The organism is Bradyrhizobium sp. 179 (assembly GCF_023073535.1).
Classification (GTDB): Bacteria; Pseudomonadota; Alphaproteobacteria; order Rhizobiales; family Xanthobacteraceae; genus Bradyrhizobium.
Map to the genome: position 1 here is coordinate 1 of NZ_JADPJR010000110.1, position 57,671 is coordinate 57,671.

General features: G+C 61.9%; 47 protein-coding genes and 6 pseudogenes (1 of these 53 running past the window's edge). 29 read left to right on the forward strand and 24 right to left on the reverse strand.

What is annotated here, in order from left to right; genetic code table 11:
- Both IVB12_RS26200 and IVB12_RS26205 read left to right on the forward strand, forming a co-directional pair.
- Nucleotides 1-183 (forward strand): annotated as a pseudogene (locus IVB12_RS26200) (transposase); the annotation flags it as partial.
- Between the two features lie 1,036 nt (nt 184-1,219).
- Nucleotides 1,220-1,405, forward strand: a complete 186-nt coding sequence (locus IVB12_RS26205; protein WP_247303401.1) for a hypothetical protein — start codon at nt 1,220-1,222, stop codon at nt 1,403-1,405.
- A gap of 247 nt (nt 1,406-1,652) precedes the next feature.
- Here IVB12_RS26205 and IVB12_RS26210 read toward each other — a convergent pair whose 3' ends face one another.
- The 3 genes and pseudogenes from IVB12_RS26210 to IVB12_RS26220 form a co-directional block, all read right to left on the reverse strand.
- Complete coding sequence (locus IVB12_RS26210) at nt 1,653-2,219, reverse strand: hypothetical protein (RefSeq protein WP_247303403.1); 567 nt, start codon at nt 2,217-2,219, stop codon at nt 1,653-1,655.
- A gap of 122 nt (nt 2,220-2,341) precedes the next feature.
- Nucleotides 2,342-3,251: pseudogene (locus IVB12_RS26215) on the reverse strand (IS66 family transposase); the annotation flags it as partial.
- A gap of 3 nt (nt 3,252-3,254) precedes the next feature.
- Nucleotides 3,255-3,359: pseudogene (locus tag IVB12_RS26220) on the reverse strand (IS110 family transposase); the annotation flags it as partial.
- A 189-nt stretch (nt 3,360-3,548) separates the two neighbouring features.
- Here IVB12_RS26220 and IVB12_RS26225 point away from each other — a divergent pair.
- The 5 genes and pseudogenes from IVB12_RS26225 to IVB12_RS26245 all read left to right on the forward strand — a co-directional run.
- Nucleotides 3,549-3,781: pseudogene (locus tag IVB12_RS26225) on the forward strand (IS110 family transposase); the annotation flags it as partial.
- Between the two features lie 265 nt (nt 3,782-4,046).
- Nucleotides 4,047-5,357 carry an adenylate/guanylate cyclase domain-containing protein gene (locus IVB12_RS26230; RefSeq protein WP_247303405.1) on the forward strand — a complete coding sequence of 437 codons (1,311 nt, stop codon included), beginning with the start codon at nt 4,047-4,049 and terminating at the stop codon, nt 5,355-5,357.
- A gap of 443 nt (nt 5,358-5,800) precedes the next feature.
- Nucleotides 5,801-6,490, forward strand: a complete 690-nt coding sequence (locus IVB12_RS26235; protein WP_247303406.1) for a dienelactone hydrolase family protein — start codon at nt 5,801-5,803, stop codon at nt 6,488-6,490.
- A 234-nt stretch (nt 6,491-6,724) separates the two neighbouring features.
- Nucleotides 6,725-7,894: a beta-propeller fold lactonase family protein gene (locus tag IVB12_RS26240; protein ID WP_247303408.1), complete on the forward strand. Its 1,170-nt coding sequence runs from the start codon at nt 6,725-6,727 to the stop codon at nt 7,892-7,894.
- Nucleotides 7,895-8,226: 332 nt separating this feature from the next.
- Entirely contained in the window at nt 8,227-8,553 is a 327-nt protein-coding gene (locus tag IVB12_RS26245) for a hypothetical protein (protein WP_247303410.1), read from the forward strand.
- A 191-nt stretch (nt 8,554-8,744) separates the two neighbouring features.
- On the opposite strand, the gene IVB12_RS26250 is transcribed toward IVB12_RS26245, so the two are convergent.
- Together IVB12_RS26250 and IVB12_RS26255 are read right to left on the reverse strand one after the other, a co-directional pair.
- Complete coding sequence (locus IVB12_RS26250) at nt 8,745-9,380, reverse strand: ABC transporter substrate-binding protein (RefSeq protein ID WP_346658523.1); 636 nt, start codon at nt 9,378-9,380, stop codon at nt 8,745-8,747.
- On the reverse strand, nt 9,317-9,583 hold the full coding sequence (locus IVB12_RS26255) for a hypothetical protein (RefSeq protein WP_247303414.1): 267 nt from the start codon (nt 9,581-9,583) through the stop codon (nt 9,317-9,319). The genes IVB12_RS26250 and IVB12_RS26255 overlap by 64 nt, the downstream gene beginning before the upstream one ends.
- 140 nt (nt 9,584-9,723) lie before the next feature.
- Here IVB12_RS26255 and IVB12_RS26260 point away from each other — a divergent pair.
- Nucleotides 9,724-10,424 (forward strand): annotated as a pseudogene (locus tag IVB12_RS26260) (IS110 family transposase).
- A gap of 620 nt (nt 10,425-11,044) precedes the next feature.
- Here IVB12_RS26260 and IVB12_RS26265 read toward each other — a convergent pair.
- The 3 genes from IVB12_RS26265 to IVB12_RS26275 form a co-directional block, all read right to left on the reverse strand.
- Nucleotides 11,045-16,912 (reverse strand): AAA family ATPase, encoded by a 5,868-nt coding sequence (locus IVB12_RS26265; RefSeq protein ID WP_247303415.1) that lies wholly within the window; start codon nt 16,910-16,912, stop codon nt 11,045-11,047.
- Between the two features lie 1,045 nt (nt 16,913-17,957).
- On the reverse strand, nt 17,958-18,161 hold the full coding sequence (locus tag IVB12_RS26270) for a hypothetical protein (protein WP_247303417.1): 204 nt from the start codon (nt 18,159-18,161) through the stop codon (nt 17,958-17,960).
- Between the two features lie 1,598 nt (nt 18,162-19,759).
- Nucleotides 19,760-21,070 carry an adenylate cyclase gene (locus IVB12_RS26275; protein WP_346658524.1) on the reverse strand — a complete coding sequence of 437 codons (1,311 nt, stop codon included), beginning with the start codon at nt 21,068-21,070 and terminating at the stop codon, nt 19,760-19,762.
- Between the two features lie 44 nt (nt 21,071-21,114).
- On the opposite strand from IVB12_RS26275, the gene IVB12_RS26280 reads away from it, so the two are divergent.
- Nucleotides 21,115-21,372: a hypothetical protein gene (locus IVB12_RS26280; RefSeq protein WP_247303419.1), complete on the forward strand. Its 258-nt coding sequence runs from the start codon at nt 21,115-21,117 to the stop codon at nt 21,370-21,372.
- A 99-nt stretch (nt 21,373-21,471) separates the two neighbouring features.
- Nucleotides 21,472-21,642, forward strand: a complete 171-nt coding sequence (locus IVB12_RS26285; protein ID WP_247303501.1) for a hypothetical protein — start codon at nt 21,472-21,474, stop codon at nt 21,640-21,642.
- Here IVB12_RS26285 and IVB12_RS26290 read toward each other — a convergent pair.
- The gene (locus IVB12_RS26290) at nt 21,636-21,842 is read right to left on the reverse strand and encodes a hypothetical protein (protein WP_247280583.1); all 207 of its coding nucleotides are present in this window, start codon (nt 21,840-21,842) and stop codon (nt 21,636-21,638) included. The genes IVB12_RS26285 and IVB12_RS26290 overlap by 7 nt on opposite strands.
- On the reverse strand, nt 21,839-22,039 hold the full coding sequence (locus tag IVB12_RS26295; RefSeq protein WP_247280584.1) for a hypothetical protein: 201 nt from the start codon (nt 22,037-22,039) through the stop codon (nt 21,839-21,841). Before IVB12_RS26295 ends, IVB12_RS26290 begins: the two co-directional genes overlap by 4 nt.
- A gap of 349 nt (nt 22,040-22,388) precedes the next feature.
- On the opposite strand from IVB12_RS26295, the gene IVB12_RS26300 reads away from it, so the two are divergent.
- Nucleotides 22,389-22,874, forward strand: coding sequence for a DUF417 family protein (locus tag IVB12_RS26300; RefSeq protein WP_247303421.1), 486 nt, complete (start codon nt 22,389-22,391; stop codon nt 22,872-22,874).
- A gap of 817 nt (nt 22,875-23,691) precedes the next feature.
- Here the strand turns inward: IVB12_RS26300 and IVB12_RS26305 are convergent.
- The 3 genes from IVB12_RS26305 to IVB12_RS26315 all read right to left on the reverse strand — a co-directional run bounded on the left by IVB12_RS26305 (nt 23,692) and on the right by IVB12_RS26315 (nt 26,087).
- Nucleotides 23,692-25,224, reverse strand: coding sequence for an FAD-dependent monooxygenase (locus IVB12_RS26305; RefSeq protein WP_247303423.1), 1,533 nt, complete (start codon nt 25,222-25,224; stop codon nt 23,692-23,694).
- A gap of 226 nt (nt 25,225-25,450) precedes the next feature.
- Entirely contained in the window at nt 25,451-25,795 is a 345-nt protein-coding gene (locus tag IVB12_RS26310; RefSeq protein WP_256465509.1) for a response regulator, read from the reverse strand.
- A gap of 55 nt (nt 25,796-25,850) precedes the next feature.
- On the reverse strand, nt 25,851-26,087 hold the full coding sequence (locus tag IVB12_RS26315; RefSeq protein WP_247303426.1) for a hypothetical protein: 237 nt from the start codon (nt 26,085-26,087) through the stop codon (nt 25,851-25,853).
- A 183-nt stretch (nt 26,088-26,270) separates the two neighbouring features.
- On the opposite strand from IVB12_RS26315, the gene IVB12_RS26320 reads away from it, so the two are divergent.
- The 4 genes from IVB12_RS26320 (at nt 26,271) to IVB12_RS26340 (ending at nt 30,537) form a co-directional block, all read left to right on the forward strand.
- Entirely contained in the window at nt 26,271-26,570 is a 300-nt protein-coding gene (locus tag IVB12_RS26320) for a hypothetical protein (RefSeq protein ID WP_247303427.1), read from the forward strand.
- A gap of 711 nt (nt 26,571-27,281) precedes the next feature.
- Nucleotides 27,282-28,553, forward strand: coding sequence for a CoA transferase (locus tag IVB12_RS26330; RefSeq protein ID WP_247303428.1), 1,272 nt, complete (start codon nt 27,282-27,284; stop codon nt 28,551-28,553).
- Nucleotides 28,554-28,734: 181 nt separating this feature from the next.
- The gene (locus IVB12_RS26335; protein WP_346658525.1) at nt 28,735-29,964 is read left to right on the forward strand and encodes an acyl-CoA dehydrogenase family protein; all 1,230 of its coding nucleotides are present in this window, start codon (nt 28,735-28,737) and stop codon (nt 29,962-29,964) included.
- Between the two features lie 9 nt (nt 29,965-29,973).
- The gene (locus tag IVB12_RS26340) at nt 29,974-30,537 is read left to right on the forward strand and encodes a flavin reductase family protein (protein WP_247303430.1); all 564 of its coding nucleotides are present in this window, start codon (nt 29,974-29,976) and stop codon (nt 30,535-30,537) included.
- Nucleotides 30,538-30,542: 5 nt separating this feature from the next.
- On the opposite strand, the gene IVB12_RS26345 is transcribed toward IVB12_RS26340, so the two are convergent.
- Entirely contained in the window at nt 30,543-31,469 is a 927-nt protein-coding gene (locus IVB12_RS26345) for an NAD(P)-dependent oxidoreductase (protein ID WP_247303431.1), read from the reverse strand.
- A 176-nt stretch (nt 31,470-31,645) separates the two neighbouring features.
- Between IVB12_RS26345 and IVB12_RS26350 the strand changes: the two genes are divergently transcribed.
- The 6 genes from IVB12_RS26350 (at nt 31,646) to IVB12_RS26375 (ending at nt 38,003) form a co-directional block, all read left to right on the forward strand.
- The gene (locus IVB12_RS26350; RefSeq protein ID WP_247303432.1) at nt 31,646-32,629 is read left to right on the forward strand and encodes an ABC transporter substrate-binding protein; all 984 of its coding nucleotides are present in this window, start codon (nt 31,646-31,648) and stop codon (nt 32,627-32,629) included.
- 77 nt (nt 32,630-32,706) lie between these two features.
- Complete coding sequence (ilvD, locus tag IVB12_RS26355) at nt 32,707-34,401, forward strand: dihydroxy-acid dehydratase (RefSeq protein ID WP_247303433.1); 1,695 nt, start codon at nt 32,707-32,709, stop codon at nt 34,399-34,401.
- Nucleotides 34,402-34,527: 126 nt separating this feature from the next.
- A complete protein-coding gene (locus tag IVB12_RS26360) occupies nt 34,528-35,373 on the forward strand; it encodes an ABC transporter ATP-binding protein (protein ID WP_247303435.1) in 846 nt (281 codons plus the stop codon).
- Nucleotides 35,370-36,155, forward strand: a complete 786-nt coding sequence (locus IVB12_RS26365; RefSeq protein WP_247303437.1) for an ABC transporter permease — start codon at nt 35,370-35,372, stop codon at nt 36,153-36,155. The genes IVB12_RS26360 and IVB12_RS26365 overlap by 4 nt, the downstream gene beginning before the upstream one ends.
- Nucleotides 36,152-36,919, forward strand: coding sequence for an ABC transporter permease subunit (locus IVB12_RS26370; RefSeq protein ID WP_247303439.1), 768 nt, complete (start codon nt 36,152-36,154; stop codon nt 36,917-36,919). Before IVB12_RS26365 ends, IVB12_RS26370 begins: the two co-directional genes overlap by 4 nt.
- A 37-nt stretch (nt 36,920-36,956) precedes the next feature.
- Nucleotides 36,957-38,003 (forward strand): peptidase M29, encoded by a 1,047-nt coding sequence (locus tag IVB12_RS26375; RefSeq protein WP_247303441.1) that lies wholly within the window; start codon nt 36,957-36,959, stop codon nt 38,001-38,003.
- Here the strand turns inward: IVB12_RS26375 and IVB12_RS26380 are convergent.
- From IVB12_RS26380 to IVB12_RS26400, 5 genes are read right to left on the reverse strand one after another with little or no spacing between them, the layout of a single operon-like run.
- Nucleotides 38,000-38,992 carry a 3-hydroxybutyryl-CoA dehydrogenase gene (locus IVB12_RS26380; protein ID WP_247303443.1) on the reverse strand — a complete coding sequence of 331 codons (993 nt, stop codon included), beginning with the start codon at nt 38,990-38,992 and terminating at the stop codon, nt 38,000-38,002. The genes IVB12_RS26375 and IVB12_RS26380 overlap by 4 nt on opposite strands.
- A 3-nt stretch (nt 38,993-38,995) precedes the next feature.
- Complete coding sequence (locus IVB12_RS26385) at nt 38,996-40,084, reverse strand: NAD/NADP-dependent octopine/nopaline dehydrogenase family protein (protein WP_247303445.1); 1,089 nt, start codon at nt 40,082-40,084, stop codon at nt 38,996-38,998.
- Entirely contained in the window at nt 40,081-41,616 is a 1,536-nt protein-coding gene (locus IVB12_RS26390) for a long-chain-fatty-acid--CoA ligase (protein WP_247303447.1), read from the reverse strand. The genes IVB12_RS26385 and IVB12_RS26390 overlap by 4 nt, the downstream gene beginning before the upstream one ends.
- 2 nt (nt 41,617-41,618) lie before the next feature.
- A complete protein-coding gene (locus tag IVB12_RS26395; RefSeq protein ID WP_247303449.1) occupies nt 41,619-42,908 on the reverse strand; it encodes an acyl-CoA dehydrogenase family protein in 1,290 nt (429 codons plus the stop codon).
- 12 nt (nt 42,909-42,920) lie between these two features.
- Complete coding sequence (locus IVB12_RS26400; protein ID WP_247303451.1) at nt 42,921-43,718, reverse strand: alpha/beta fold hydrolase; 798 nt, start codon at nt 43,716-43,718, stop codon at nt 42,921-42,923.
- A gap of 204 nt (nt 43,719-43,922) precedes the next feature.
- Between IVB12_RS26400 and IVB12_RS26405 the strand changes: the two genes are divergently transcribed.
- The 4 genes from IVB12_RS26405 (at nt 43,923) to IVB12_RS26420 (ending at nt 49,313) form a co-directional block, all read left to right on the forward strand.
- Nucleotides 43,923-44,684 (forward strand): SDR family oxidoreductase, encoded by a 762-nt coding sequence (locus IVB12_RS26405; RefSeq protein WP_247303453.1) that lies wholly within the window; start codon nt 43,923-43,925, stop codon nt 44,682-44,684.
- 43 nt (nt 44,685-44,727) lie between these two features.
- Nucleotides 44,728-45,564 (forward strand): enoyl-CoA hydratase family protein, encoded by an 837-nt coding sequence (locus IVB12_RS26410; RefSeq protein WP_247303455.1) that lies wholly within the window; start codon nt 44,728-44,730, stop codon nt 45,562-45,564.
- Nucleotides 45,565-45,659: 95 nt separating this feature from the next.
- A complete protein-coding gene (locus IVB12_RS26415) occupies nt 45,660-48,011 on the forward strand; it encodes a bifunctional salicylyl-CoA 5-hydroxylase/oxidoreductase (RefSeq protein ID WP_247303457.1) in 2,352 nt (783 codons plus the stop codon).
- A gap of 51 nt (nt 48,012-48,062) precedes the next feature.
- The gene (locus IVB12_RS26420; protein ID WP_247280606.1) at nt 48,063-49,313 is read left to right on the forward strand and encodes a flavin-dependent oxidoreductase; all 1,251 of its coding nucleotides are present in this window, start codon (nt 48,063-48,065) and stop codon (nt 49,311-49,313) included.
- 9 nt (nt 49,314-49,322) lie between these two features.
- Here IVB12_RS26420 and IVB12_RS26425 read toward each other — a convergent pair whose 3' ends face one another.
- Nucleotides 49,323-49,778 (reverse strand): cupin domain-containing protein, encoded by a 456-nt coding sequence (locus IVB12_RS26425; RefSeq protein ID WP_080136282.1) that lies wholly within the window; start codon nt 49,776-49,778, stop codon nt 49,323-49,325.
- 89 nt (nt 49,779-49,867) lie between these two features.
- Nucleotides 49,868-51,043, reverse strand: coding sequence for an ABC transporter substrate-binding protein (locus IVB12_RS26430; protein ID WP_247303458.1), 1,176 nt, complete (start codon nt 51,041-51,043; stop codon nt 49,868-49,870).
- A gap of 250 nt (nt 51,044-51,293) precedes the next feature.
- Here IVB12_RS26430 and IVB12_RS26435 point away from each other — a divergent pair, with 250 nt between their 5' ends.
- The 3 genes from IVB12_RS26435 (at nt 51,294) to IVB12_RS26445 (ending at nt 54,128) form a co-directional block, all read left to right on the forward strand.
- The gene (locus IVB12_RS26435; RefSeq protein WP_247280608.1) at nt 51,294-51,812 is read left to right on the forward strand and encodes a MarR family transcriptional regulator; all 519 of its coding nucleotides are present in this window, start codon (nt 51,294-51,296) and stop codon (nt 51,810-51,812) included.
- Nucleotides 51,813-51,959: 147 nt separating this feature from the next.
- Entirely contained in the window at nt 51,960-53,651 is a 1,692-nt protein-coding gene (locus tag IVB12_RS26440) for a benzoate-CoA ligase family protein (protein WP_247303461.1), read from the forward strand.
- A 15-nt stretch (nt 53,652-53,666) separates the two neighbouring features.
- On the forward strand, nt 53,667-54,128 hold the full coding sequence (locus IVB12_RS26445) for a RidA family protein (RefSeq protein WP_247303463.1): 462 nt from the start codon (nt 53,667-53,669) through the stop codon (nt 54,126-54,128).
- Nucleotides 54,129-54,147: 19 nt separating this feature from the next.
- On the opposite strand, the pseudogene IVB12_RS26450 reads toward IVB12_RS26445, so the two are convergent.
- The 3 genes and pseudogenes from IVB12_RS26450 to IVB12_RS26460 form a co-directional block, all read right to left on the reverse strand.
- Nucleotides 54,148-54,328, reverse strand: a pseudogene (locus IVB12_RS26450) (CBS domain-containing protein); the annotation flags it as partial.
- A 2-nt stretch (nt 54,329-54,330) separates the two neighbouring features.
- On the reverse strand, nt 54,331-55,302 hold the full coding sequence (locus IVB12_RS26455; protein ID WP_247303467.1) for a CHAD domain-containing protein: 972 nt from the start codon (nt 55,300-55,302) through the stop codon (nt 54,331-54,333).
- Between the two features lie 26 nt (nt 55,303-55,328).
- On the reverse strand, nt 55,329-56,861 hold the full coding sequence (locus IVB12_RS26460) for a bifunctional aminoglycoside phosphotransferase/ATP-binding protein (RefSeq protein ID WP_247303468.1): 1,533 nt from the start codon (nt 56,859-56,861) through the stop codon (nt 55,329-55,331).
- A 332-nt stretch (nt 56,862-57,193) separates the two neighbouring features.
- Here IVB12_RS26460 and IVB12_RS26465 point away from each other — a divergent pair, with 332 nt between their 5' ends.
- On the forward strand, nt 57,194-57,671 hold the 5' portion of the coding sequence (locus tag IVB12_RS26465) for a bifunctional acetate--CoA ligase family protein/GNAT family N-acetyltransferase (RefSeq protein ID WP_247303470.1). The gene runs 2,216 nt beyond the window's last position; the window shows 478 of its 2,694 coding nt (coding positions 1-478); it begins with the start codon at nt 57,194-57,196; its stop codon lies beyond the right edge, outside the window.

The window sequence follows — 57,671 nt, forward strand, 5'->3', positions numbered from 1 at the left end:
CTCGCGCCGGCTCCGCAAGAACATTGAGATGTTGTTCGCGCACCTCAAGCGCATTCTCAAGCTCGACTGTTGCGTTTACGAGGTCCAAACGGCGCGCGTGACGAGTTCATCCTCGCAGCCACCGCCCAAAACCTTCGAAAGATGGCCAAGCTGATCCCGATGCCCAGGCCGAGGCTCGCATAGAGGCGGTTGAGCAGTTCGGCCAAGCCGCGACGGAGCTATTACAAGTAAATACTGCCGGCCTGTTTCAACAGAATCGGCCCTTAGCTGAACCATGCTGATCCTATGTTGATGTCGGCTATCGGCGGTAAACCGGACACCGGCGCCGCTCGCCTCTAGGACCGGATTGGCTTCAAAGCGAGCGTTGTTGGGTGATCGACGAACCATTGGCCGCGCGCACGGCATCGCCGTATCGGCCCGACATTGCGCCACCGAAGCCGCGCCCATCAGCACCACCACGGCCCGCAACATTGACCGCTGACGAGTTCGTGCAGCTCGCTGAGAAGGTGCCTCCACCGCCGCCGCCGCAATATCGGAGCAGGGTGTGCCCAGGCGAGTGGTCATCAAGTCAGGCTACCTTGCGAAGTTTCAGTAGGGCCGCAGCCCTTTCGCACTAAAAATGCAACCGCAACAAATGTGAATATATGCCCCGATGGGCCGTCGCATGACTGTCCGTTGATCGAACTGCGCCTGGACGATCATGACGTCGCGAAGGCCGCTTCGAGTGTATTGTCATCGTCGCCGTCGTCGCGACGGCGGTCTAATTTTAAATAGCGGGTGTCCCACGCAGGAGAGCGCCAGCTGGGGCCTCACGCTGTCAGCGATCCTTATCAGGTTTGTCGTTAGGGCTGCCGTCACCCCGCCGTTGCCTTTGCCATTGTTGCCGTGAGGGCCGGCCGGTCCGGCATCCGACGTGAGAGACGTGACAGCAGCAGCGTAATGGCCGGAGGCGTGACGGCGGCGAACTTGCCGCAGGTCTTCAGGAATTCGCGGCGATCGTTGTCGTCCCGTTCGGAGATTGCAATCTCCCAAAACTTCAGGTCACATTAACCTGCCGCCAATTAAATTGAATTAACTAGTAAATAGGTTCGATCACGAAATGTGACAAGAGGGAAGACACGGCCCCGGCTTCGGGGGCTGTCGCCGTCTTTCGTGGTGATCCGAGCAAGCCGGTGGCGCGCAAGGAATATCCAGTCATCTGATGAGCCAAGGAGGCATTATGCGTGATCAAGTGAGACAGGTGATTGAGACGCTGACCACTTTCAAAAGCATGATCAGAAACCAATCGCCGTGGTCCGAAGATTGCGAGGAAGAGTACCAAAAGGCTCAGCGATTTTTGCTTAACCTCGGCCTCGAACCGAATACGACGTCAAAAGATCATGATGGTGGTGCGAAGCGCGGTTAACATCATCTTCCAAGATCGGCCGCATTGATCGCGAGGCCGCTGGCTTGGCGACATTGCGCTCCTCTGGAAGCGTGCTGCCCCGCTTCGGCCTCAACCTCGTACCGGTCGACAGCTGACAATCGCGGAGTTCCGTTGGTATAGGCCAACACCGACATGTTGTTGGGTGCAAATCCGTCACCTATGAGACCCATCGCGGCACGAAAACCACACATACTATCGACACTCGTTCATTCGAGGCGTCCTCCGGTTAATCTTCCGAAGCAGCGTGAGCCTGTCTTATTAAAGGAATGGCGTTCTCGATGTCCGCGGTGCTGCCAAAATTGAGAAGAACACCGCCTTCATGGGTGGCATTGACTAGGAATTTCCATTGGGTTGCATCCTGCGCAATGTTCAGGGGACCGTCCAATTCGTCGAAGTCGAGCGCGAGCAGGAGGCTTATTCGATAACGGCGCGGGAGGACCTCAAGGAAAAAAGTTGGGTGCGTGATAGCTGATAGACTTCCGCTCTGCGAGTTCACCGTGTCGATTTCTAGGAGTTTCGCTCGCAGCACCTCAAATATCGACCTTGCCTCGTCGCTCATAGGAACCTTTTCGAAGCTCTGCTGCTCGGCTAGGCGCTGCTTCAAGTCAGGAAAGAAGTTACGAAACGCGTAGTAAAGCTCGCTCGATTTCTCCTGCTTTGTCGCTTTGCTCATCAAAGCAACGTAATCGCGGGCAAATGCGTCGAACGTCCACTCCGAGCCCCGGAACAAAGCCTCGATCTTGCTCCAATAGCTCTCATGTAGGGCGGTCCGCTGCTTTTCGGGCAGCCGCATCAGGATGAAATTCCGGATAAGGTCCGACTGGCTAAGATCAACTCCAGTCGAATTGAGAGTAAGCATCCGGCGTGGGCCACAGGCGGGTTAGTGGTCGCACAGCAGCGTCACCAGCTCGCTGATCACGCGGCTTGCGCAGCGATCGTTGGTCCTGGCGTCCAATTCCAGGGCAGAAGCTCGTCCAGCCGATGAGCTGGGTGGGCGGCGATGCGGGCAAGGATATCCGTGAGCCAGGCCTGCGGATCGACGCGATTCATTTTGGCCGTGACGATCAAGCTATACATGGAAGCTGCGCGCCGTCCGCCGCGATCGGAGCCGCAGAACAACCAGGATTTTCGTCCGAGAGCTATACCTCTTAATCCTCGCTCGGCGGCATTGTTCGAGAGACAGACGCGGCCGTCCTCCAGGAACAGCATGAAGCTCGCCCAGCGCTTCAGGATGTAGTTGAACGCCTTGGCCGGTCGTGCCCACGGGACAGTTTGGCGAGCTGCTGCCGCATATAGACCTGCAGGTCCTCCACCAGAGGCCGGCTCAGCGTCCGTCGCATCTCCAGACGCTCTTCGGGGCTCCTGCCATTGATGGAGCGCTCGATGTCGAACAGCGCATCGATCCGCCGCACGACCTCGACCGCGATGGGCGAGAGCGGGATCTCCTTCTTGCCGCTGGCCTTGCGGCGCGCATTCTCTTCGATATGGGCCATGGCGAAGAATGGGCGCCGCGCATGGACCCAACACGCCGCTTCCCGGATCGGTCCAGGGTGGCGTCCCGCCAGGTTGAGCTGGTTGTACCCGTCATACGCGTCGGCCTGCAGGATGCCGGCATATCGGGCCAGATGCGCCTGGGGATGCTCGCCCTTGCGATCACGCAAGTAGTAGAACATCGCCGCCGGCGGACCCGCACCGCTAAACGGCCGGTCGTCCCGGACGTAGATCCAGCATCGGCCGTATCGGTCTTGCCCTTGGCCAGCACTGGCACGGTCGTATCATCGGCATGAAGGCGCTCGGCCGCCATGACATGGGCTTCGACCAGGCGCCTGCTGGGATCAGATGCGCACTTGCCGCGCCAGATCCGCTCACCTGCTCGGCGGATCGCGACCGCCGTCTCTTTCATCGACACGTCGAGACCAATATATTCTTCCATGGCTGTTCTCCATTCGATGCTTGGGCCCGGCTCCAGTCGTGAGCCCGTATCTCCATCCTATCGGGGAACAGCCGCTCATTCAGGGGCGACTCGCTCCCGCGATTACCCCATGTGGACGGCTCCTCCACGGGCACGAGAGTGCCAAGGATTGGGCGCCTTTGAGGCTCCCACGATTTGGAGGAGCAGCCTATGCAGTCAATTTCGACGATCGGTCTGGATATCTCGAAGTCAGTCTTTTCAAGTGCATGGCGTCGATGCAGCCGGCCAGGTGGTGATCCGGCGCCAACTCAAGCGCCGTTTCATGCTGTCGTTTTTTGAGAGGTTGCCGCCGTGCCTGGTGGGGATCGAGGCTTGCGCGTCATCCCCACTATTGGTTCCACGAACTGCAGGCGTTGGGGCATACGGTGCGGTTGATGCCTCCGGTCCTTGCCAACCGGGAGCCGTCCACACATGGCCCTTTTGAGAAGTCCCGACCGCATAGGCTCGGACCTAAGGCGGACATGGCGTTTCGGTAGAGATTGACCTGCAGCCGACCTCGGCAAGGCTCCAGCTGAGGTCCGCCGCATACCCTCAGCGAACATCGGCCGCCTGAGGCCATCGGCGCACTGCTCACGAGCTTATCCCGATCAATTGCACTGCGTGGCCGTTAGCCGTAGGCTACCCAGTCATCCAGACTGGCGGGAAGCCATGGTTGTCGAGACGCGCTATGTGACCAGCGGCGAGATCTTCGTCGCGTACCAAATATCCGGACAGGACGGTCCGGATTTGCTCATGACGCCGGGCTTTGTATCGCATCTGGAGCTGTCGTGGGAGAATCCCAACGCCGCGCGCTTCCTTAACGAGCTCGGCTCGTTCTCCCGACTGATCCGATTCGACAAACGCGGCACGGGTCTCAGTGATCGTGGCGTCGGTGTTCCGCATCTCGATGAAAGGATCGACGATATCCGCGCCGTGCTCGACGCCGCGGGTTCTAAGAGGGCCTACTTGTTCGGTGTCTCGGAGGGCGGGCCGATGTCGATCCTGTTCGCGGCGACCTACCCTGAACGGGTCGCAGGTCTCATCCTGTTCGGCACGTATGCGCGCACGGTTGGCGCCTCCGTTCCGTTTGACGATTTTGCGGGATTGGAGCGCGATATCCGGTCCAACTGGGGTACCGGCAAAAGTCTGCCAAGTTTTTCCCCGTCGGCAGCCGCAATTCCCGGGGCCATGGAGCGCTTCGCCAAGTTCGAGCGCTCGGCGGCCAGCCCGTCTGATGTGATCAACCTGATGCGTATGAACCGCGAGATCGACGTAAGGGCCATCCTGCCGTCGATCCGTGTTCCTACGCTTGTCATGCACCGGCGCGACGACGTACGCATTCGCGCACTCGCCGGCCGCGAGCTTGGAGAGAGAATTCCTCAGGCGCGCTACATCGAACTACCGGGTAACGATCACCTCGCATGGTCTGGAGATCAGGACCGGCTTGTCGAGGAGATCAGACAATTCATGGGTGTTTCCGCTACTGCCGTCGACGTTGATCGCGTCCTCTCGACTGTGCTGTTCACCGATATCGTCAATTCGACAAGGAAAGCCTGGTTGGTGGGCGACCGGCAGTGGCGTTCAACTCTGGAAGCGCATCATGCGGCGGTGCGTTCGGAACTGGAGCGGCATCGCGGACGCGAAGTTAAAAGTACAGGCGACGGATTTCTGGCGCTGTTCGACGGCCCAGCGCGCGCTGTCCGCTGCGCCCAGCGGATTGTCAGCGCGGTGCGGCCGCTCGATCTCGAAGTGCGAACCGGCGTCCATACCGGTGAGGTTGAAATGATGGGCGACGATGTGGGCGGCATTGCTGTGCACATCGCAGCACGGGTAGCTCAGCATGCGAAAGCGAACGAAGTTCTGGCCTCGAGCACGGTAAAAGACCTCGTGGCAGGTGCAGGCCTCAAGTTCGTCGATCAGGGACCGGCCGAGCTTAAGGGTCTCGCCGAGCCCATGCGCCTATTCGCAGCCGTCACCTGAATAAGTTCCGGGCTCGCCGATTCCGCCTTAAAAATCTGAGATGCTATCGCCCGAATGACCACTTCTGGCCCCTTTGAGACCTCCCGACGGGCGCTGAAGATGTCCGCGCCAAACCGAAAGTTATCCTGGGAGGCGAAAGCGAGGCGATTGACCCAAGCGCCATCAGTATCAGCGCTCACACAACAGCTACCAACCGAAATGTCGGCAAGCTCCGTTTCAAGCTGGACGCCCGGACACTGAAAGTTTACGCGCAGCCAGCGAGTGCACCGGCCACTTTCAAAGCCTAGCGCAGGAGTCGCTGGTATGCCAATGTTATGCTAAATCCGCGGGAGGTTGGCATGCGAACGAACATAGTGGGAGCACTTTGCGCCCTCGCAATGGTCGCGAGCGCACACGCAGCGATCAGGGAAGAGCCGGTCACCTACACGGACGGCGAGACCACGATGAAGGGCTTCGTTGTCTACGACGACGCGACCCGGGCAAAGCGGCCCGGCATCGTCATGGTGCACGAATGGTGGGGCATCACTAAGCATATCCATAACGAGGCGCGGAAGTTCGCCGAGCAGGGCTACACAGCCTTCATTGCGGATATGTACGGCGACGGCAAGACCGCCGAGAACCCGAAGGACGCCGGCGCACTCTCGGGGGCGGTGATGAAGGACCCGAAGGCGATGGAGGCGCGCTTCGACGCCGCGCGGGAGCAACTCGTCAAGCAAGCCTCGGTCAATCCCCGGCGGATCGGCGCCGTTGGTTATTGCTTCGGCGGCGCGGTGGTGCTGAACATGGGACGCGCCGGCGCTGATCTCGCGGCGGTTGCGGGCTTTCACGCATCACTGGGTCTCAACACTCCTGCACCGGCGCCAGGAACGGTCAAAGCTAAAATCCTCATTCTGAACGGCGCAGACGACCCGTTCGTGAAGCGCGAGCAGTACGATGCACTCAAGAAGGATTTCGACGCTGCGAAAGCCGATTATCGGCTCATTGAGTATCCCGGCGCTGTGCACGCGTTCACGAACCCCGAAGCAACCGAACTCGGCAAGAAGTTCAATTTGCCGCTCAGATACGACGCCAAAGCCGATCAGGAAGCGAAGGCCGAAGCAGCCAAGTTCTTTGCCGCAAACCTTCAAGAATGAGCAAAAGGGTCACGCCGCCCGCAACCTGTTCGACTTGCTGATGCCGATTGTGATCATCGGTCCTGCCAACTCGACAGACTGAATCACTGCTACTTCTGAGATCGCAACCGCCGCCTTTTTCAACGGGATCGGCCACGAGCAGACGAGGCACCACTAGCGTACGAATGCGTCACAGCGTAAGCTGCCATGACCAGCCCTTCAGAGGCCGGGCGTAATTTTCGGGAGGATGCTAAGATGTGGCGTAACCGTGCCATAGCACTTTATTTTGCCGCGGTCATGCTGGTCAGTACGAGCTTTGGCACTGGGCACGCGAATCCCCTTATGATCGTCGGTCTCGACGAGAAGCTTCTGTGGGACGAAAGCGGCAAGCCCGTTCTGTCTGCACCCGGCAAGGATCAGGTTCTCATCGTTGATCTCGCCTCTCCTGAAACCCCCAAGATCATCGGTGCCCTGCCGCTGAAGAACTCAGTGGTCGGACCGCCCGTGAACGTTGCGATCGATCCCAGCGGAACGGTGGCGCTGGTCGCCGACTCGGTCGACGTGATTAAGGACGGCGACGCGCTGAAACAGGTGCTGGACAACAAGATTTACGTCGTCGACCTGCAGGCCAATCCGCCCAAGCTGGCTGCAACGCTCACTGGCGGGAAACAACCTTCCGGGCTCAGCTTCAGTCCAGATGGCAAGATGGCACTGGTCGCCAATCGCGGAGACAATTCGATCAGCGTCCTCTCCGTGAACGGCACTGACGTGAAGATCACGGACACCGTTGCGATGCCGGACAGTCCGTCGCACGTGACGTTCACCCCTGATGGCAAGCGAGCCCTGGTCGCCCGCTTCCCTGCTCACAAAGTCTCCATGCTGGACATCGCGGGCGATAAGGTGACGTACAACAAGATCGACCTGCCGGCCGGGCAGTGGCCCTACAATGTCGCGGCCGCACCCGGCGGGAAAATCGCCCTGACCTCGGATAACGGCAACGCAGGTGCTTCCGATGGAAGTGTGGATACCACGAGCGTCATCGATTTGGAGGCCAATCCGCCACGCATCATCGATCGCGTGGTGGTGGGCGACGGCCCCGAGGGGCTTGCAATCAGCCCCAAGGGCGACGTCGCGGTTGCGGTCATTCTGCGCGGTTCCAACATGAAGAACGCATACTTCTACGAAAAGAACGGTAGCATCTCGGTTCTCAAGATCGACGGCAAGAAAGTGAGCAAGACCGCAGACATCGAGGTCGGCGGCTTGCCCGAGGCTGCAATCTTCACGCCCGACGGCAAGTACCTTCTCATCGGCAACTATCTGACGCAGGACTTCTCGATTCTGAAGGTCGTTGGCAGTAACATCACGGACACAGGCAAGCGCTTCCAGGTGCCCGGACATCCCGCTTCGGCGAGGATGGGACCGTAAAAGCCTTCGTCCATCCGTCGAGGGCCCGCTCATCATGGGGCCTTCAGGTTTCGTTGGCGATATAATTAGCTGGTGAGCTGGGCAGTTTGCGGTCGACGCACGATCCGGCCCTCGGACGCGAACTCCCGGCCTGTCCCTGTGAACGGACTTCTAGCTACACCGCGTCAAAGGTGCGATGGGCCAAAAGCTGGCGTCTAATGGGTAGGTCATGGCATGTCCTGAGCCAATCCCCCGTCTGATCCGCCAGCCCTTTTGAAAATAGCAATCGGGACCACGAACGTCGGGAAAGGTGGCGCGTTTAGCCGAATGGGCCACCGCACTGGAGAAGAAGCATGCGAACCGTAACTCTCGCGATGATTGTAGTTGCCGGAAGCGCAATTGCCTTCCAAGCAACCGCGCAACAGCAAAAGGCCGCGCCTAGTGAGCAAACCAAAGACGAGATGCACACTGATGTAGACAAAGGGGTCAAGACGAGCGAGCCCAACGAGCAGATGCAGCGCGACGCAGATAAAGGGGCGAAGACACGCAATTCAGGCGCGTCCGGATACGTGGCCGACCAAGACAAGCCGGGTACCTCCGCGCATCCGCCGGGCCAACCGGGGAGTGAGCAGACGAGTGGTTCGGGCAGCCAGACCGGCACTTCGAAACAAAGCCGCTAGTAATCGCTTTGGCCCCACCTCGCGCTTACCTTGCGCGACTCGTAATAAGGAGCCAAGGGCAGCTTCGGGTCAATCGCGTCGGTCTTGCCCTCTGCCGGTCACTTCCGGTCTACCCTCCACAGCTGACATGTGGACGGAAGCTGGTATTCGTCGGTATGGGCCAACTCCGGACTCATGTGAAGGTGAGCCCCCTATTCGATCACCTCGTCGGCGCTGGCAAGCAGCGTCGGAGGTATGGTCAGGCCGAGTGCATTCGCGACCTTGAGGTTTACTGCCAGCTTCAGGCGCGTCGGCTGTTCGACGGGAAGATCAGCCGGCTTTGCGCCCTTCAAGATTTTATGGGCGTAGCCAGCCGTTTTGACGAGAGTTTCGGATACATCCTGCCCATATGACATCAGCAATCCAAAACGCACCTTTTCAGCCCATATCGATACTGCCGGCATTCGGTGCGCCAGCGCTGATGCTCCAACCCGGGGTCCCTCGTTCGCGAGCATCGACCCGGCCACGATCGCGCCATCGCATCCGTCGGCAGCAGCCGCTGAAAATGCCTCGTCAATTGCCTCCGGGGTTGCCACTTCGATCGGATGCAGGACAAGGCCCATGGCCTCAGCGGCTTTCGAGTGTGCTGAGACGTAGCGTTTTGAGGTGTTGGGGTCTAGCGACCGATTTGTGAGAAGCGCCACGCGGCTCAGACTTGGGACAGCTTCCTTCAAGAGGCTGAGACGTTTCCCGGAAAGATCGGTTGCCATAACAGATAACCCAGTCAGATTTCCGCCGGGGTGCGCCAGACTAGCAACAAGGCCAGCGCCGACCGGGTCTGGCACCACAGTGAAGACGATGGGGATGGTGTCGTGGTCTCCTTGAGCACAGCGGCTCTGGGTGGCGTTATAGCGATGATTACATCCGACTTGCTTTCGACCAGCTCTCTGGCAAGGGTGCGAAACCGCTCCAGCTGTTCGGCGGGAAAGCGATGCAAGAACACCACGTTCTTCGCTTCGAGGTAACCAAGATCATTAAATGCCTTGGTCACGATATCCAGTAGACTTTCTCTTCCTCGGCACTTCCCGCATGCCAAAGCACGCCAATTTTGGCCACTCTGCCGCTCGTCGTACCCTGCCCCCGCGGGGATAGTCTGCAAAGATTACCCTGCAGGATCCGGAGAAGCAGCCCATGACCATCACACCTTTGGCCTCGATCGGCATCGACGTCGGCAAGGAAGTCTTCCATGTCGTCGGTGTCGGCGCTGACGGCAAGATCGCTTTCCGTCGCAAGATCAAGAGACTGGCACTCCTTGAGGTCTTTAAACGACTGCCTCCCAGCATCGTCGGCATGGAGGCTTGTCTCAGCGCGCACTTCGTCAGCCGTGCTCTGCGCCAATTTGGCCATCAGCCAAGGATCATCCCTGCGATCTATGTGAAGCCGTTCGTGAACGGACAGAACAATGACTACAACGACGCCGAAGCTATTGCAGAGGCCGCCCTGCGGCCGCACCTGCGCGTCGTCCGAGAGAAGACACAGGACCAGCTCGAACTCCAGGCTCTGCAGGATTCGCTCCCGCCTGGTCTCGCGGCGAACGGCGACCATCAATCAGATCCGTGCCTTTCTGATCGAGCAAGGCATCGCAGTCAGGACTGGGGCGACGGCTCTGCGGAACTCGCTTGTGGCGATCTTGGAGAACCGACGGACGAGATATCGCCTATCTCAGGACCTCACACAGTTGGAATCGATTCAGCTTCGGAGCATGGCTGCAGAACGCAGCTCCACGGCTGCACCGCAACAAACTGGCAACGGCCCTGGCCAACAAGCTGGCGCGGATAGCATGGAGCATCTTGCGCAACGAGAAGACCTTCGACACACCCCATTACAAGTGATCGCAATCTGAATCCTACGCCGAGTTCGCGACAGAGAAAATGCATGGAACGGATCGATGAACGCATCCAGAGTCTGGTGACCCAAATGGTTGCTTGCCATCCCGTCCGCTAATAAGACCAACGATGCGTGCGTATTCCCATCAAGGCCACGGCCCGCGAGCCGATCAAACAGGCCGGATACATATCAGCGACTTTCCAAACCACGCACGATCTCTATCGCGAAACGCAGCCGGTCCATACAAATGGGTCACAATCCGAAGAACTCTGTCTGAGCACACCGAGTCCGCTCCGGCCCACTAAGCGGACCTCAATGAGAGGTTTCGCCACTTCGCCGATGGCCAATAGGCGACATCTCAGCCGGACATGAACGAGACCGCCAACTGTGGCGGCCCTCGGGAGGCTGGTCGTGATCGCTGTCAGTCGTTGCAACATGGCGGCTGACGCTTGAACTCGATGCTCTGAATGCGGTGCTTGGCCATGGGCTTTCGTCCTTCGAGAGCCCGGCATAGCCGCCAAATCTTAAATTCGCCCCTGTCCGGGCCAGGGCCCACACCAGATTGACACTTCGGAACTGGCGTGAACGCCGGAGCGGGGTCTGAAAAGCAACCCATGCGGGATCGTCACGACGTGCTGCCCGGGTGGGCTGGCACCGTGAAGTGGAAAGTCGCGCCATGGGGCGCATTGGACGTCACCCACAGGCGCCCAGCATGCGCTTCGATGATCGAGCGGCAGATCGACAGTCCCATCCCCAGACCGCCAGGCTTCGTCGTGTAGAAGGGGTCGAAGATGTGCTTGAGAGCGTCCGGGGCCAATCCTGGTCCCGAATCCTTCACCGCGACAATAATGCCGTCAGATTCGGCCCGAGCGGTCGTAATGAGCACGCTTCGCGATCCCCTCGCGACCGTGCCCATGGCTTGGATGGCATTGACCATCAGGTTCAGGATCACTTGCTGCAATTGGACGCGATCACCTTCGACGAGTGGCAAACCGTCTCCGAGTTCCGTCTGCATCGCGACGTCGTTCTTCACTGCTTCGCTGCGGGCGAGATCGATCACGTCTCGGATGGCCTCGTTGATATCCAGGCGATCCTTCAGCGGCGGTGCTTTTTTGATGAGATCACGTATCCGCCCGATGATGTCGCGGGCTCGATCAGTATCGTTCACAACATAACCGAGCATGTCCCTGGCTCTCCCGACAGCCGGCGGGTTTCTGTCCAAGAAATGCAGGGCGGCATCGGCATTCATCGATGCGCCAGCGATCGGCTGGCTTACTTCATGGGCGATCGAGGCCGTGAGCTCACCCATGGTGGCGAGGCGGTTCGCATGCGCCAATTCCCTTTGCACCTCCCGCAAGGTCTCTTCGGCCCGTTTGCGCTCGGTGGTGTCCCGTCCGACGCCGCGGTAACCGATGAAGCGCCCTGCATTGTCGAGGACCGGCAGTCCCGAGATGGACACGTAGCGTTTGCCGCCGTCAGGCGTAGGCCGCGCGAGCTCGAAATCACGGAACGGCAGGTGGGCATCGAGCGTCTCCCGGTGCTTGCGCCAGGCCTCCGCGTCAGGCTCCAAATAGGGCACTTCCCACCACGTCTTCCCAATTTCAGAGCCAGGCGCCGGCGCGTCGGCAAGACGTTCGCCGAACTCCTGGCGGGTGAAGCGATGCTGCGCATCGGATTCCCAGTACACGTCGAAGGAGAATTGTACAAGGGTACGAAAGCGCTCCTCGCTCTGCCGCAGTGCCTCTTCCGACCGCTTGCGCTCCGTCAGGTCGACGACAAAAGACACGCCGTAATCTCGTCGCTCGTCGAATGCAGCCATGCCGATCAACACGGGCACGCGGCTGCCGTCCTTGCGGAAATATTCCTTCTCGAACGGCTGCACGCTCCCCATCATCTTTAGCTCCGGGATCCACAATCGCATGTGGCGGTCGAGCCACTCCGGCGGTGTAAGGTCAGTCCAGCGTAGGCCCGAAATGAGATCCTCGCGATCGTATCCTACGATGCGGAGAAACGCATCATTCGCCTCCAGAATCCGACCTCCAAGCTCCCAGATGATAATCCCGATAATGTTGGCCTCGACCAGGCGCCGAATCCTAGCCTCGCGTTCTGCCAGATCCTGGTACAAGTGAGCATTCTCCAGCGCGATTGCCGCCTGCGAGGCGAGCAGCTTTAGCATCGCGATCCGACCTGGCGCGAAGACATGCGCAGCCAGATTGTTTTCGAGGTACAGCACGCCGATGAAATTGGCATGAGCGATCACAGGCAGGCCGAGAACAGAGCGCGCTTGGCGCTGAATGATGTAGGGATCCGCTGAAAACGGTTTCTGGGCTGCGGCATCGTCGAGAATGATGCTTTCCCGCGTACGCAAGATGTAGTGGAGGATCGCCTCCGGCAGGAGCGCTGCAGTCACGGGCTCGTCGCGCAGCTGCACGACGACCGTGTCACCGTCGGTGGTCGCTTCGGCGGCAATTCGCAACTCGGCCCCGTGCGACAGAACCAACAGGCCGCGCTCGGCGCCCGCGTGCTCGATAGCGGTGCGCATGACGGTGATGAGCAGCTTCTCCCGGACGATTGCGCCCGAGACCGCTTGCGACAACTTGATGACGGTGGCGAGGTCGAGCTGCTCCACGGGGGTCCCGATCGTGCTCGTCGGGGCGGGCGCCGCTGTTTCCTCTGCCAGGTGGGCATAGACGCGGTCGAGTTGCCGCACCTTGCCATCAGCCCCCCACCGCAAATAAGCACGCCGCGCGTCGGCCAAGTACGCACGAGCGATTCTCTCAAACCCGCGCGCCGCGTAGAAGCGTGCGGCGAGTTCGTTGGCAAGCGCGTCGTTTTGAACAAAGCCATTGGCGCGGGCCGAGCGGATAGCGTGTTCATAGAGGCGCTCGGCATCGAGCTCTCGCCCCTCCAAGCGGGCGACCTCCGCCTCGACAAGCGCAGCGCGATTCTCGAAATTCTCCGGACAATGCTTTGCCCAGATTTGGATCTGTCGCCGGTGTGCCGCCAGTGCCGCGAGGTACTCCCGGTGCTGGGCAGGCGCGGCGGAGGCGCAGGCCATCGCGAGAGACAATGCACCATAGAATTCGTATTCGGCAGTTTCGAGCTGCGATATAGACGTCCACAGCAGCCGCTGCGCCCTTTGTGACGCCTCAATGGCGGCCGCGTAGTCGCCTGCAAGTAAGCGCGCCTGCTGCTTTCGGATCCAATACCAGCAGTCCGCTCGCATGAGGTTGGCATTCTCGGCGAACCGGCGCTCCGTCTGAAGCTCGTCAAACTGCTCATCGTCGAAGGAGCCGAATTTCGACGTCAGCCCCCGCAGGGTCCGGATGAGCTGCAGTTGGCTGACAACAACGTCAACGACCAGCCCGAACTGTGCCGTTTTCGCAAACGCGAGGCCACTCTCGACTTCGCGTTGCACCTCGGCGAGCGGGTCACCAGCCGCGAGCAGATTCGAATTCAGATTGACGCGGGCGTACGCGGCGAACGTGAGGTCGCCGGTTTGGTTTGCGACGTCGAAAGCCCGAAGCAGCGAATCACGAGCATTTCGGACATGTCGCGTCCATGGCGCGAGGTGCGCTCCGAAGAGCATGTAGGTCTGCGCATGAAATCGCGTCAATCCGCGCCGTTCGACCAATTCATATCCAAGCAGACCAAATCGAAATCCCGCCTCGTAGTCGCCGAAGCGAGGGCCGGCAATCATCCCAAGCCTCATATAGGCAACGCACGAGGCATCGCAGTTTCCTTGCTCAAGGCTGAGATTAACCGCTCGACAAACGGTCAAGGAAAAGAGGTTCAAATCCGTGAATAGTGCAGGCGGCAGCAGCCTGGCCAGCACGCCCAGAGTCGCGAGAGACACCGGATCACTCATTAAAGGCAGATCGATCAGAGCTTCGATACGGCGCCCGCCAAGTTGGGACCGGACGCGGTCGTATTCACCTCGCGCCTCCTCCTCCGTGGGATGGGGTGGCCAGTCGATGGTCAGGTGGCGGAGGTAATCGAGAGCAACAGCAATTGCATCGCTACTTCGATCGAGCCTCGTGTACAGGTCGATGCGCAGGCATGAGACCGTGGCTAACTCGACCGGGCCGGCCGCACGGGCTGAGAGAGCCATGAGGCGTCGCTCCGCTTCCGCCAGCGCACCGGTCAGAAACTCGCATTCTGCCCGGTTGATCTCCAGCGAGAAGGCAAGTTCATGCCTGCTCTCCCAGCAATCCTCCGGCAACAGGGCCGCGCCGGCTTTGATGTAAGTCAGTGCCGAGTCATAGGCGGTAGACGCTTTGGCGCGCTTGGCTGCGAGCAGGTTGAGCTCGGTCAGCTTTGCTTGTTCGTCTCGCGAGGTGATCAACGCAACGCCGCGGTTGAGCTGATTGACAATGTCGAAGATCACGTCCCCGTGCTGCTCTGTGGGAGTATTCGCCGCGAGCAGCCGGCCGATGGCCAGATGGGCTTCCGCACGCTCGGCTTCCGGTTTGCTTGAATAGGCGGCTTCCTGCACGCGGTCGTGGGTGAATCTGTAGTAGCCTTGCCGTCGCTCGACCAGCTCCTCGTGCGCGGCTTCCCACAGCGCTGCGTCGACTTCAGCCGCCGATCGTCCCAGAACAAGGGCCAACAGCGTGATCGTGGCGGTGTTACCGAGACAGGCGAGCTGCTGCAACGCTGCCTGCGTGTTGGCCGGAAGGCGCGCGAGTTTGCCGACCATGAGGTCCACCACATTGTCGGTATAGCCCTTGGCGCGAATGAGATCGAGATCCCACGTCCAGCACGACGACGTATGATCGAACGCAAGCAAACGCTCCTCGACGAGCTCGTAGAGAAACTGGATGGCGAAGAACGGATTGCCGCCCGCTTTCTCCTGCACTAACTGCACCAGGGACGCGGCATAACTCGGCTCGCAACGCAACGAGTCGGCGATCAGCTGCCCGACATGCTCGGTGGCAAGCGGCGGCAGCGCGATCTCCTCAACGATGCCGCTGCGGTTCTTGATGGCGGCGATCTTGCGCCGCAGAGGATGCGCGGCGTCGACCTCGTTATCGCGGTAAGCGCCGATCATCAGCAGATGGCTCACATCCGCCTGAGTCAGCAGATCCTCGAGCAGGTCCAGCGTCGCTGAGTCGAGCCATTGCAGGTCGTCGAGGAATAGCGCCAGCGGATGCTCCGGTCGCGCGAACACGCCGATGAACTGCCGCACCACTTGGTGGAAGCGCCTTTGCGCATCCTGCAGAGCCAGGTCGGGTACCCGCGGCGGCTCGCCGATGATGAGCCTCAGCTCGGGGACGAGGTCCACCAATAGCCCGCCGTTCGGGCCTAACGCCTTATGCAGGGCATCGCGCCAGGGCGCCAGCTCGATCTCGCTCTTCGCCAGAAGGCCCCGGAGCAGGCTGCGGAACGCCTGCGCCAGTGTGGCATAGGGAATGTCGCGCTTGTATTGGTCGAATTTACCGTCGGCGAACAGGCCGCGCGAGGGCACCAGCACCTTGTGCAGCTCGTTGACGACAGCTGACTTGCCGATGCCGGAGTATCCCGAGACCAACACCAGCTCAGGCGTGCCGCTCTGGACGATGCGGTCGAAGGCCGCGAGCAAGACTTCGATGTCTCGCGCGCGCCCATAGAGCGTCTCTGGGATGAGCAGCCGGTCGGGGATGTCGCGCTCGCCCAGGGGAAAGTCCTCGATTCCCTGCCGAGCCTCCCAGGCGGCGAGGCAGCGCCGGAGATCGCTCTCCAGACCGGCCGCGGTCTGATAGCGCTCCTCGGCGGTCTTGGCGAGCAGCTTCATGATGATGGTCGAAAGGAAATTGGGCACTTGCTTCCGACGCTCGGCGGGCGGCACAGGCCTCCTGGCGATATGGCAGTGCACCCATTCCATCGGATCGGCTGCGGTAAACGGGGGCGCGCCGGCGAGCATCTGATAGAAGGTGACGCCCAGCGCGTATAGATCAGTGCGCGCGTCGATCGAGCGGTTCATTCGTCCGGTCTGCTCGGGTGCCATATAGGCGAGGGTGCCGGCGATGGTTTCAGGCGGTTCGGGTGATTGGCGCTCTCGCGGGAGTCGCGAGGCAATGCCGAAACCCGTGAGTCTGACTTTGCCGGTCGCGCGATTCACGATGATGTTGTGCGGCTTGATGTCTTTGTGCACGAGCCTACGCTGATGGACCTTGCCAAGAGCCGCCGTGATGTGGACGGCGAGATGCAAGAATGTTCCCACTTGCATGGGCGCTTGGAGCTGGCGCTCCAGTGGCTCGCCGCCGGGATCCTCGAGCAGCAGCACGGGGCGGCCGCCCTCACTGACAAGTTCGAGCGGCCGCAAGGCCCACGCGCTGTCGAGTTCGTCCTTTAGTGCATATTCGTGAGCCAAGCGATCCCGGCTCGTTGATGGGGCGTGCTCGGCGGGAAGCACGGCCAGGACAGTTTTGCGGCGACCATCGGAGCCCTGGCGCGATGCCCGGCAAAAGATGCGGTCGTCGTCCTCCCATAACACCTGGAAGTCGCTGTCCATGCGCGCCGAACCGAAAGACTGGGTTCAACTGCTGGCCTCTACGGCACCCGATGTCGGGTGGCGAGATACCTGTTGAGCTCGTTGGATAAAGACGAGCTTGCCACAGATCGAGCAGCGTGGCCAGCCGAGCTAAGCTCGACTACCGACGGAGCGGTCCTGAATTCTGGCTGCCGATCACGTGCGGCGTGGTCCTACCGCCCGGAATGAACGCGATCGATCCCGATCGCGGCGTCGGCCGTGTTTCCCATCCGCTTCACGCAGATTGCCTGCCCGCGTTAGATCGGAACAACAGCGATTTCATTGGCGCCGGGCGATTCTAAGTCCTTGCGTCTACTAGTACCGCCACCTCCGCGACCTTAATTTGATAACTTTTTTGCTCTGTAGCTGCAATTGTACTCCGCGCAAGATATGTCCATCGACTACGCGAGTCCGGCAGAATCCAGCGTCTGATGCCATGACGGAGGTCCGGTGTGTGTCAAACTGCGAAGAACTCAGGTTGAGCAAATCAGGCCCGCTCTAATGTAATGACCGGACTTTCGTCCGCCGATGCTCAATTTCGCAGAAGGGCCACCAGCGAGTTGTTGATTCCCAACTCACGCGTTTTCAACGCTTCAAAATATGCTTCCGAGCGATCCAGGGATACCGCTTGGTCCAGTCGATGCCATTGCGAGAGAGCAGGCGCACGCGCTCGTTGTCACGATGACCAGCATTCGGTAACCGTCGTGCTTTACTTCGTGGATCCAGTCAGGCCCTTTGAGGGGACTTGGCGGTCGCCAGGCGCAGTTCGTATGTCCTAAGCATGCTCGAGCAGATAGATAGCTCAGCGAAAAAACCAATGTCCCCACGCGGGATCAGCGGCCTGGAGCCAAATGTGGCTCAATCAAATATTAATATAATAAGCCATTTAATAAATTAAATGTTGGGCTTGATTTAAATTGGATTAGAATGAGAACCGCTTGGCGACGGATGAACGCGTCAAGGACCTCCTACAAGCGGCCCCCATCATCCCGCCCGGCCGCCCTGTTCCAAGGCTGTAAGGGCCGCTTCACGGCTTGGGCGGCATAGGCGAGACGTCGGTACCACCGCTGTCGGCAATAGCTTGCTCCACTGCCGATGCGAGCACCTCAAGGTGTTCGGCTAATCTAGCAAATAGCTCGCGCTTCTTGGGATCAGTCGCCAAGTCGCGAATAGGGGCACACTCAGCGGCGTCTCGGCGAAGCTTTTCGGACTGGGCCTGCATGTCTTTCATCTGCGGCCTCGAGATGCAGGAACATTACAAATAGTTCTTCCCGGTCACAAGTGAACACAGCGATATCGCCGACTGGGACTAGCCTCCAATTGCATGGCGCTCCTCACGCGCCAGCCGTCGGACCGCCTTGGCCCCGCACTTTCCCTCCAACCCCAAGGGGCCAAGGCTGGCCCGAGGGGCTTTGCGCAGCATCAAGGTGAGAGCCTGCCATCTCGGACAGACTGAACGTGTAGCCGATCAACCTGTTGTCAGGCTGCTGAGGTTATGAGGCCCGGGCTCCTAGGCACTCCGGGCCTCCCCCTCCCAGCTTATTCGCGCCACAAACGCGGAGAGGAGGCCCGAGATGTCCGCTAGTCACGGTCCGCGTACGTGACGATGCAGCGGACGGCCACGCCTTCGAGCGCGCCAAGAAGATCGTTAGGAGCGATGGCAGCGGAAAACGCAAGACTTCAGGCAAGAAATCGCACGGCAGCTCAGCAAAGCAGCAAAGGGGAGTGCCCACGCTGCTCTTCCCATTGATCCAACCTCAACGGCGTGGGGCGCGCCCGTATGGCGGCGCGAGAAAGAGTTCGTTAGCTTTCTTGTGGCTTGCTGGGAGCGTGCCGATTACCGCTGATTACGGCACACGGAATGGGAATGTCGGCCCCGGCTGTTTCTCCCAACCTGCGGCTGGGGCCGTTTTGAACTTTCGCTGCATCGTTCAACCGGTCCACAACCATGTTTAGGGGCATTGCCATCGCGCTATTTGGAATGGGCATCTTTTCGCAGCTTGATCGAGCGTTCTGCTATGGCAACAATACCGACGCCGCGCTCAAGCTTGCGCGGGAGATTGGCCGAGGCTTTGGGCTGTAGGTCAGCCGCACTGCGCTCCAAGATCGCTCGGGGACTACTTCTTCAACAGCAGTCCCAACGTCCGGGCCATTCGCCTCTCGCAAGCAGATCCGACCTGGAGAGGCGCGCCATTACGGCGGTCGGTTCTTCTATCTGCCGTTCACAATTCCCGCTCCATCGCGGGATGACTGCTGAAGGATGGTCCGTTGGTTGAAGAACGAAGGAAGGGCGTCCGCGAGGAAGTCGATGAGCCCGCGATCATGTTTGGGGATGGCTCGAGCACCAGGTGCCGCGTCGTAAACCTGTCTGACGAGGGCGCCGCTATCGAACTCGGGACGCGAGTCTCGCACGTTCTCGGTTCGAGCTGATGCTTGAACGTGATCGCTCTGTAAGGAAATGCCGCCTGGTTTGGGTCATGAAAGGTGTTTCTTTTGATGCTGCTCCGAGCGAGGTTGGGCGGTCGTCGAAAAAATGAGCCTTCAAGGCATGTCGTAAGTTGCTCGTTGCCTAGAGCTGAAGGAATACTAAGCACATTTTTGGATTTGTTTAGTGGAAGGGGGCCGCCCCCGTCAAAGTGAGCGAATAGCTCACAACAGACCTCGACCGATCGAACGCGCAGGTTAGGTCCGGAAGTGGCCCTCAGCTGCCTCTCTGCTTCCACGCCCTGGCCTCGGCTTGCGGGATGCGAACGGACCAATGACGAATTTGGCCGCAACGCCCGCATGTGAGCCAACGAAGATGACTCCATTGGTCTGACATGACGAACGCTACCCTTCCGGCACCCCCGGCCAGCCGCATTCCCTCATGAGGCGTTCGTGGACAGCAAGAAAAATCGGATCATCGCTCGGTACGTGAGCGCGAAAGCGACAGATGGTGAAGCTTGGATCAAGCGCAAGTCCCGCTTGTACCGTGGCGCGCGCCTGGTCTAGTTCGCCAACCCACGCAAGCACTGCTCCGAGAGGGAAATGCGCAAACGAGTGGTTTCGGTTTGCGTCGAGGCCCCGACGCATCCAGATGACCGCCTCGTCATCGGCACCGAGCTGCGCCTTGGCAAGGCCGACATACCCCATCCAACGAGCGGCATGGGTGTCGCGAGGAGAAAGGCGGAATGCCTCGTTGATGTGAGTTTCGGTTTCTGCGCCTCGACCAAGGAAGAACTTGGCAAAGCCAATGAGAGCATGAGCGCGGGCTAAATTGCGATCCAGCGCCAAAGCCTGCTGGCATTCCGCTATACCTTGGGCTGCGCGTTTCGTAAATATTTGCGCGAAGCCCAAAGTCACGTGAGCCAAAGCGTGGTTTGGTGCGAGGGATAGTACCCTCTTTATGGTTGTCTCCGCCGCAGCAAGCCGCGCTGAATAGTCATCGGTCATAAAGGAAGCCCCTAGTGAGGTATCGACCCGTGCCAAGCCGACCACGGCCTCTATATTTTCGGGATCGAGCACAAGGGCCTTCTCGAAAAAGCTGCGCGCTCGTGTCAGGCAATCGGGAGTCTGCCCCTTGTTGAACCAGCTGCTGCCTTGGAACACCAAGTCCATCGCGTCTGGACGCGGTGAACACTCCGCTCGGCGGGCCTCGGCGGCAACAAGTTCGGCATCGAGCGCGTTGGCGAGCCTCGATACGATTTCATCCTGCATGTCAAAGAGGTCGGCAATAGGCTTGTCAAAGCGTTCGGCCCAGAGGTGGTTGCCTGTTTCGGCATCAACCAACTGCACGTTCACGCGGAGGCGATTGCCACTTCGCTGCACCGACCCTTCAAGCACATAACGGACGTTCAGCACGCGTCCTAGCTTCCTTACCTCCACGGCTTTGCCTTTGAACGTGAACGCCGTGTTGCGCGCAATCACGAACGCGCCACAGATGCGCGACAAGTCCGTAGTCAAACTCTCGGTCACGCCGTCCACGAAGTACTCTTGCTCGGGATCACCGCTTAGGTTGATGAAAGGAAGCACTACTATGGATAGGTGAGGCGCTGAAACCTTCTCAGGCTTTGGGCGCACACCATGGATCGCGGGGCTTTGCTCTTCCCAGACCACAGCAAAGGCCCGGACCGGGCGGGTCGGCACCCACACCCAGCCCATCAGGACGCCGAGGCCGAAATCCTCCCGCGGATGAGGCGCGTCCCATGCCCGGTTTGGCCGAGCTTCCTGCGTCTCTTGATTGGAGGGGAGATCCCCAGGCGATCCCACTGGCCGAAAATGCGATCGATCAGTATCTGGCCATCACGCCGGCCGGCGCGCGCGGACGCGGCCTGTGCGAGCTCCAGCGCGACGCACGCGACCACAACGGGGCCGCGATCGTGGTGCAGCGCTCGTTCGCGGAGACAGTGGACGTCTATATCGCGCGTAAGCTGACGGAAGAGCGTGCGGACGTCGGAGGGTAACGGGCCTCGCGACCGGAACAATCTGATGCCAAGGCAACTTTTTCGCCCCGCATAGAAACCTTTGCCGGCTTCGCGCCTATTAGGGCAAAGGATGCCGAAATGCCCCGATATTATTTCGACCTGCGCGACGAGAACGGCACCGCGCTCGACGAGGAGGGGCTGGAACTGTCCAGTCCGCGCGCCGTTCAGGCGGAAGCGGCCAAATCGCTGGGCGACATGGCACGCGACGCCATCCTCTCCGCGTCGCGGCCGCGCGGGCGCGATCATTGACGCGTGAGCTGGTGCGCCGGCGATTGCTCGGGCTCCAGCACGGCGATCTTGCGGCCGAGCTGCCAGACCTCGACCTTGCCGTGGCGCGTGAACTGCCGCGCGAAGGTGAGGGCGGAGGCGTCGGAGGCCGCCTCGAACGCCTCGGCGGAGCGGAACACGCCGTTCTCGCCGACCAGATAGGCGCGATATTGATTTGTCATGTGGGCGCCCTCAGGCCGGGCGAATGCAGCCAGGCATCGATCTGCATGGCGGTCTCGTCCTGCCGCGCCCGGCGCAGCAGCATCTCGCGACGGCGCCCCGGGGTCAGCGTGCGCGCTTCCTCGCGCAGGCGTGCGGCATCGTCTGCGAGCCGTTCGGTGAGTGTCTTAGTCTGCTTGAAGCGACGACGCGTCTGCATGGCGCATCTCCCTTGTTCGAGATAGGACGGGAGCGCAATCCGGCGTTCTCATCACCGATCTCATGCCACGGGCCTTGCGGTGATGTATGAACCGTACGCCTGCGGCTACGCAGAGTCAGTATCTTTTGATATGTAGCGAACAACTATTTTCGAGAGCAAGTTGAGCCACTTACTCAACTGAGTGCAGCGACGCTGTGTTCAATTTTGAACAGAGCCGGCCTCGGCCGACCCGGCGCCCACGAGCTCGTGAACCGGTCGTGACCGGGACGGCGTAACGGATCGGCCGCTGCCTGCGTATCACCGGCAGCCCGCAACAAGCGCCCGAGCAGCCAGGGGAAGACCACGTCCAATGAAAGCAGAATTCAACGTCGCCGAAGCCGGCAACGGATCCTATCGCCTTCTCGCGATCCTGCGCTGGGTCATGGTGATCATCTTCGTCTCGTTCGGCATGCAGAAATTCACGCCGCAATCGGCGCAAGGCATCGCGCAGTTCATCAGCAACAGCCCGTTCATCTCCTGGCTTTCGCTGTTTGGCCTGCGCGGCGAAGCCTACGTGCTGGGTGTCACCGAATTCGCGATCGGCGCGCTGCTGATCGCCGGCGCATTCAATCCGCTGATGTCGGCGCTCGGCGCCTTCATGGGCGTCGTCACCTTCGCCGTCACCTTCTCGTTCTTCTTCACCACGCCCGGCGTGGTGACATGGAGCCTCTCGACCGATCCGATGGCCTGGAATCTCACCGGCGAGTTTCTGTTCAAGGACATCGTGCTGCTGTGCGTCTGCGTCGTGTTGCTGCTGGCGTCACTGCCGGAGGCGATCGGTCGGGTGCGGGAGTGAGGAGCTTAGGGGTGGAAGAGGGGCGCGACTTAGCTCAACCACCTTCGCTCATGCTCGAATTAATTGGCACCGATCTTCTTGCTCAGCGACACGCGCCAAGGAAGGTCTGTGGACATTGTTGTTTGTTCTAGACTTAAGTTTCAACCTTTGGGGAAGGAGCGAATCTCGTCCTAAATTTTCTGCGGGGTTGGTCGATGAGTAATTCGCTTCTCGCTTTGGTCTTTTTGGACAGTCCGGCAACGCCCGACATGTTCGCCGTTGCCAAGATCCTGCGCTCGCGACATCCGGATTTGGCAACATAGCCGGGTGACGATCCGCAACAGTCTCTGGCAAATTCGCTGCGGCAAAGAGCTTATCGCGGTCATTCGATGGCGGCTCGGGCCGGTGGGCGCACGCTACCACGAGTTGGCCGGGGAGTAAGGTGGTAGCGACGCGGCATCGAGGTCACCTGATCGTCTCCGTGCTGGGAAAGAACGAGCGACTGCCCGTCGCCGCGCATAACCACCGCAGTCATGGGCGCGTTGATCGCCGCAAGCCGGAATGCTGCCGCGTGGTGTCGGCTAGCAAAGTCGCGCGGCCTTCTAGTCTCTGGCTGGACATGTCCAGCCGATCGTTCGGCCGTTCGCTACTAGCCCTTCACCCTGTGGGTCGACAATCTTCCCTTCCAGTCGGATGGGAAGATTGGCACAATCACCGTGAGATTGTCCGCTTTCGTCGGGCGCGAGATCGAGTTCTGGACTGGTAAACACTGGCAGAATAGCATCATCGAAAGAGTTCGGATCAGCCCGCGGGGTGTCGCGGCTGTGACGTTCGTGCGCTACGCAGCAGCCGGTCCGAACCAGGTTGTCAGCGCATCCGCCAGTCCGCGTTGACTCTCGTCTCCCACCCAGGCCACATGGCCGTCGGGTCGCACCAGCACTGCGCTCGGCGGGGCGACCCATCCGATAGCCGGAAGCTCCCATGGGCCATCGTAATCGGCGACAATGTAACTGACGCGATCCGCCCAGGCCGTAACGTCGATGCCGTCGGGCTTGCCAAAATTGAGCAGCACGCCGCTCGCGCTGTGCAGCAGCGTGAACAGTTTGAGCTTCTGGCCTTCGACCGACACATCGAGATCCGGCATGCGGTGTCCGAGCAGCGCGTGGCCATCGCCGAGATCGTAGCGGATGTCGAGCCCGCTCATCATTGCGCCAACGCGCTGGCGCGGCTGGTCCATGGCGAGCACCTCGGAGACGACGTCGCGCGCGGCCTTGAGGCCATCATCGCCGCGGCGGAGCAGCGCGATCTGCGCCATGGTGTTGCGCAAGACGCGCGCGGCAACGGGGTGACGTTCGGAATGGTAGGTTTCGAGCAGCCTGTCCGGCGAGATGCCCCTGACCACCTGCGCCAGCTTCCAGCCGAGATTGACGGCGTCCTGCACACCTAGGTTGAGGCCTTGCCCGCCGACGGAGTGATGGATATGCGCGGCATCGCCGGCGAGCAGCACGCGTCCGCTGCGGTAGGATACCGCCTGCCGTGCCGCATCGGTGAAACGGGAGATCCAGGCGGGGCTGTGGAGGCCGAAATCGGTGCCGTAGACCGCGACGAGGGCCTTGCTGAGGTCGCGCAAGGTGGGCTCGCCGGTGCGCTCGAGCGTTGCTTCCGTCACGACGACCAGCACGCGGCCGCTCTCGGTCTCGCTGAGGCCGTGAAAGCCGAGCGCGTCGTGACGCAGGCCAAGGGCTGGCGCTTCGCGCATTTCGACCTCGGCCATGAGATTGCTGAGCGTCGGATCGAAGCCGGCGAAGTCGATGCCTGCAGTCTTGCGCACGATGCTGCGGCCGCCATCGCAGCCGACGAGATAATTTGCGCGCAGCTTCTTTCCGCCCGACAGTGCGACGTCGATGCCGGTCTCATCCTGCGCAAATCCCGTCACCTCGGCGTGGCGATAGACCGGCACTGCGAGCTCTTCGACCCAGCCGGCCAGGATGCGTTCGATGTGGCTCTGCCGCAGCTCGAGGCCGTAAGCGTGCCGGGTCGGGAGGTCGCTGATGTCGAGCCGCGTCCAGGCGAAGCCGGCGAGCTGGGTGATCTGGCCCTCGCGCAGAAAGCGGTCGGCGACGCCGCGCTGATCGAGGATCTCGATGGTGCGGGCGTGCAATCCGCCGGCGCGCGTCTCGGCCAGCTCCTGGTTCGCACGCCGCTCGACCACTGCGACGTCGACATTGGCGAGAGCGAGCTCCGCAGCCAGCATCAGGCCGGTCGGGCCACAGCCGGCGATCACCACGGCATGATCGGTCGTCGCTGCGCTGCCCGCGCCGGCGCGACGAGCCTCGTGGCGCGAACGGGACGTCGGAAGCAATACAGGCATGTAGTGACCCCTCGATGTGTTGGCCGGGCCACGGGTTCTACGGCAGGAGCAGGGACTTGAAGCAAGCCCCTTGCCCACCACATATCTAGCTGGGAGGAAGGGCTTCCTCTTGCGTGCGACGGTGTTTGACACGTCGGGCAAAACACTGGCAGAATGGCATCGTCCAAAGAGTTTGGTTCAGCCCGCACGGAGCATTCCGCTGCGGGCCTTTCTTTTGGGCGTGACGTCAGCAAATGCCGGTGGTTCGCTGGATGACGTCAGCGAGTTCCTCGAACGAGAACGGTTTCCTGATCATCGGCAGGCCGCCGCGCCGGGGTTCGCGACCGGATAGTTGAAGCATCTTCAACTCGGGGCGGATTCGCTTGGCCAGCTCGGCCAGTTCATGACCATCCATGCCCGGCATATTGATGTCCGTGATCAGGACGGAGATGTCCTGGTTCTCCTTGATCTGATCGAGCGCATCCCGACCGTTTTGGGCGCTGACCACCTGGCAGCCGAGATCTTCCAGCATGCCGACGATCACCTCGAGGACGGCGGGGTCGTCGTCAACAACCAGGACAGTGTGACTCATCGACGAACGTTCCTTCCAACGAGAGTAAACGCGCCTCGCGTCAGGTAGGTTCCGCCTAATCGTCCTTCGACAAATCGCCGGGTTTAGTGGGAAGGTCGATGGTGCCGCCATCGCCGCGCACGAGGTTGGGGTCCCTGTCCTCGGTCTGGCTGGCGTCTTCAATGATCACTTGTTGCGTCTCTCGCGCCTTGTCGATGCGCAGCCTATCAGCGCTCCGCGGCTTGTTGTCGCTGCGCGGCTTGGCTGCCGGCAGGTTTCGCGATCTCTCTTCGGACGTCGCCTTGGGTGTCATGGCCGATTCTCCTGATCGGCTAACTTTTGCCAGACCCGCAAGTTCGTTTGAACGTTGGGTAAAAGTGCTTGGTCTTGACTCTACGGACGCTCTCGCAGGATTTGCGGCTGTCACAGCCAATCTCGTCGCCACATTCTACTTCGCCAAGCGCGGCTTCGAGAACGTTGCAAGGATCATCAGGCGGTGAAGATGCCGGACGACGAAATCAAGGCCATCGTTGCCGAGACGCTGGCCGCGCAACACAGACTGCGGCAGGAGAGCATCGATGCGATCGTATTGAAAGCAATGGCGTCGGTGCTGGCCTCTTTTGGAATTGAGGATGACGATCGGAAAGAGCTCAGGGCGGACTTCCAGCATCTGCGGCGATGGCGGAAGAGCGTGGAGCAGGCGCAGAGCTATGCATTCAAGGTCGTAATCACGGTGATCGCCACCGGTCTGATGGGGGCCATCTGGGTCGGCGTCAAGGACGTGCTGAGCAAGTGAGGCTTCCACTGCGGCGACATCGCCGCACGACGGATCAAGGTCACTTCTCACCGATGGGTATGCCATGTACAGAATTTGTGTGGCCGAAGCGTCTGATGATGACGTTGCCGGCAGCTTCGCCGATCTGCATCAGCAGACGTTTTTCGACGCCGCGGCGATCCCCCGGTTCGACTTGGAACCTGGTGCCTGGTCTATCTGGCGATGCCGCAGTCGCCTTTTGCCGATGTTGTATCGTCCACACACGTGCGACATTGCGGCGATTTCTCAACGTTCGGGGTCTTGCGGCGGCATTGAGGCGCGGGCTCCAAATCAGGTTGATGGGAGCCATCGAGGCAAGGGGGCGCCGTATCGGCTGGGACAGCGTCGTTTGGGATACGATGGACGATCCCGTGTCCGCCAATACTTCATCCAGACGGGCTGTCGGCCTCTATCAGCCCGAGGTGCGCTGGGGCTGGTCTCATACGCTTTGCTGGCGAAAGTGGTGGCGCTGAGCTTCCCGTGATGCGGAACGCGACTACCAACCTCGCTGGCGAGATGTGGCGCAGCCCAAATGCGCAGAGTGTCAAGAGGTCCGGCAGCCGGATGGCTGCCGGGCCCTTTTGCGTTTCAGGCGAGCCGGGTGAAACACTTGCGAAGTCGGTGGCGTCGGGCTTTAAGTTCGGTCTTGCAGGAAATTCGGCGGCCATAAGCCGATGTAAAGGAGCGCCATCAATGCCTACCAAGCCTCAATTGCCGGAACGTTCGTCGCGGACGACGGAAGGGCCAACTGCGCTCAATGGTCTGCTGATTGTCGATTTTACGCGTGTCGTTGCCGGCCCGGCCTGCACACAGACGCTTGCTGATTTCGGCGCGCAAGTCATCAAGATCGAGAATCCCGACGGCGGCGACGACACACGTGCCTACGAACACGCCGAAATCGGCGGAGAGAGTGCCGCCTATCTTAGCCTGAACCGCAACAAGCGTGGCATCGTGCTCGATCTTGCCGTGCCAGAGGCCCGCGAAATCGCGCTCGACCTGATCCGCAAAGCGGACGTCGTCGTCGAGAATTTTTCCAGCGGGGTCATGAAGAGGTTCGGCCTCGATTACGAAGCTGTCGCTTCGCTCAATCCGCGGCTGGTCTATTGCTCGATCTCCGCCTACGGACGCACCGGACCGTTCGCTTCGCGCCCGGGCTTCGATCCCATCACGCAGGCGGAGAGCGGCTTCATGTCGCTCAACGGGTTTGCCGACGGCCCGGCGGTTCGTACCGGCCCGCCGATCGTGGATATGGCAACGGGAATGTCTGCCTGCAACGCAATCCTGCTGGCATTACTGGCGCGGGACCGGCTCGGCCGCGGGCAGCATGTCGAGGTGGCGCTGTTCGATGTCGCGATGGGGATGACGGGTTTCTACGGCATGGCCTATCTGATCAACGGCGAGAATCCTGGCCGGTTTGGCAATTCGCCGAGCGGCTCTCCCACCGTCGGCGTCTACGAGGCCTCCGATGGGCCGCTCTACATGGCTTGTGCCAACGACCGGCTCTATCGCCGGCTCGTGGTCGAGGTGCTCAACCGGCCCGATCTGATCACCGATCCGCGATTTGCAACGCGGAAGGCCCGCTCCGAGAACAAGGAGCTCCTGCGGGCAGCTATTGCGGGGGTCTTTGCAAGCGATACCCTCGAGAACTGGATGGCAAAGATGAAGCTGGCAAATATCCCGGTCGGCTATCTTCGAACGGTTGAGGAGGGGTTCAATGCGCCGGAGGCGCGCGAGCGCCACCGCTTGAGCCGGATTCCGCATCGTACAGCAGAATGGGTCCCCAACATCGAGCCGCCGATCACGATGAGCCTGACTGCGGCCATTGATCCCGTGGCTGCTCCGCTGCTGGGCGAGCATACGAGACAAGTCTTGCACGATACGCTCGGCTACGACGAACGTCGCATCGCGGAGTTCGCCGAAAAGGGCGCCTTTGGATCAGTCAAGCCTTCGACCGGTTTGAGCTAGGCAGTTGATCGCCGCGGGGCAAGTATGGCGATGCCCGCAGATCACCGCCTTGCAATGCTCGCGCAAGCGATCCTGCTTCATTGTCCGGCCGAGGTGCCCCGCGACCGCACCTGCTAGCCCTCCCTTGACTTGATTTGGTGAAGGGCCCGCCGCATAAATATGTGAAAGTGAGGGATACGGCATGGCGCTTGGTCGAGAGCCGAGCATGAGCGAGCCCGCCGGGCTGGAAGCCGGTGAGCGCGCCTATGCGGCAATGATCGCGGAGGCTCGGGCGCTCCTACCTCGGTTGCGAGAACGGGCGGCGCGGACGGAGGAGCTGCGGCATCTTCCGCCGGAGACTGAAAGGGATCTCCACGATGCCGGTCTGTTCCGGATGCTGCAGCCGAGGCGGATTGGCGGCGCCGAGCTTGATTACGTCGCCCTGGTCGACTGCGCCGAACTGCTCGGATCGGCGGATGCCTCCGTGGCTTGGAACCTCGCCAACCTGGCGAGTCATCATTGGATGCTCGGCATGTTCGAGCAGAAGGCTCAGGATCTGGTCTGGGACCGCGATCCGGACGTGTTGATTGCGTCCTCCTTCATTTTTCCGGCCGGCCGCGCCACCAGGGTCGCGGGTGGATATCGGCTGCATGGTAGCTGGCCGTTCTCCTCCGGCGTTGCCTCCTGCGAATGGAATATGCTTGCAAGCGTCGTTTACTCCGATGACGAGGCCGACGGCATCGCGTATCGAATCTTCTTGCTGCCCAAAGGCGACTACAAAGTCCTCGATACCTGGAATGTCGCGGGATTACGCGGGACGGGATCATGCGACGTGGAGGTCAAGGACGCCTTCGTTGCTGACCATATGACGGTCGCCGTCGGCGAACTCGCCGGAGGCCCAACGCCGGGCAGCAAGGTCAATCCGAATCCGCTGTATGCGCTCCCTGTCTTCTCGCTTTTTCCTTACGTCCTATCCGGTGTTGCGCTTGGAAACGCGCAGGCCTGCCTCGACGATTACGCCGAGGTCGCGCGTCATCGCATTTCGACTTACAACCGCGCCAAGCTGAGCGACTTTCAAAGCACGCAAATCAAGATCGCTGAGGTCTCGGCCAAGATCGACGCTGGACGCCTGATCATGCGCTCGGCCTGCCTTAATGCGATGGAGGACGCTCGGTGCGGTCGTATTCCTGATATGGCGACCAAGACCAGATATCGGCGCGATGGAGCCTTTTCGGTGAATCTGTGCACCGAGGCGGTCTCCATGCTGTTTGCCGCGAGCGGAGCGCGCGGCCTGTTCACGACGGGCGTGCTGCAGCGGCAGTTCCGCGATGCGCACGCGATCAACTCGCATCTCGCGTTCAACTTCGACGCGGCCGGGACCAATTACGGACGCGTGGCGCTGGGCCTGCCGTCCGAGAATCTCACGCTGTGAGGCCGGCCGATGAATGATCTGCCGAAGAAGCCGGCCGCTTCCGATCCAGCCAACGAATTCGCGAGCGACAACTCGCCAATCGACCCCCGCGATTTTCGCAACGCGCTCGGCACCTACGCGACGGGTGTGACGATCATCACGGCCGCGGCCGCTGATGGGAAGCCCTATGGCCTGACCTGCAATTCGTTCGCCTCGGTCTCGCTGAATCCGCCGCTGGTTCTGTGGAGCCTTGTCGTTTATTCCTCGAGTCTGACCGTATTCCAAAACGCCAGTCATTTTACGGTCAACGTGCTTGGCGCTTCGCAACAGACGCTCGCGAACAAATTTGCCAAGTCGTCGGACGACAAGTTCACTGGCGTGGTTTGGTCGCCGGGCCTCGGCAATGCGCCCGTGCTCGCTGAGAGCGTCGCCAATTTTCAATGCCGCTCGGTGAATCGTTACTATGGCGGCGACCATGTGATCTTTCTCGGCGCGGTCGAGGCCTATACTTACAACGCGAAAGAGCCGCTGCTCTTCGCGCGTGGGACATTTGGTCGGTTCCGGTCCGACGATGAGCGCAAGAAAGCGCCGTAGCGTACTTAGGTCGCGTTCAACGATGCAAGGCTCTGCCCTGAAAGCTTGTAGATCTCAAGCGCATCCGCTTGCGCGCCGCGCGCCGCCTTCGCCAACCTGAAAAGTTGCCCTGCAAGCGAGGCCATCGGCACCGGCGTCGACGTCGCCTCTGCGACATCCGCGACCGTATCGAGGTCCTTGAGCATCGTTGCGATGTGACCGAGCGGTGGGGTGTGAATGCCCTGAACCATTCGCGGCACGAAGAGCTGGAGTGGGATGGAATCCGCAAAGCCGCCGGCGAGCGCTTCGGGCAATCGGTTGGCGTCAATTCCGGCGTTCACGGCAAGGCGCGTTGCCTCCGCGAGGACGGCCATCGCGCATCCGACGATCACCTGATTGCACAGCTTCGTGGTCTGGCCGGCGCCGATCGGGCCCATGTGGGTGAACCTGCGCGCCATGGCGAGCACATAGGGTCGCGCCCTCTCGATGTCGCCCGCTTCTCCGCCAGCCATGATCGCAAGGGTGCCTTCCTCGGCGCCCTTCGTACCCCCGGACACAGGCGCATCGATCCAACCGGTACCGTTCGCGTCTTTCAGACGCGCTGCAAGATCGCGTGCGGCGTCAGGATGGATGGACGAGAAGTCGACCACGAGCTTGCCGGCGCCGGGAGCCGATGAAAGACCTTCGCGCCCGAAGATCACCTCTTGGACGGCGGCGGCGTCTGTCACGCACATGAAAACGATGTCCGATTTCGCCATCACGTCGCGGGGCGTGGCTGTGCGAACTGCGCCGGCCTCGACCAGCGGAGTCGTTTTGTGCTGCGAACGGTTCCAGATGGTGACCTGATGGCCAGCCTTGAGCAGGCGCCTGGTCATGGGTGCCCCCATGAGCCCAAGGCCGATATAACCGAGCCTCTCGACATCTTGCGGGTTTGTTCTGCTCGCATCAGCCATAGGTTGCCTCCTCTGCCGCAGCGCAACGCCGTGCGACCGCCGCCTTACCTTACATGGCGTATCGTTCGGTGACACCGGTAGGCATGCATGGCTTGCCTGATTGTTTGAACCATGAAACATTTGGACAGGTCGGGGTTCGGTGGCGCCCGTCGGCGCCGGAGCAGCGGAGTGGGATGATGCGAACCGTTTCGAGGTGGATCCTGGCAATGAGCGCGGTTGCGGCCCTGATCGCGGACTCAGGCGCGTCGCAGGCGCAGCAGACCATCCGCGTCGGCTGGACCATCCCTGCCGAAGAATCCAAGTATTGGATGATGCGGCGCCCGGCCGAGTTTCCCAACATCGGCAAGACCTACAACATCGAATGGACTCAATTTCAGGGCACCGCTCCGATGACGCAGGCACTCGCAGCCGGGGCGCTGGATTGCGCGACGCAGGCGCCACTCTCGCTCTCCAATGGCGTGGTCGGAGGCAACCTCAAAGCCTACATCGTGGCCCAGCACGTCTTCGAGAAGCCCGGCGGCTTTTCGGTCTATTGGGCTGTCATGGATGACTCGCCGATCAAGACGATTGCCGATCTCAAGGGCAAGACCGTCGGAATTTCTGTGATCGGCGGCGGCACGCAGGGGCCATTCAATCTGCTTCTGAAGCAGAATGGTGTCGATCCTGCCAAGGACATCAAGCTGGTCGAGGTTGGCTTTGCCGTCTCTGAAGACGCGCTCCGGCAGGGTCGTGTCGATGCAGTCAACATGAACCAGCCTTTTGCCGCGCGCGCGGAGGCGAAGGGCGGCACAAGGAAATTGTTCTCGTTGTCGCAGGCCATGCCAAACATCGTGCATATCCTGGAAGCCTGCCGCGCCGATTTCGTCGATAAGAACCCCGAACTGGTCAAGACCTATGTCCGCGACATCACGTCGGGCATGAAGAAAGCGTTGGCAAACCGCGAAGAGACCCTCAAGGTCGTCAATGAAGTTCTGAAGGCGCCTATTCCGGTGCTTGAGACTTACCTGCTCAAGGACAACGATTTCGGTCGCGATCCGGGTGCGGCACCGAATTTCCCCGCGATCCAGAAGATGCTGGATATCTATGCAGAGACTGGAATGCTGCCGAAGCTGGATGTCGCACAGTTCAAGCATCCGACGATCGTCGCTCCGCTGCAATAAGCGAGCAGGCGAATTATCCAGGCTAGGGATCGTGGCGTCCCGGATCATCCGGAACGCAGCATGAAGAAGATGCACGTATGAAGAAGCTGCGATCACGGGTCACCACAGACGGTCTCGACCGAGCCCCGCACCGTGCATTCATGCGCGCAATGGGTCTCGACGACGCCGCGATCGCCAAGCCGATGGTCGGCGTCGTCAGCATGAAGGGCGAGCAGACGCCCTGCAATATGACCCATGACTTTCAGGTCGCCGCGGCCAAGACCGGAATCGAGGAGGCCGGTGGCACACCGCGGGAATTCTCCACCGTGTCGGTTTCCGACGGCATCAGCATGAATCATGAGGGGATGAAGTTCTCCCTATTTTCGCGCGAGCTGATCGCCGACTCGATCGAAGCGGTCGTCCATGGTCTGGCTTACGACGCCCTGATCGGCTACGGCGGATGCGATAAGACGCTTCCCGGCGTGATGATGGGCATGGTTCGCTGCAACGTGCCGTCCATTTTCATCTACGGCGGCAGCTCGCTGCCGGGCCGCGTGGACGGGCGGACCCTGACGGTGCTCGACTCCTATGAAGCCGTCGGCAGCTTTATGACCGGCGAGATCGACGGCGCCACGCTCGAGCGGATCGAGCGCGCCTGCCTGCCGACCATCGGTGCGTGCGCCGGCCAGTTCACTGCGAATACCATGGGTATGGTGTCGGAGGCGCTGGGCCTCACCATCCCCAACGTCTCGATGATCCCCGGTGTCTACGCTGAGCGAGCGCAGATCTCGCGCCGGGCCGGGCGCCTGATCATGGAGATGCTGGAGCGCGGCGGTCCGCTGCCGCGCGACATCGTGACGCGGAAGTCCCTCGAGAATGGTGCGGCGATCGTCGCAGCGACGGGCGGTTCGACGAATGCCGCTCTGCATCTTCCGGCGATCGCGAACGAGGCGGGCATCGCGTTCACGATCGATGACGTCGGCGAGGTCTTTGCCAGGACACCACTGATCGGGAATCTGCGACCCGGAGGCAAATATACGGCGAAGGACGTCTACGACATCGGCGGCGCCGCCGTGGTGGTCCGCGAACTGATCCAGAGCGGGCATATCGATGGCAGCTGCATCACCATCACAGGCCGCACGCTTGCCGAAGACTATCGTGCGGCTAATGCGCCCGATGGTGAGGTCGTTTACGCGGCCCGCGCGCCGATCATGCCCGATGGCGGCGTGGCGGTGCTGAAGGGCAATCTTTGCCCCGACGGCGCGGTGATCAAGGTTGCGGGATTGAAGAGCCAGTTCTTCGAGGGCGTCGCACGCGTTTTTGAAGACGAGGAGGCTTGCGTCGCGGCGGTTCGCGACCGCAGCTATAAGGCAGGCGATGTGCTGGTGATCCGCAATGAAGGGCCGGTCGGCGGCCCCGGCATGCGCGAGATGCTCGGCGTCACCGCGCTGATCTACGGGCAGGGCATGGGCGAGAAGGTGGCCCTGATCACCGACGGACGGTTTTCTGGCGCGACCCGCGGCATGTGTATCGGCTACGTGTCTCCCGAAGCCTTTGTCGGCGGTCCCCTGGCGCTTGTGCGTGACGGCGACAGGATCCGGATTGATGCCACAAACCGACGGATGGATTTGCTGGTCGATGAGCAGGAACTTGCGGCACGTCGGTGCCATTGGAAGCCGCGGTCACCGCGCCATCGCGCCGGCGCGCTCGCAAAGTATGCGCGACTTGTCGGGCAGGCGCCGGGGGGAGCCGTTACGCACGAGGGCCCGGCGGAATGGCCTTGGTTCGACTGACGAACTGCACCCGTGCGAACACGACCGTCAGTCTGGCAAGTTTCTTGCTAAGGTCTTGCCGCTGATGGAGGACATTCAGCGGGGCGTGTCGCGCGATATTCGCGCGCGAGCGAGGCGAAAGACGCGATGAAGGTAGTGCCTTCAAGATCAAGCGAATGGGTGAAACCGGTGACGCGACAAGAGCCGGCTCCTGCGATCATCGAGATCGACCACGTGTCGCAGGTCTTTCAGACCTCGGCGCGCAGAGATCATGTGGCGTTGTCGGACATCTCGCTGACGATCGAGGAACGCGCTTTTGTTTCCATCCTCGGCCCATCCGGTTGTGGCAAGTCGACCCTGCTCTACATAGTCGGAGGCTTCGTCAGTCCGACCAGCGGCGCGGCGAAGATGAAGGGAAACGCGATCACGGGGCCGGGTCCGGATCGCGGACCGGTGTTCCAGGAATTCGCGCTGTTTCCCTGGAAGACCGTGCTCGGCAATGTGATGTACGGCCCCCGCCAGCAAGGCGTGCGCACCACCGACGCCGAAGCGCAGAGCCGGACCTTGATCGAGATGGTCGGCCTCAAGGGCTACGAGAACTTTTACCCCAAGGAGCTGTCGGGCGGAATGAAGCAGCGCGTCGCGCTGGCGCGAACGCTCGCCTACCATCCCGAAGTCCTGTTGATGGACGAACCATTCGGCGCGCTCGACGCGTATACCCGGACGCGCTTGCAGAACGATCTCTTGAACATCTGGGAGCGTGATCGCAAGACGGTACTATTCGTCACCCATTCAGTCGACGAGGCCGTCTTCCTTTCCGACAAGGTCGTGATGATGTCGAAATCGCCAGGCCGCATCCGGCAGGTCATCGACATCGATCTGCCGCGGCCGCGCCGCCGCAGCGAGCTGTTGCTTGACCCGCGGTACCAGAAGTACGTCGTCGACATCGAGCGCATGTTCGATGAGAGCGACGAAGCCGGCCCGCTCGCATGATGTCGTCGGCCGGCATAGTCAAACGCGCTGCCCCGGTGCTCGCCTGCATCGGACTGCTGGCGGTGTGGCAGGTCGCGTCACTCGCGCTGAAGAATGACAGCTTTCCCACGGCGATCGAAGCAATTCGCGCGATTCCGGACATCCTTGGCGACAAGGAAGCGCTGGTCAATATCCTGGCCTCGCTCCGCCGCATGGCAATCGGGTTTGGCGTGGCCGTGCTTGTTTCGATTCCACTTGGGCTGTTAATGGGACGTAGCGCTGCGGTCGCGGCCTTCTTCAATCCGCTCCTGATGGTGATCTACCCGGTGCCGAAGGCGGCCTTGATGCCGATCATCATGCTGTGGCTCGGCGTTGGCGACATTACGAAGACATTGGTGATCTTCCTTGGCGTCAGCCTGCCCGTGATCTATCACAGTTTTGAGGGCGCCAAAGCGGTTGAGGAAAAGATGCTGTGGTCGGGCGCCGCGATGGGGCTTTCTCCGGCGCAGCGCCTGGTGCGCATCGTGTTGCCCGCGGCCCTGCCGGAAATTCTGACCGGCTGCCGCACGGGATTGGTGCTGGCGCTGATCACGATGATCACCAGCGAGATGATCGCCCGTCAGTCCGGCGCCGGGAACATCCTGTTTAATGCGCTAGACATGGGCCAGTACGACACCGTCTTTGCGATGATCATCATCGTGGGGGCAATGGGAATCTGCCTCGACGCGATATTCGAAAGGGTTCGTGCCCGCCTTGTCCGCTGGTCCGAGCCTCAATTCGACCTGCCGCTGAGCTTCTCGTGATGTCGCGCCTTCTCTCCCCAAATCTCGCTCTCGGGCTCGCGCCGATCGTACTGGTGATCGCAGTGTGGCAAGGCCTCGTGTCAACGGGCCTTGCGCCTGTGGCTCTGCTGCCGCCGCCGGGACATGTCTTCAGTCGGCTGCTCCAGCAACTCGTAACGTGGACGTTTCAGCAGGAGATCGCGGCGACCCTGATCCGGCTGTTTGCGGCGTTCGCGATTGCCGTCGTGCTGGGTATCAGTATTGGCATCGCCGCCGCCGCCAATCCCGCGATCAATGCCGTGGTTCGACCAATCGTGCGCGTATTGGCGCCGTTGCCCAAGGTCGCTCTCTATCCGGCATTGCTGTTGCTGCTCGGCTTCGGCCACGGATCCAAGATCACATTGGTGGCCGCGGACGCACTCTTTCCCATTCTGCTCTCGACCTATTACGGCGCGTCGACCGTGGAGCAGAAGCTGATCTGGTCGGCAATGGCGGCAGGAACGCCGCGCTATGAAATCCTCTTCAAGGTCGTGCTGCCGGCGGCGATGCCTTCGATCCTGACCGGCTGCCGGATCGGCCTTGTCATTTCCTGCATCGTGGTGTTTCTGGCCGAGATGATCACGTCAACGGATGGACTAGGCCATGCGCTCGTGACGGCGGCTCGAACTTTCCAGGCTGTGGACATGTTCGTTCCGTTGATCACGATCTCGCTGCTGGGTTTGATCCTGAACGGTCTGCTGGGCGCCGTGCGATCGTATCTGCTCCGGGGCTTCCCCGAAGCGTAACAGACAAATAGAGAATCTTGACGACCGGGAGTGGACCATGCTGGCTGATCGCATCGAGGCAAAATGGATCGACGCATTTTGCGAAATCTTTGACCGATGCGCCGTCAGGGCGGGCGATACCGCGGCGATCCTTTCGGAAACCCAGTCGCGCGCGTTGAACGTGCATCTGGCGGAGCTCGCGCTGCTGCGGATGGGAGCACGGCCGTTTCACGTGGTAATGCCGACACCGCGTAACCGTCATGTCGTTCCGGTTCGCTCGACCGGGGCGAGCGAGGCGATCCAGCAGCTGGGGCCGGTGATCAGCGCGCTTCAGCAGGCCGGCTTTGTGGTGGATTGCACCATCGAGGGCCTGATGCACGCGGTGGAGACACCCGAAATTCTCAAGGCTGGCGCGCGCATTCTGGTGATTTCGAACGAGCATCCCGAGGCGCTGGAACGGATGGTGCCGGATCCCGCGCTCGAGAAGCGCGTTCGTGCCGCGGCGAAGATGCTGCGCGGAACGAAGCGGATGCGGGTCACTTCAAAGGCCGGAACGGCGCTTGACGTCGACATGGTCGGAGCCTCCACGGTCGGCGTGTGGGGCTGGACCGACAAACCCGGCACACTCGCGCATTGGCCGGGTGGCATCGTCGTCAGCTTCCCCAAGAGTGGGACCATCAACGGCACGCTGGTGATGGCGCCCGGCGACATCAACCTGACCTTCAAACGTTATCTGACGTCACCGGTGAAGATGACGCTGAAGGACGATTACGTCGTCGAGCTGGAAGGCGAAGGTACGGATGCCGCGATGATGCGCAGCTATCTCGCCGCCTGGGGTGATCGCGAAGCCTATGCGGTCTCGCATGTCGGTTTTGGCATGAACCCCGGCGCGCGGTACGAGGCGCTCTCGATGTACGACCAGCGCGATACCAACGGTACCGAGCTTCGCGCTGTGTCGGGCAATTTCCTGTTCTCGACTGGTGCGAATGAATTCGCGGGCCGCTACACGGCGGGTCATTTCGACCTGCCAATGATGGGAACGACGATCGAGCTCGACGGTGTTGCCGTCGTCCGCGAAGGTGTGCTCCAGGACGTCTTCGGCTAGCCGCGATCGAGCACGGGCGGTCGCGCAAGGCCAAAGTGGCGGAGCAGGTCGACCATGGCCCTGAGTCGCTCGACACGATAGACATCGACATCGAGGCCGGAGTAGTCGAGGAAGCCCGCGCCCGTCCGCAGGCCGATCCGGCCCTCGCTCATGTTGCGCGAAATCACCTCTGGCGCCCGATAGCGATCGCTTCCCAGTGCACCTTCGAGATAGCGGCTCGCGTAGTACAGGATGTCGCCGCCACCCCAGTCGATGAATTCGAGCAGGCCGAGCACGGCGTAACGGAAGCCGAAGCCGTAGCGGATCGCCTTGTCAATTTCTTCCGCGCTGGCGACACCCTCCTCAACCATCCGAGCGGCCTCGTTCATCGCCAGCGCCTGGATGCGCGGGACGATGAAGCCCGGCGTCGCCGCACAGACCACGGGTACCTTGCCGATGCTTTCGAGCTGCGCCTTGACCTCGTCGATGATGGCGGGGTCGGTGGCCTTGCCAGGCGAAACTTCGACCAGCGGGATCAGATAGGCCGGGTTGAGCCAATGCACGTTGAGGAAGCGCCGAGGGTTCACGATCGCGCCGGACAGATCGTCGACGAGGATCGTCGACGTCGTCGATGCAATGATCGTGTCCGGGCCGACTTGCCTCGAGGCGGCCGCCAGTACCTCCCGCTTGAGCTCAACGACCTCAGGGACGCCCTCGAAGACCATACCGGCCTCGGACAGCGTTGCGCCGCTGTCGCCGGCCGCCACCACCGAGACCCGCGCGATCAGTGGATCGACGTCCATCTCCCTCAGTAGCCCCAGCTTCCACAGGCTGGCAAAGGTCTTCCTGATTTCGCCGAGCGCGTCCGCCTCCAGCTTGGCGAAATCGTCCGCGGAGCGCGCCTTGATGTCGATCATCGTGACCCTGTGCCCCGCATAGGCGAACGCGACGGCGATGCCGCGTCCCATGCGGCCAGCCCCGAGACAGGCGATATTGACGCGATTGGTCATCGATCAGAATCCATTGCGAAGCAGCGTCTGCAATTCAGCCTTGTTGAGATTGCCGAGCCTCAGCGTCTCGAGCGTTCGGCCCTCTCGCGCAAAATCCTCGCCGCAGATCGCACCGCCGATCGCGAGGAACGCTTTGGCCAGCGGTGTGGCCACGCTAGCCAAGGCGGCGACGGAGACCAGCAACGACAGCCCGAGCCGCAGATCCTCTCGCATGTAGCGGTGCTCGGTCAGCACGATCCGTTCGCGCCAGTCGCCGGAATCGGTCAGCCGGTCGTGCGAGCCGCGGCCATACATCCAAATGTCGCCTTCCATCGCATAGTGATGAGCCAGCGGGAAATGCGGCGCGCCGTAACCGAGCGCCTCGCGCACCGCGATGCGTTCCGCGTCGAGCGCGTCGGTGACCCGGCGGATCGCGGCTTGGGTGCCTTCCTTGTGAATGTCCCAGCGCTCGAAATGTTCGATGGGGCCGGCGTTCATCACGATCAACGGTGGATGGATGATAGGCCCTGCATTCATCAGCGCGCCGGACAGCGCATCTCCGCACGGTTCGATCACGCCGGGGAAAGCGCGTCCAATGACTTCGAGCGCATGTGCGGCCTGATCGAGCGGGAACACGCCGACGGGCAGTCGCTTGGCTCGGATCGTGATCGCGACCTCGAATGGTCCATGCTTGCGGGTCAGCCAGGGCAACGTCCCGGTCTCGGCAAAGGTCACCTCGGCATGGTTACCGGCATCTCGGGCGGCTTGGGCGAATATCATCGAGCCGAATGTCGCCGGCGGCAGAAAAATAACCTGGCGGTCCTGCAGATGCGGGGCGAGCTGACGGGCAATATCCGGCTGCGCGAAGGCGGGCGCGGGGCAGAGGATCAGCTCGACGCCGTTGACGGCTTCGGCGATGTCGGCTGTGACCAGCGCGAGCTCCACGTCGTGGCGGCCGTTATGATCCTTGACCAGAATGCGCGAGCCGGCGGCGCGATGCGCTGCGACCTGATCGGCATCGCGGCGCCAGAGCCGGACGTCGTGCCCCGCCAGCGCAAAATCGCCCGCGGCTGCGAACGAGCCGTTTCCCCCACCCAGAACCGCAATCTTCAAGATCTTTCTCCTTGCGCGCACGATTGCGAATCGAGCTGCTTCAGCAAGAAATGCTGCACCTTGCCGAGCGCAGTGCGCGGCAGGTCGGTGACGAAGACGATATCGCGTGGAACTTTGAATCGCGCGAGCTGTGCCTGGATGTACGCTCTGAGCTCATCCGCTTCGAGATGCGAGCCGGATCGCCGGATGACATAAGCGATGGGGACTTCGTCCCAGCGCGGGTCCGGCCGGCCGATCACGGCGCATTCGCTGACATCGGGATGTTCGAGCAGGACGCGCTCGACCTCAGCTGGATAGACATTCTCGCCGCCGGAAATGATCAGGTTCTTCTTGCGGTCGCGCACCCAGAAATAGCCGTCCGCATCGCACAGGCCAATATCTCCGGTGCGATACCAGCCGTCGTGCAGCGCATCACGTGTGGCGTCCGCATTGCCCCAATATTCGAAGAACACGTTGGCGCCGCGCACCGCGATTTCGCCCGGTGTGCCGGCCGGCACCTCGGCTCCGGCCTGATCGACCACCTTTGCCTCGCAGCACAGGCCGGCCAGTCCGGTCGATCCCACCCTCGAGAGGTCACCGCCGAGGCGGGTGTAGATGGCGATGGGGCAGGTTTCCGTCGAGCCGTAGACCTGAAGCACGGGAACGCCCCGCGCGACGAAACGGTCGATCAAGTGCGGCGGCACGATCGTCGAGCCCGTGGCGACGGCCTTGAGCGACGAAAGATCGGCCGTCGCCCAGGCGGGATGCTCGCTCACGGCCTGGATGATCGCCGGCACCATCACGGTCAGCGTCGGCCGCTCGCGTTCGATCGCTGCGAGCGCTGTATCCGGCGTGAAGCGGGCGTGGATCGTGACGGTTGCGCCCAACTGCAGCGCCGGCGTTGTCTGGATATTGAGGCCGCCGACGTGGAAGAACGGCAGCACGGTCAGCACGTGGTCGTCCGACGTCATGTTGTGCATGTGCTGGCTCATGACCCCGTTCCAGAACAGCGCCTCTTGTCGCAGCACCGCACCCTTCGGGCGTCCGGTCGTTCCTGAGGTGTAGACGATGAGGAGCGGGCAGGAGAGATCGGTGTGCGGATTGCGGCCGCTGCCCGGGCTGCGAGCCAGCAGATCTTCGAATGTCGTGCCGCGAGGCGGCGTGAAGTCGAGGCCGACGACCGATGTCCCTGGCGCAGTCCGCCCAAGTTCGCCAAGCACTCCCTCAAATGCCTGCTCGAGCACCAGGACTTTGGCGCCGGCATCGCTCAGAATGAACAGCTGCTCAGCGACCGCCAGCCGCCAGTTCAGCGGCACCAGCATCGCCCCGAGCCGCGCACAAGCGTAGAGCAGAACCAGGTAGTCAGGCCGGTTCAGGCTCAGGATCGCGACGCGGTCCCCGCGGCCGACGCCGAGTTCCCGCTTCAAAGCAGTTGCGGTCCGTTCGATGCGCGCGGCGAATGCGGCATAGCTCAGCCGTTCCCGTTCGAAGGCAATGGCCGTCTTGTCTGGCGCGAACGCCGCGTTGCGGTCGATCAGGCTACAGAGGTCCACCGTCAGTCGTCCGTCTCGCCGGCCTCGTACAGCGCCTCGCGTCCGATCCGGTCGAGGCAGAGCTCGGCGGTCCAGGGCAGCATCAGCGAACCGCAGCGGCTGTCGCGGTAGATCCGCTCCAGCGGCAGCGACCGCAGCATGGCCTGACCGCCGCAGGTGCGGATTGCGAGCGCGGCGAGCTCATTAGCGCCCTCCATCACCGAATATTGTGCGGCGTAGGCGCGCAGCACCTGTTCCTTGCTTGGATTGGCGCGGGCTTCGGTCACGGCCTGGAACCAGATTGCCTTGATCTGCTCTAGCTTGATCTGCATCTGAGCGACCGCGATCTGCTTGGTCGGGTACATCCGGCGTTTGACCGGCGGCATGCCCGGCACCGCGCCGCGTAGATAACGTACGGTGAAATCATAAGCGGCTTGCGCCAGGCCCATGTAGGTCGGCGACAGCGTCAGGAACATGTGCGGCCAGCGCATTGCGGCCTGAAAATAGACGCCGCGCGGCATCAGCGCAGAATCCTCCGGCACGAACACGTCCGTGAACAGAAGCGTCCGCGAGACGGTGCCACGCATGCCAAGCGGATCCCAGTCACCAACGACCGAGACGCCTTCCGATTTGGCAGGAATAGCCAGATAAAGCGTATTGCGGCGCGATGCCTTCCCGCCTTCCTCGATCTCGGTGCAGAGCACGCCGTAATAATCGGCATAACCGGAGAGCGATGCAAAGATCTTCTTGCCGTTGACGATCCAGCCGCCCTCGACCGGCCTTGCTTCCGTGCCGAAAGCGACACCGCCCGCCGCCGCCGCACCACCTTCCGAGAACGGCTGCGAGTAGATCGCGCCGTCCTCGACGATGCGCTTGTAATGGACCGCGCACCGCCGCTCGTGCGCGGCGCGGGTGTCCGCGTCCATGTCGAGATCGTCGGCCAGCGGGCCCGACCACAGCGTCGAGCACACATGCATGTTCCAGGTCAGCGCGGTCGCGCCGCAGTACCGGCCGATCTCGGCCGCCGCCAAGGCATAAGTCTGGTAGTTCGCGCCGAGGCCGCCGTGCTTCTTGGGGATGGCAATACCGAGCAGGCCAATGCGATGCAGATCGCGATAATTCTCGGTCGGGAAGGTCGCCTCGCGATCGTAGGTCGCAGCGCGGCCGGCGAACACGCTCTGGCCGATCTCGCGGGCGCGCGCGATGATGCCGGCCTGCTCGTCACTGAGGCGGTATGCGACAGGATCGAAGATCGGAGCATCGAGCACGGCCTTGTCGCTTGCGCCGATATTCTTGCCGACTTGCATGGTCATGGCGCAATCACCTTAGGCTTTGGTCGCGAGAGAGTTCAGGAATCGGCCGAGCGCTTCGTTGAAGATATCGGGGCGTTCGAGATTGGCGAGATGGCCCACGCCAGCGAGCTCGACATATTCAGCTCCAGGAATAAAGGTCGCCATCTTCGCCATCATCGGCGCCGGCGCGTTGTTGTCCTTTGAGCCGGAGAGCAGCAGCGTTGGGACTGAAATATCCCTGAGCGTGCTGCGCTGATCGAAACCGATGAGAGCCAGCATCATGGCGCGATAACTGGCTTCAGGCACGTTTGCCATGCATTCGCGGGCGAGCTCCATTCCCTTTGGATCGGGATCGTCGCCGACCAGCTCCTTCACCAACGAAGGCGCCAGCGACATCATGGTCTCCCCACGATCGAGCGGCCCGAGCCGCGCTGCGATGAAGGATCTCTGCCAATCGCCCTCAGCCTTGCCGAAGGCCGGGCTGGTCTGCGCCAGGACGACCGCGCGCGCCAGTTTCGGCGACTGCACCAGCCACTTCTGGACGATCATGCCGCCGATCGAATGGCCGACCAGAATGGGCCTGCTTGCGCCGAGCTGCTCGATGAATCTCTTGAGTGCATCCGCCAGGGCAGCGATGCTGACGCTGGCGAGCGGCGCCGATCCGCCATAGCCCGGCATGTCCCATGCGATCGCGTGGAAGCGGTTGCCGAATGTGGCGAGCTGGTGCCGCCAGGCTCTCGCCGCGCCGCCAATGCCATGCAGGAAAATCAAAGGTGTCGCGACCGGATCGCCCGCGGCTTCGTAGGCGAAGCGTCCGTCCTTTGTTATCATTGGCACTGGCCGCGACACGCGACATCCTTTTGCTTGGCTCTATGATGCTAACAGGCTCGCGGGCGATGGGAAGGGATAATTTTATACTTAAAGCAATTTTCGGGCCGATCGCCGTGCGGCCGTTCCCGATCGTCAGTCGTCGTTGCAAAAATTTGAAGGTTAAAATATATCCAGGGAACGATCAGCATCTCAGGGAGCCAGCGCATGTCCGGATTGCCGCATTCGCCGCACGCGCTGGTGACCGGCGGCGGTCGCGGCATCGGCCGTGCCATCGCGGCCTCGCTCGTCAGTGCCGGCGCGACTGTGACCGTGCTCGGTCGGAATGCCGCGACTCTTGCAGAGGCCGTCAACGCAGGCGCCGCGCATTTCGCGGCTGTTGCCGACGTCTCTGATGAAGCCTCATTGAAGACGGCCATCCTTGAGGCGAGTACGCGCAAGCCGATCGACATCCTGATTGCCAACGCAGGCAGTGCTGAATCGGCGCCATTCGCGAAGTCGGACAGCGCTCTGTTCAGCCGCATGATGGATGTCAATTTCATGGGCGTGGTCCATGCCATCCGCGGTGTATTGCCGGGCATGAAGGACCGTCCCTATGGCCGCATTGTCGCAGTTGCGTCCACGGCCGGGCTCAAGGGCTATGCCTATGTCAGCGCCTACGCCGCGGCCAAGCACGCCGTGGTCGGTCTCGTGCGTTCGCTCGCTCTCGAGATGGCCGGAAGTAATGTGACGGTGAATGCAGTGTGTCCCGGCTTCACCGACACCGATCTGGTCGCCGGCAGTATCGAAAACATCATGGCGAAGACCGGCAGAACCCGCGAGCAGGCGATCGCCGAGCTCGCCAAACATAATCCGCAAGAAAGGCTGATCACGCCTCAAGAGGTGGCCGATGCCGTGCTGTGGCTGTGTGGCGAGGGCGCCGGCGCGATCACCGGGCAGGCGATCGCGGTTGCCGGGGGTGAAATCTAGCGTGTGTGGCGCAGGCGCGGAACAAGGAAGCTAAGGAGATCGCATGAGCAGACCAGCCAATCCCGTCACCATACCGCTTGCAGATTACTCGCCGCAGCATTTCCTGCTGGCGGTGGTCGATGGTGTTGCGACGGTTACGCTCAATCGCCCCGAACGAAAGAATCCGCTCACCTTCGAAAGCTATCGGGAACTGACCGATTTCTTTCGCGCCTGCGCGTTCGACGAAGCAGTCAAGGCCATCGTCGTCACCGGCGCTGGCGGTAATTTCTCGTCTGGTGGCGACGTGTTCGAGATCATCGGCCCGCTCGTGAAGATGGACACCAAGGGGCTGACGGCCTTCACGCGCATGACCGGCGACCTCATCAAGGCGATGCGCGCCTGCCCGCAGCCGATCGTGGCTGCCGTCGAGGGCATCTGCGCCGGTGCCGGGGCGATCATCGCGATGGCGTCGGACATGCGCCTCGCGGCGAGTGGCACAAAGGTCGCGTTCCTGTTTAATAAGGTTGGCCTTGCCGGCTGCGACATGGGTGCCTGCGCGATCCTGCCGCGGATCATCGGTCAGTCACGCGCCTCCGAACTGCTCTACACCGGCCGGTTCATGACCGCGGAGGAGGGCGAGCGCTGGGGCTTTTTCAGCCGCCTCGTTACGCCCGAGCAGGTGCTGCCCCAGGCGCAATTGCTGGCCAAGCAGGTCGCGGAAGGGCCGACCTTCGCCAACACCATGACCAAGCGGATGCTGGCGATGGAATGGGCGATGTCGGTGGAAGAGGCGATCGAGGCGGAAGCCGTCGCGCAGGCGTTGTGCATGACGACGGCCGATTTCGAGCGCGCCTTCGAGGCTTTCGCCAACAAGGTGAAGCCGGTCTTCAGGGGCGACTAGGATAACCGTCTGTACGGGGGCCAGACCAGCAACGGGGGCTTGCGCGAAATTATTTTAGGCTTAAAATAGTTTGCAGGTGAATTGGCGAGGCTCCCATGAAAATCGCGATCATCGGTGGCGGACCTGCGGGTCTCTACGCTGCGATCCTGCTCAAGAAGCAGCGCCCAGGCGCCGAAGTCACGGTGTATGAGCGCAATCGAGCCGATGACACTTTCGGCTTTGGCGTCGTGTTCTCCGACGCCACGCTGGACAATTTCGAGAAGCACGATCTTCCGAGCTACCGCCGCATCACTCAGGAATTCGCCTATTGGGACGACATTGCCGTGCATTTCCGCGGCACGGTGCACCGGGTCGGCGGCAACGGCTTTTGCGGCTGCTCACGGCAGAAGCTGCTGCTGATTCTTCAGGAGCGGGCACGCGAGCTCGGCGTCTCCCTGCATTTCGAAGTGGATATCGACGACGAAACCCGTTTCGCCGATGTCGATCTCATCCTGCTCGCGGACGGCATCAACAGCCGCTTCCGTGAGAGATACGTCGATCACTTCCAGCCCGAGGTCGACGTCCGCTCCAACAAGTTCGCCTGGATGGGCTCGACAAGGCCGCTCGATGCCTTCACCTTTATCTTCCAGGAAACCGAGTGGGGGCCATTCATCGCCCATGCCTATCAGTATGAGGCCGGGCATTCGACCTGGATTTTTGAGACTGATCCGCAGACGTTTGCGCGCGCCGGGCTGATGGCGCTGGACGAGGCTCAGTCCGCCGCGCGGATGGCGGAGATCTTCGGCTGGTTCCTCGATGGGCACAAGCTGCTGACCAACCGCTCGATGTGGCGCAACTTCCCGATGATCCGCAGCAAGCGCTGGGTGAAGGACAACATGGTCCTGCTCGGCGACGCCAAGGCGAGCGCCCATTTCTCCATCGGCTCGGGCACCAAGCTCGCGATGGAAGACGCCATCGCGCTGGCCGAAGCGATGGAGAAGGCGCCCAGCATCGAGGCGGCGCTGGCGGTCTATGAGAACGGCCGCCGCGAGGAGGTCGAAAAGACGCAGCATGCCGCGGACGTCTCGCTGGTTTGGTTCGAGCACGTCGACCGCTTCTGGGATTTTGATCCCGTGCAATTCGCCTTCGGCGTCATGACTCGCTCGAAGGCAATCACCTACGACAACCTCAAGCTCCGCGCGCCGGATTTTGTGGCCGAGGTCGAAAAGACGTTCGCCAGGCAGGTGCGCAGCAGCGGCTTCGATGTCGACATCGACAAACCGAGCGTGCCGCTGTTCCAACCCTTCCGCTTGCGCGAGATGGAGGTTGCCAATCGCGCCGTGGTATCGCCGATGTGCATGTATTCGGCCAAGGAAGGCGTGCCGACCGATTTCCACCTGGTGCATTACGGTTCGCGTGCGATCGGCGGCGCCGGGCTGATCTTCACCGAGATGACCTGTGTGGGCCGCGATGCCCGGATTACGCCCGGCTGCGCCGGCCTCTGGAATGACGAGCAGGAAGCCGCGTGGCGGCGCATCGTGGATTTCGTCCACGGCAATTCGGCCGCGAAAATTTGCCTGCAAGTGGGCCACGCCGGCCGCAAGGGCGCGACCAAATTGATGTGGGACGGCATGGACCGACCGCTGGAGCAGGGCGGTTGGGAGGTCTGTTCGGCATCGCCGCTGCCCTATTTCCCCGACAGTCAGGTGCCGCGCGAGCTCGATCGTGCCGGCATGAATGCGGTGAGGGACGCTTTCGTCGCGGCGGCCGAGCGCGGCGAGCGCTGCGGCTTCGACATGCTCGAATTGCACTGTGCCCACGGCTATCTGCTCGCGAGCTTCATCTCGCCGCTCACGAACACCCGCTCGGACGACTATGGCGGCTCGCTCGCCAACCGTCTGCGTTTCCCGCTCGAGATCTTCGAGGCGCTACGCGCGACATGGCCGTCGCACAAGCCGATGTCGGTGCGCATCTCCGCAACCGACTGGGCTGATGGCGGCATCACTGGCGATGATGCCGTCGCCATCGCGCGCGCCTTTGCCGAGGCTGGTGTCGATCTCGTCGACGTCTCGACCGGCCAGACCGTGCGCGACGCACAGCCGGTCTACGGGCGCATGTTCCAGACGCCCTTTTCGGACCAGGTCCGCAACGAGGCGCGGGTAGCCACCATGTGCGTCGGCAACATTACGACGGCGGATCAGGCCAACACCATTTTGGCCGCCGGCCGGGCGGATCTCGTCGCGCTCGGCCGTCCGCATCTTGTCGACCCGTTCTTCACCATGAAGGCGGCAGCCTGGTACGGGGCAAACGACGTGTTCTGCCCGCCGCAATATCTGCCCGGAAAAGATCAGATTTTCCGCAACAGCGTTCGCGACCGGGAGGACCTCGAGGAGCTGAGAATTAAGGCTAAGCCCAAGACCCGGGCCGAGCTCAAGGCGGAGGCGACAAAGCCGCTTGCGGCGGAGTGACCGCCCGTGCGACCTTGACCCATTGCCTGTGTTTCGAGTGGAGTGAGGGCGATGAAGGCGATTATCGTCGGTGGCGGTATCGGTGGTCTCACCACGGCATTGATGCTGCGCTCGCGAGGCCTGGATTGTGAGATCTTCGAGCAGGCCGACACCATTCGCGAGCTCGGCGTCGGGATCAACACGCTGCCGCATGCCATGCGCGAGTTGGCGGGGCTCGGCCTGTTGCAGAAGCTCGACGAGGTCGCGATCCGCACCGATCAGCTCTATTATCTCAATCGCCACGGCCAGGAGGTCTGGCGCGAAGCCCGCGGCATCGACGCCGGCCACGACGTGCCGCAATTCTCGATCCATCGCGGCCGCCTTCAGGGCGTCATTCATCGCGCCGTCGAGGAGCGGCTCGGGCAGCAAGCGATTCACACCGGCCGCCGGCTCGGCGCTTTCACGCAGGACGAGGGCGGCGTCACCGCTTATTTCTTCGATCGGGTCGGCGCCCATGTCCACACCGCGCGCGGCGATATCCTGATCGGTGCCGACGGCATCCATTCGCGCGTCCGCGACACGCTGTTCCCGAATGAGGGGCCGCCGTGCTGGAACGGCCTGATGCTGTGGCGCGGCGCCCGCGACTGGCCGCTGTTCCTCACCGGCAAATCCATGATCGTGGCCGGCGGTCTCAACGCCAAGGTGGTGATCTATCCGATAGCGGAAGGATCAAGCCCGGCGAGCCGGCTCACCAACTGGGCGGTGCTGGTCAAGGTGGGCGAAGGCAATGCACCCCCACCGCGGAAAGAAGACTGGTCGCGGCCGGGCCGCCGCGAGGAGCTGATGCCGCATGTCGCGCGCTTCTCGGTCCCCTACATCGACGTGAAGAGCCTGATCTCGGCGACGCCCGAATTCTACGAATATCCGACCTGCGACCGCGATCCCTTGCCCTATTGGTCGTCCGGGCGCGTCACGCTGCTCGGCGACGCCGCGCATCCGATGTATCCGGTTGGCTCGAACGGCGCCTCGCAGGCGATCCTCGATGCGCGTTGCCTTGCCGATGCACTGGTGCGCGCCGAGCATCCGCGCCAGGCGCTGGTCGAGTACGAGAAGAAGCGTCTGCCGATGACGGCGGAGATCGTCCGCTCCAACCGGCGCGGCGGTCCCGAAGGCGTCATCGACGCCGTCGAGCAGCTTGCGCCTGATGGTTTCGACAATGTCGAGAACGTCCTGAGCTATTCCCAGCGCGAAGCGATCGTGCGTGGCTACGCCACCAAGGCAGGCTTCGCCGCAGTGCCGGGACTTGCGGCGGTGCGCGCTTAAAAGACCCGGCTAGCCGCCGGGCGGCGGCGGCAGGAAGTGGATGTTGAACTCGGCGGCCATCGCCACCACGTCCTCGGGCTTCTGCTCCTTCATGTTGTGAAGCCCCCAGAACAGATCGAACAGCTTGCGGCTCGGCGACACCCAGAACAGCACCTTTGCGGTCTGCTCCGACTTGTTGAAGATGCCGTGCGGCACGCCCATGCCGAGGCGGATCAGGTCGCCCGCGGTCGCCTGCGCCTCCGAATTGCCGAGCATGAAATCGAGCTTGCCCTCCAGCATGTACAGATACTCATCCTGATCGGGGTGAATGTGCGGCGGCACGAACGTGCCCGGCGGCAGTGTCGCATGCCAGGAGAAGCTGTTTTCGGCGTAGCTCTTCGGCACATAGGTCTGGCCAAGGATGTTCCAGGAAATGCCCTGGATGCCCTCATTGGCCCGAGTGATGCCGGTGATTTCGCTCTTCATTGCAGTCCTCCCGTAACGCGATACGGTTTTAGGTTATGGTTGAGCATGATCTTTTCGGAAAACCGCTGCGCACTTTTCCGGATCATGCCTTAGTTCGCCGCCTTGCAGTCCTTGGCGTAGCGGTCGCCGTAATTCTCGAAGACCTTCTGCACGATTTCGGTCTGGAACTTGCCGTCCGGACGCTTGGCGACCTTGGTCAGGTAGAAATCCTGGATCGGATAGCCATTGGTGTTGAATTTGAAGGCGCCGCGGAGCGAGGTAAAATCGGCTTTCTTCAAGGCGGCGGCGACTGCCTCCTTGTTGGAGAGGTCGCCCTTCACGGCCTTGATCGCGCTGTTGATCAGCATGGCGGCGTCATAGGCCTGGAAGGCGTAGGTGCCGGGCACGCTGTTGTAGGCGGCCTCATAGGCGGCAACGAACTTCCTGTTCTGCGGATTGTCGAGATTGGGCGCCCAGTTCGCGCCGCCGAACATGCCGACGGCCGCGTCCTGCTGCGCCGGCAAGGTCGATTCATCCACCGTAAACGCGGAGAGCACCGGGATGGTATCGGCAAGCCCTGCCTGCCGGTACTGCTTGACGAGGTTGACGCCGAGGCCACCCGGCATGAACGTGAACAGCGCATCGGGCTTGTGCGAGGAAATCTTGGAAAGCTCCGGCTGGAAGTCCAGCGTGTTCAGCGGCATGTAGGATTCCTCGACGATCTCGCCCTTGTAGTCGAGCTTGAAGCCCGCCACCGAATCCTTGCCGGCCTGATAGTTCGGGACCATCAGGTACATGCGCTTATAGCCGCGATCCTGCGCGACCTTGCCAAGGATCTCATGGACCTGATCGTTCTGATAGGACGTCACATAGAAGAACGGATTGCAGTCCTTGCCGGCAAACGTCGACGGACCGGCATTGGGGCTGATCAGGAAGGTTTTCGATTCTGTAATGGGCCGGTGGATCGCCTGGAGGATGTTGGAGAAGATCGGGCCGACCACAAAGTCGACCTTGTCGCGCTCGAGCAGGCCTTTCACCTTGGTCACCGCCGCATCCGGCTTCAATTCGTCGTCTGCGACGATCACCTCGACATCGCGGCTGCCCATCTTGCCGCCGAGATCCTTAATCGCGAGCGCAAAGCCGTCACGGACTTGCTGGCCCAGCGCAGCGGCAGGTCCCGACAGGGTTACGACCACGCCGAGCTTGATTTTCTCCTGGGCGAGGGCAGGGCTCATCGCGGTGCCGAGCAGCATGGCGGCTGCGGCCAAGGTCATTTGCGTCTTCATGATCTGTCCTTCATGACCATCGGCTTGCGCTGCAAGCCGCGTACTCCAATCCAAGCTTATGCCGATGATGGCCGCCGCCGCAAGCCGAGCTCAAGACGTCGCATCCTGCGGGCAGCAGCGCATGCAAGCGGCGCGCCAATTATTTGAAGCCTAAAGAAATTGACCTGCGGTCGATTGTTGCAGCTTTGGACTTGCGGCCGGCTCCGATTTATTTGAAGCTCAAAACGTTGGGGAATCTGTGCCGGCGCCAATGCCGGCCGTGAGTGACTGCATCAACATGCTCGATTCCGAAACCAAGGCCGTGGAAACGCCGGAGGACCATGCCGAAGAGCTTCGGCTGTGGCTGCGGCTCTTGACTTGCACGACCCTGATCGAAGGGGAAGTCCGCGGCCGGTTGCGGCAGCGGTTCGACGTCACGCTGCCTCGGTTTGACCTTATGGCGCAGCTCGACAAGGCGCCGGACGGCATGACGCTGTCCGACGTCTCCAAGCGCATGATGGTGTCGAACGGCAACGTCACCGGCCTTGTCGAGCGTCTGGTTGAGTCCGGTCACCTCGATCGGCGTACCTCGGAGACGGACCGCCGCGTCCAAGTGATCCGCCTCACAAAACTCGGGCGCGCCGAGTTTCGCAGGATGGCTGCGGAACACGAAGCCTGGATCGCCGACCTGTTCGCCGATCTGACGCCGAAGGATGTGCGGGAATTGATGCGGCTCCTGGCCAAGACCAAGGCGTCGGCGCAGAAATCGGCCGCGCGCAGCCGACCGTAAGTAGGCGGCGGGACGGGCCACAGACCCTATTTGCCGCAGGAAAAAGCAAGGAAATCCCAGAACCCGCTATTGCACCAAATTGTTTTAAGCCTAAAATGTTTTCCAGATCGTGCTGCCGGGTGCAATCCATGCTGAAAGGAGCGTGCGATGGCCAACGCTGCCAAGGTTCAAGTGTCGGGTTCGTGTGACGGCAATGCTGCGACGGCCCATGTCGATACGTTCGCGCGGCAACATCTGCCGCCGCGCGAGCTCTGGCCCGAATTCATCTTCACGCGACCGGAGCTGCGCTATCCCGCGCGATTGAACTGCGTCAGCTATTTCCTCGATCGCTGGGTCGAGCAAGGCCACGGCGATGCGCCTTGCGTCATCAGTCCTGCGGTCAGCTACACCTATCGCGAGCTGCAAGCGCTCGTGAACCGCATCGCCAATGTGCTGGTCGGCAAGCTGGGTCTCGTGACCGGCGGACGCGTGCTGCTGCGCTCGGCCAACAATCCGATGATGGTCGCGACCTATCTCGCGGTCATCAAGGCCGGCGGCATCGTCGTGGCGACCATGCCGCTCCTGCGCGCCAAGGAGTTGTCATATCCGATCCAGAAGGCGGAGATCGGGCTCGCGCTGTGTGACGGAAAGCTCTCCGAGGAGATGGAGAAGGCGAAGGCCGCGGCGCCCGGCCTCAAGCACGTGGTCTATTGGGGCAATGGCGCGGCCGATTCGCTCGAAGCGCTGATCGCGGATGCGAGCCCCGAGTTCAGGGCTGTCGATACCTCGTCCGACGACGTCTGCCTGGTCGCCTTCACCTCGGGCACGACAGGCGATCCCAAGGGCACCATGCATTTCCACCGGGACATGCTCGCGGTCTGCGACGGCTATGCGCGCAACATCTTGCGCGCCGAGCAGAAGGATCGCTTCGTCGGCTCGGCACCGCTCGCCTTCACCTTCGGCTTCGGCGGCGTGTTGTTTCCGATGCATATTGGCGCCTCCTTCGTGGTGCTGGAGAAGACGACGCCGGACGACATTCTGAATGCGATCGAGCAGTACAAGATCACGGTCTGCTTCACTGCGCCGACCGCATATCGGGCCATGCTCGGCAAGCTCGCGGGCCGTGACATCTCCTCGCTTCGCAAATGCGTCTCCGCGGGCGAGACGCTGCCCAAGCCAACATTCGAAGCCTGGCTGAAGGCCACCGGCATCAAACTGATGGACGGCATCGGTTCGACCGAATTGCTGCACATCTTCATCAGCGCGACCGAGGACGAGATTCGCCCAGGCGCGACCGGCAAGCCCGTGCCAGGCTATGAGGCCAAGATCGTCGACGATGAAGGCATTGACGTGCCGCCGGGGACGATGGGTCGTCTCGCCGTGCGCGGCCCGACCGGCTGTCGCTATCTTGCCGATGAGCGACAACGGAAATACGTCCAGAACGGCTGGAACATCACCGGCGATACTTATGTGATGGATAGCGACGGCTATTTCTGGTACCAGTCGCGCTCCGACGACATGATCGTGTCGGCCGGCTACAACATAGCAGGAACCGATGTCGAGGCGGCGCTGCTCACGCATCCGGCGGTCGCCGAATGCGGTGTGGTCGGCGCGCCGGACGAGGCGCGCGGCATGATCGTGAAAGCCTATGTCGTCGTCGCGCCGGGCGTGGCGCCGGACGCGCAGCTCGTGACCGAATTGCAGGAGCATGTCAAACGCGAGATCGCGCCATATAAATATCCGCGCGCGATCGAATTCGTTGCGCAACTGCCAAAAACCGAGACCGGCAAGTTGAAGCGCTTTGCCCTGCGTCAGCTGGCGCAGGCTGCAGCGACGTCCTCCGGCGTCGCTGCGGAATGAGAGAAGGATAGAGAATTGTCCGTGACGTCAAAAGGCCCGCAGTTCGCGGTGCTGCCGACAGCAGCCGAGCAGGAAATCCGCCCCAAGGCGCAGATCCTCCAGCCGTCTGGCTGGCCAATGCCGAAGGGCTATGCCAACGGCATGGCTGCCGAGGGACGCATCGTCGTCACCGGCGGGGTGATCGGCTGGGATGCCGAAGAGCGTCTCGCGGACGGCTTCGTCGCGCAGGTGCGCCAGACCCTGAGCAACATCGCTGCGATCCTGGCCGAAGCCGGAGCAGGGCCCGAGCACCTCGTGCGCCTGACCTGGTATGTCGTCGATATGGACGAATACCTGGCCAATCTGAAGGAGCTGGGCAGGGCCTACCGCGACGTCTTCGGAGCGCACTATCCTGCGATGGCCCTGGTTCAGGTGGTCCGTCTCGTCGAGAAGGCGGCGCGCGTCGAAATTGAGGCCACCGCCGTCGTTCCTCGCTGAGCTCGGCCGTCCGGCGGCGCCCGCGCCTGCGTCCGGTGCTGATTTCGCTAGGACGGATGAAAATCTCCCTCCGAGACGACGCCGACCAGCTTGCCGGTATCGACGACGACCATAAGGCCGCTGACATGCCGCTTCAGCATGATGTTCGCGGTCTCGACGATGCTGATCTCGGGGGTAACCGAGATGCCCGACTGCCTCACACCTAATTCTCAGGCTCTGCGTTCGGCGCGAGGTCGGAGGAGCGGAAGGGCTTGGCTCTGTCCAGTTTGCGGTAGGCCGCCGCGGCCGTTCGCAACAGCTTCTTTTCCCGTTTGCGGTCGAGGAAGCGAGTGCCGGCCTCGAAGCCGAAATCATTCAGCGACGCCGCCAGCGTTTGCCCTCGCGCATCATCATTCAGTTGCCCGAGAGATCTTTGCGCCTTGCGCAATTGCTTGAGGATGGACTTCTGCTTCGTCGCCGCCCCGTCGGTGAACAGATCCGCCAGCGATTCGACGGAATAGGTCATCCGCTTATTGAGCAGCCGCAGCTTGTGCCGCTTCTCGACGTCGAGCTTGCCCAGCTTTCGCGCTTTCTTGAGCAGCGTCGTCTCCCACTCGGTCAATCGCGCTGTCGCATGGTCGGCGAGCGAGCAGCGACGCAATCTGATGGCTTCCTTGCTGCGCCGCGTCGACCACGGGCCGCTCTCGATCCAGGCCGAGGTCTGCTCGACCAGGCGGCGATAGCGTGCGGATTGCAGCGCGCGCGCCAGCAGGCGGTGGCTCTCGGCGCGCTTCTCGTCCCAGTGCTGGAGCTCGGCGATCACGGCGAGCTCGTCGCCACTTTCGGCGACGACCCGCTCGATCGCCACGTCGAGGTCCCGCACCATGCCGAGCTGGCTGTTAAGCCATTTCAGCTCGGCCCAGACAGTCGGCCGCAGCGCGTCGTCGAGCATCGGCGAGAAGAAGCGGATGGCGGTGCGCAGATGTGTCAGCGCGATCCGGATCTGGTGCAGGGCATCAGGATCGCCGCGGCAGGTGCCGTCGTGCTGGGCGAGGACGGCATCAAGGTGACGGCGTGCGATGATCCGGAACGCCGTGTCGCAGGCCATGCCGGAGCTGAGGCGGCCGGGCAGGGCATTGCGCCGTGTTGCCGGCATTGCGCGGGCGGCCGTCGAGGTCGTGCTGGGTCGCGCCATCCTTGCCCGCGTCAATCAGATTGCCTTTATTTGCCCTCAGCGATTGCGTCCCGGCAGCTCTGGAGCGTTTGCTCCTGTGTACCGGATGCATCGATGGTTGCCCAACCGACATGACCGATATTATAGCGCTCTTGCTGCGCGGCAACCTCTTGCGTGGCGTCGGATGCATCTCCCCGGCGGCTTCCGATGCGCGCCTGCCGGGTCGCGAGGTCGGCGACGAGGAAAAAACCGTTCAGCGGCACGTTGCGCTCGCGCGCCAGTGCGGCGATCGCGTCTCGTTCGCCCTCGGCGGCGAATACGCCGTCGATGATCGCCGAATGGCCTTGCGCCAGCACGCGCCGGGCGTACTGAGCCAAGGTGTCGTAGACGCGGGCCGTGACCTCTGGCGTGTATGCGAATGGTGGCAGTCGCTGCGTGTCCTTGACTCCGAACATCTGCTTGCGGACGATGTCGCTGCGCAGCACGATCGCCCCCGGCTGTGGCGCGACGACCGGTGCGAGCGCGCGCGCCAAAACCGTCTTTCCGGTGCCGGACAGTCCCCCGACGGCAATCAGCCGCGGAGCTGGGGGGTGGATCACCGCCCGGGCGAGGCCGAAATAGCGCCGTGCATCGTCAAGGATGCCGGCATCATCAGAACGCGGCAGCTTCAGCCGTGCCAGCGCCACCTGAGCGCGGATCGCCGCCCGGATCGACATGAACAGCGGCAGGACGGAGAGCGCGTCGAGATTGTCGGCTGGCGTCGCAGCGAGATATCGGTTCAGGACAACGTTGGCCGCGCGTGCTTGATCATGGTGCAACAGGTCCATCAGCGTGAATGCGAGATCGTAGAGCACGTCGACTGTTGCCATCTGCGCATCGAACTCGATGGCGTCGAACAGGACCGGCTGTTCGCCGATCAAGACGATGTTCGCAAGATGCAGGTCGCCGTGGCAACGCCGCACGAAGCCGTGGTGGCTGCGCGCTTCGAGCAAGGTGTGGAGGCGCAGGAACATCGCGTGCGAGGCTCTGCCGAGCTGCGCGATTTCTTCGGCGTCAAAACGATTATCTTTTCCCAGGCCATTGCTGTTGCCATCGATCAGACCAGGGATGGAGGAAATCCACGCCCTGCCGTCGGAGTGGCCTGCCGCCGCATGCGAAGCCACGATCGCGTCGGCGGCGGCCGAGGCTAGATCGTTGTCCAGCGGGCCGGCCTTGGCCAGATGATCCAGCGTTTGGCTTTCGTCGAAGCGCGACATGTCGACCGCATACTCGATCGGCCGGCCGGGGCCGCCGATCTGCACCGACCCATCCGGCTCCTCTGTGATCGCCACGACGCGGTGATAGATCTGCGGCGCCAGCGGCCGGTTGATCCTGATCTCCTCCTCGCAGGCCGCCTTGCGCTTGTCGAGAGTCGAATAGTCGAGGAACGGAAACTGCACGGCCCGCTTGATCTTCAGCGCGCGGTCGCCGTCGAGAAACACCGAAGCTGCGTGCGTATCGATCCGCCTCACGCCCGGATGCGTGGCGGAATTGGTGAGAGCCGCAAAGATCCGGTCCTGGGTCGCGGTCTCGTCTGTCATTCCTGCTGGCACATCCAGATGCGTCGGACGGCAGTCCGGCCGCAATCAGCCCCCTGGAACGAGATGGTGGCCAGTCCTTGACTTTGGTCAACGTCCCTTCAAGCTGCCGGTACCGGGCTCGACGAGGATCAAGCGTCGCGACGAAAGCCGGACTACTCTGGCGGCCAAGGAAAAGCGATCCGACATCATTCGCGTCTGAACGTTAGGGGCGGTGTGATAAAGACCGTCATTGGCCAGCCACCCTGCTGGGTTATGATCTCGCACTAAGCTGAACAGTTTGCGGCCCGATCTTCCACCATCGGAACCGCCAGCGACCGGGCGCATTTGCTTTCATGTCGACCTACCGCCTCAAGAATCTGCTGTCGCCGCGTTCCCTCGCGCTGATCGGCGCGAGTCCCCGCCCGGTCTCCGTGGGACGCGCCGTCCTGGAGAACATCCGCAGCGCAGAATTCAAAGGGGAATTCGGCCTGGTCAATCCGCGTCACGCCGAGATCGGCGGCATAGCCGCGGTGAAGAATCTGGACAGGTTGGACTTCGTCCCCGAGCTCGTGATCATTACTGCGCCGGCGCGGGAAGTTCCCGGCATCATCGACCAGGCCGGACGTCGCGGGTCGGCGGGCGCGCTGATCGTCTCGGCCGGGCTCGGCCACGGACCGGGATCCCTGCACGAGGCTGCTATCACTGCTGCCCGCAAATACGGCATGCGGCTGATTGGTCCAAATTGTCTCGGCATCATGATGCCTGGAGTGAGCCTCAATGCCAGCTTCGCAGCACACATGCCAGGCGCGGGAAGTCTCGCGCTGATCTCGC

Bases quoted from the DNA above. Each gene is read 5' to 3' on its own strand.
- IVB12_RS26235 (WP_247303406.1), top strand. From the start codon at position 5,801: ATGAAGGGCTTCGTTGTCTACGACGACGCGACCCGGGCAAAGCGGCCC.
- IVB12_RS26420 (WP_247280606.1), top strand. From the start codon at position 48,063: ATGAAGGCGATTATCGTCGGTGGCGGTATCGGTGGTCTCACCACGGCA.
- IVB12_RS26350 (WP_247303432.1), top strand. From the start codon at position 31,646: ATGCGAACCGTTTCGAGGTGGATCCTGGCAATGAGCGCGGTTGCGGCC.
- IVB12_RS26335 (WP_346658525.1), top strand. From the start codon at position 28,735: ATGGCGCTTGGTCGAGAGCCGAGCATGAGCGAGCCCGCCGGGCTGGAA.
- IVB12_RS26330 (WP_247303428.1), top strand. From the start codon at position 27,282: ATGCCTACCAAGCCTCAATTGCCGGAACGTTCGTCGCGGACGACGGAA.
- IVB12_RS26245 (WP_247303410.1), top strand. From the start codon at position 8,227: ATGCGAACCGTAACTCTCGCGATGATTGTAGTTGCCGGAAGCGCAATT.
- IVB12_RS26305 (WP_247303423.1), bottom strand. From the start codon at position 25,224: ATGCCTGTATTGCTTCCGACGTCCCGTTCGCGCCACGAGGCTCGTCGC.
- IVB12_RS26265 (WP_247303415.1), bottom strand. From the start codon at position 16,912: ATGGACAGCGACTTCCAGGTGTTATGGGAGGACGACGACCGCATCTTT.
- IVB12_RS26240 (WP_247303408.1), top strand. From the start codon at position 6,725: ATGTGGCGTAACCGTGCCATAGCACTTTATTTTGCCGCGGTCATGCTG.
- IVB12_RS26275 (WP_346658524.1), bottom strand. From the start codon at position 21,070: ATGGGCTGGGTGTGGGTGCCGACCCGCCCGGTCCGGGCCTTTGCTGTG.
- IVB12_RS26315 (WP_247303426.1), bottom strand. From the start codon at position 26,087: ATGACACCCAAGGCGACGTCCGAAGAGAGATCGCGAAACCTGCCGGCA.
- IVB12_RS26365 (WP_247303437.1), top strand. From the start codon at position 35,370: ATGATGTCGTCGGCCGGCATAGTCAAACGCGCTGCCCCGGTGCTCGCC.
- IVB12_RS26360 (WP_247303435.1), top strand. From the start codon at position 34,528: ATGAAGGTAGTGCCTTCAAGATCAAGCGAATGGGTGAAACCGGTGACG.
- IVB12_RS26395 (WP_247303449.1), bottom strand. From the start codon at position 42,908: ATGACCATGCAAGTCGGCAAGAATATCGGCGCAAGCGACAAGGCCGTG.
- IVB12_RS26210 (WP_247303403.1), bottom strand. From the start codon at position 2,219: ATGCGGCTGCCCGAAAAGCAGCGGACCGCCCTACATGAGAGCTATTGG.
- IVB12_RS26300 (WP_247303421.1), top strand. From the start codon at position 22,389: ATGAAAGCAGAATTCAACGTCGCCGAAGCCGGCAACGGATCCTATCGC.
- IVB12_RS26340 (WP_247303430.1), top strand. From the start codon at position 29,974: ATGAATGATCTGCCGAAGAAGCCGGCCGCTTCCGATCCAGCCAACGAA.
- IVB12_RS26455 (WP_247303467.1), bottom strand. From the start codon at position 55,302: ATGGCGCGACCCAGCACGACCTCGACGGCCGCCCGCGCAATGCCGGCA.
- IVB12_RS26400 (WP_247303451.1), bottom strand. From the start codon at position 43,718: ATGATAACAAAGGACGGACGCTTCGCCTACGAAGCCGCGGGCGATCCG.
- IVB12_RS26310 (WP_256465509.1), bottom strand. From the start codon at position 25,795: ATGAGTCACACTGTCCTGGTTGTTGACGACGACCCCGCCGTCCTCGAG.
- IVB12_RS26425 (WP_080136282.1), bottom strand. From the start codon at position 49,778: ATGAAGAGCGAAATCACCGGCATCACTCGGGCCAATGAGGGCATCCAG.
- IVB12_RS26375 (WP_247303441.1), top strand. From the start codon at position 36,957: ATGCTGGCTGATCGCATCGAGGCAAAATGGATCGACGCATTTTGCGAA.
- IVB12_RS26410 (WP_247303455.1), top strand. From the start codon at position 44,728: ATGAGCAGACCAGCCAATCCCGTCACCATACCGCTTGCAGATTACTCG.
- IVB12_RS26380 (WP_247303443.1), bottom strand. From the start codon at position 38,992: ATGACCAATCGCGTCAATATCGCCTGTCTCGGGGCTGGCCGCATGGGA.
- IVB12_RS26415 (WP_247303457.1), top strand. From the start codon at position 45,660: ATGAAAATCGCGATCATCGGTGGCGGACCTGCGGGTCTCTACGCTGCG.
- IVB12_RS26205 (WP_247303401.1), top strand. From the start codon at position 1,220: ATGCGTGATCAAGTGAGACAGGTGATTGAGACGCTGACCACTTTCAAA.
- IVB12_RS26230 (WP_247303405.1), top strand. From the start codon at position 4,047: ATGGTTGTCGAGACGCGCTATGTGACCAGCGGCGAGATCTTCGTCGCG.
- ilvD (WP_247303433.1), top strand. From the start codon at position 32,707: ATGAAGAAGCTGCGATCACGGGTCACCACAGACGGTCTCGACCGAGCC.
- IVB12_RS26440 (WP_247303461.1), top strand. From the start codon at position 51,960: ATGGCCAACGCTGCCAAGGTTCAAGTGTCGGGTTCGTGTGACGGCAAT.
- IVB12_RS26295 (WP_247280584.1), bottom strand. From the start codon at position 22,039: ATGCAGACGCGTCGTCGCTTCAAGCAGACTAAGACACTCACCGAACGG.
- IVB12_RS26270 (WP_247303417.1), bottom strand. From the start codon at position 18,161: ATGAAAGACATGCAGGCCCAGTCCGAAAAGCTTCGCCGAGACGCCGCT.
- IVB12_RS26435 (WP_247280608.1), top strand. From the start codon at position 51,294: ATGCCGGCCGTGAGTGACTGCATCAACATGCTCGATTCCGAAACCAAG.
- IVB12_RS26290 (WP_247280583.1), bottom strand. From the start codon at position 21,842: ATGACAAATCAATATCGCGCCTATCTGGTCGGCGAGAACGGCGTGTTC.
- IVB12_RS26460 (WP_247303468.1), bottom strand. From the start codon at position 56,861: ATGACAGACGAGACCGCGACCCAGGACCGGATCTTTGCGGCTCTCACC.
- IVB12_RS26345 (WP_247303431.1), bottom strand. From the start codon at position 31,469: ATGGCTGATGCGAGCAGAACAAACCCGCAAGATGTCGAGAGGCTCGGT.
- IVB12_RS26405 (WP_247303453.1), top strand. From the start codon at position 43,923: ATGTCCGGATTGCCGCATTCGCCGCACGCGCTGGTGACCGGCGGCGGT.
- IVB12_RS26285 (WP_247303501.1), top strand. From the start codon at position 21,472: ATGCCCCGATATTATTTCGACCTGCGCGACGAGAACGGCACCGCGCTC.
- IVB12_RS26280 (WP_247303419.1), top strand. From the start codon at position 21,115: ATGCCCGGTTTGGCCGAGCTTCCTGCGTCTCTTGATTGGAGGGGAGAT.
- IVB12_RS26430 (WP_247303458.1), bottom strand. From the start codon at position 51,043: ATGAAGACGCAAATGACCTTGGCCGCAGCCGCCATGCTGCTCGGCACC.